At 52.6% G+C, this 44,144-nt stretch carries 38 protein-coding genes; 17 read left to right on the plus strand and 21 right to left on the minus strand.

The genetic code is table 11. The features are described from left to right. The coding region (gene fdrA / locus KQJ18_RS04855) for an acyl-CoA synthetase FdrA (RefSeq protein WP_216421557.1) at window positions 1-985 on the minus strand (985 nt) is incomplete at its 3' end. A gap of 316 nt (window positions 986-1,301) precedes the next feature. Between fdrA and allD the strand changes: the two genes are divergently transcribed. The 3 genes from allD to allE are packed head-to-tail and all read left to right on the plus strand — an operon-like array spanning window position 1,302 to window position 4,404. After that, on the plus strand, window positions 1,302-2,351 hold the full coding sequence (gene allD, locus KQJ18_RS04860) for an ureidoglycolate dehydrogenase (protein ID WP_069323995.1): 1,050 nt from the start codon (window positions 1,302-1,304) through the stop codon (window positions 2,349-2,351). Between the two features lie 21 nt (window positions 2,352-2,372). Then, window positions 2,373-3,608: an allantoate deiminase gene (allC, locus tag KQJ18_RS04865; RefSeq protein ID WP_061381596.1), complete on the plus strand. Its 1,236-nt coding sequence runs from the start codon at window positions 2,373-2,375 to the stop codon at window positions 3,606-3,608. Between the two features lie 10 nt (window positions 3,609-3,618). Beyond that, window positions 3,619-4,404, plus strand: coding sequence for a (S)-ureidoglycine aminohydrolase (gene allE / locus KQJ18_RS04870; RefSeq protein WP_216421559.1), 786 nt, complete (start codon window positions 3,619-3,621; stop codon window positions 4,402-4,404). A 79-nt stretch (window positions 4,405-4,483) separates the two neighbouring features. On the opposite strand, the gene glxK is transcribed toward allE, so the two are convergent. The 10 genes from glxK to allA form a co-directional block, all read right to left on the minus strand. Then, window positions 4,484-5,632, minus strand: coding sequence for a glycerate 3-kinase (gene glxK, locus KQJ18_RS04875; protein WP_216421576.1), 1,149 nt, complete (start codon window positions 5,630-5,632; stop codon window positions 4,484-4,486). Window positions 5,633-5,652: 20 nt separating this feature from the next. Further along, window positions 5,653-6,951, minus strand: coding sequence for a uracil/xanthine transporter (locus KQJ18_RS04880; protein ID WP_216421561.1), 1,299 nt, complete (start codon window positions 6,949-6,951; stop codon window positions 5,653-5,655). Between the two features lie 58 nt (window positions 6,952-7,009). Next, window positions 7,010-8,371, minus strand: coding sequence for an allantoinase AllB (gene allB / locus KQJ18_RS04885; RefSeq protein WP_216421562.1), 1,362 nt, complete (start codon window positions 8,369-8,371; stop codon window positions 7,010-7,012). A gap of 72 nt (window positions 8,372-8,443) precedes the next feature. Then, window positions 8,444-9,904 (minus strand): putative allantoin permease, encoded by a 1,461-nt coding sequence (locus KQJ18_RS04890; RefSeq protein ID WP_085047603.1) that lies wholly within the window; start codon window positions 9,902-9,904, stop codon window positions 8,444-8,446. A 98-nt stretch (window positions 9,905-10,002) separates the two neighbouring features. Then, window positions 10,003-11,253 (minus strand): MFS transporter, encoded by a 1,251-nt coding sequence (locus KQJ18_RS04895; RefSeq protein ID WP_137346940.1) that lies wholly within the window; start codon window positions 11,251-11,253, stop codon window positions 10,003-10,005. Window positions 11,254-11,320: 67 nt separating this feature from the next. Then, a complete protein-coding gene (glxR, locus tag KQJ18_RS04900) occupies window positions 11,321-12,199 on the minus strand; it encodes a 2-hydroxy-3-oxopropionate reductase (protein ID WP_216421563.1) in 879 nt (292 codons plus the stop codon). 100 nt (window positions 12,200-12,299) lie between these two features. After that, the gene (hyi, locus tag KQJ18_RS04905; protein WP_087857075.1) at window positions 12,300-13,076 is read right to left on the minus strand and encodes a hydroxypyruvate isomerase; all 777 of its coding nucleotides are present in this window, start codon (window positions 13,074-13,076) and stop codon (window positions 12,300-12,302) included. 12 nt (window positions 13,077-13,088) lie between these two features. Further along, window positions 13,089-14,870, minus strand: coding sequence for a glyoxylate carboligase (gene gcl, locus KQJ18_RS04910; RefSeq protein WP_199978875.1), 1,782 nt, complete (start codon window positions 14,868-14,870; stop codon window positions 13,089-13,091). A gap of 84 nt (window positions 14,871-14,954) precedes the next feature. Beyond that, window positions 14,955-15,776 carry an HTH-type transcriptional repressor AllR gene (gene allR / locus KQJ18_RS04915; RefSeq protein ID WP_038638433.1) on the minus strand — a complete coding sequence of 274 codons (822 nt, stop codon included), beginning with the start codon at window positions 15,774-15,776 and terminating at the stop codon, window positions 14,955-14,957. 75 nt (window positions 15,777-15,851) lie between these two features. Then, window positions 15,852-16,334, minus strand: coding sequence for an ureidoglycolate lyase (gene allA / locus KQJ18_RS04920; protein WP_038638430.1), 483 nt, complete (start codon window positions 16,332-16,334; stop codon window positions 15,852-15,854). Between the two features lie 227 nt (window positions 16,335-16,561). On the opposite strand from allA, the gene allS reads away from it, so the two are divergent. Together allS and mnmH are read left to right on the plus strand one after the other, a co-directional pair. After that, the gene (allS, locus tag KQJ18_RS04925; RefSeq protein ID WP_216421567.1) at window positions 16,562-17,488 is read left to right on the plus strand and encodes an HTH-type transcriptional activator AllS; all 927 of its coding nucleotides are present in this window, start codon (window positions 16,562-16,564) and stop codon (window positions 17,486-17,488) included. Between the two features lie 69 nt (window positions 17,489-17,557). Then, window positions 17,558-18,652 (plus strand): tRNA 2-selenouridine(34) synthase MnmH, encoded by a 1,095-nt coding sequence (mnmH, locus tag KQJ18_RS04930; protein WP_204526602.1) that lies wholly within the window; start codon window positions 17,558-17,560, stop codon window positions 18,650-18,652. Here the strand turns inward: mnmH and KQJ18_RS04935 are convergent, their stop codons facing one another. From KQJ18_RS04935 to ybbA, 6 genes are all read right to left on the minus strand, one after another. Then, window positions 18,653-19,312 (minus strand): methionine ABC transporter permease, encoded by a 660-nt coding sequence (locus tag KQJ18_RS04935; protein ID WP_204526601.1) that lies wholly within the window; start codon window positions 19,310-19,312, stop codon window positions 18,653-18,655. Further along, window positions 19,305-20,321, minus strand: a complete 1,017-nt coding sequence (gene sfbB / locus KQJ18_RS04940; protein WP_069323986.1) for a virulence-associated ABC transporter ATP-binding protein SfbB — start codon at window positions 20,319-20,321, stop codon at window positions 19,305-19,307. Before sfbB ends, KQJ18_RS04935 begins: the two co-directional genes overlap by 8 nt. A 63-nt stretch (window positions 20,322-20,384) precedes the next feature. Beyond that, window positions 20,385-21,215: a MetQ/NlpA family ABC transporter substrate-binding protein gene (locus tag KQJ18_RS04945; protein WP_038638419.1), complete on the minus strand. Its 831-nt coding sequence runs from the start codon at window positions 21,213-21,215 to the stop codon at window positions 20,385-20,387. A gap of 245 nt (window positions 21,216-21,460) precedes the next feature. Continuing rightward, on the minus strand, window positions 21,461-22,594 hold the full coding sequence (locus tag KQJ18_RS04950; RefSeq protein WP_085047611.1) for a porin: 1,134 nt from the start codon (window positions 22,592-22,594) through the stop codon (window positions 21,461-21,463). 187 nt (window positions 22,595-22,781) lie between these two features. Further along, entirely contained in the window at window positions 22,782-25,196 is a 2,415-nt protein-coding gene (ybbP, locus tag KQJ18_RS04955; RefSeq protein ID WP_216421569.1) for a putative ABC transporter permease subunit YbbP, read from the minus strand. Next, on the minus strand, window positions 25,193-25,879 hold the full coding sequence (gene ybbA / locus KQJ18_RS04960) for a putative ABC transporter ATP-binding protein YbbA (protein ID WP_038638411.1): 687 nt from the start codon (window positions 25,877-25,879) through the stop codon (window positions 25,193-25,195). Before ybbA ends, ybbP begins: the two co-directional genes overlap by 4 nt. Here ybbA and tesA point away from each other — a divergent pair. Genes tesA through KQJ18_RS04975 form a run of 3 tightly spaced genes read left to right on the plus strand, consistent with a single transcriptional unit; the run spans window position 25,847 to window position 28,185 of the window. Next, complete coding sequence (gene tesA / locus KQJ18_RS04965) at window positions 25,847-26,473, plus strand: multifunctional acyl-CoA thioesterase I/protease I/lysophospholipase L1 (protein ID WP_121529995.1); 627 nt, start codon at window positions 25,847-25,849, stop codon at window positions 26,471-26,473. The two genes, ybbA and tesA, sit on opposite strands and share 33 nt — an antisense overlap. A gap of 28 nt (window positions 26,474-26,501) precedes the next feature. Continuing rightward, a complete protein-coding gene (locus KQJ18_RS04970; protein WP_150344751.1) occupies window positions 26,502-27,272 on the plus strand; it encodes an SDR family oxidoreductase in 771 nt (256 codons plus the stop codon). 58 nt (window positions 27,273-27,330) lie between these two features. Next, window positions 27,331-28,185: a co-chaperone YbbN gene (locus KQJ18_RS04975; RefSeq protein ID WP_253297449.1), complete on the plus strand. Its 855-nt coding sequence runs from the start codon at window positions 27,331-27,333 to the stop codon at window positions 28,183-28,185. A gap of 78 nt (window positions 28,186-28,263) precedes the next feature. Here the strand turns inward: KQJ18_RS04975 and fetB are convergent, their stop codons facing one another. Both fetB and fetA read right to left on the minus strand, forming a co-directional pair. Further along, on the minus strand, window positions 28,264-29,043 hold the full coding sequence (gene fetB, locus KQJ18_RS04980; RefSeq protein WP_137351069.1) for an iron export ABC transporter permease subunit FetB: 780 nt from the start codon (window positions 29,041-29,043) through the stop codon (window positions 28,264-28,266). After that, complete coding sequence (gene fetA, locus KQJ18_RS04985) at window positions 29,030-29,707, minus strand: iron ABC transporter ATP-binding protein FetA (RefSeq protein ID WP_085047614.1); 678 nt, start codon at window positions 29,705-29,707, stop codon at window positions 29,030-29,032. Before fetA ends, fetB begins: the two co-directional genes overlap by 14 nt. A gap of 402 nt (window positions 29,708-30,109) precedes the next feature. On the opposite strand from fetA, the gene KQJ18_RS04990 reads away from it, so the two are divergent. The 4 genes from KQJ18_RS04990 to KQJ18_RS05005 are packed head-to-tail and all read left to right on the plus strand — an operon-like array spanning window position 30,110 to window position 34,333. Continuing rightward, on the plus strand, window positions 30,110-31,027 hold the full coding sequence (locus KQJ18_RS04990; protein WP_216421573.1) for an SPFH domain-containing protein: 918 nt from the start codon (window positions 30,110-30,112) through the stop codon (window positions 31,025-31,027). Next, window positions 31,024-31,482 (plus strand): NfeD family protein, encoded by a 459-nt coding sequence (locus KQJ18_RS04995; protein ID WP_085047615.1) that lies wholly within the window; start codon window positions 31,024-31,026, stop codon window positions 31,480-31,482. Before KQJ18_RS04990 ends, KQJ18_RS04995 begins: the two co-directional genes overlap by 4 nt. Before the next feature lie 20 nt (window positions 31,483-31,502). Further along, entirely contained in the window at window positions 31,503-33,647 is a 2,145-nt protein-coding gene (locus KQJ18_RS05000) for a hypothetical protein (protein WP_185655555.1), read from the plus strand. After that, on the plus strand, window positions 33,617-34,333 hold the full coding sequence (locus KQJ18_RS05005; RefSeq protein WP_069323979.1) for a DUF3142 domain-containing protein: 717 nt from the start codon (window positions 33,617-33,619) through the stop codon (window positions 34,331-34,333). Before KQJ18_RS05000 ends, KQJ18_RS05005 begins: the two co-directional genes overlap by 31 nt. Here the strand turns inward: KQJ18_RS05005 and cueR are convergent. Further along, entirely contained in the window at window positions 34,330-34,740 is a 411-nt protein-coding gene (cueR, locus tag KQJ18_RS05010) for a Cu(I)-responsive transcriptional regulator (RefSeq protein WP_069323978.1), read from the minus strand. The genes KQJ18_RS05005 and cueR overlap by 4 nt on opposite strands. A gap of 109 nt (window positions 34,741-34,849) precedes the next feature. Between cueR and copA the strand changes: the two genes are divergently transcribed. The 3 genes from copA to ybaK all read left to right on the plus strand — a co-directional run bounded on the left by copA (window position 34,850) and on the right by ybaK (window position 38,928). Further along, on the plus strand, window positions 34,850-37,351 hold the full coding sequence (gene copA, locus KQJ18_RS05015) for a copper-exporting P-type ATPase CopA (protein WP_216421575.1): 2,502 nt from the start codon (window positions 34,850-34,852) through the stop codon (window positions 37,349-37,351). 100 nt (window positions 37,352-37,451) lie between these two features. After that, window positions 37,452-38,246, plus strand: coding sequence for a TraB/GumN family protein (locus KQJ18_RS05020; RefSeq protein WP_137346930.1), 795 nt, complete (start codon window positions 37,452-37,454; stop codon window positions 38,244-38,246). A 202-nt stretch (window positions 38,247-38,448) separates the two neighbouring features. Then, window positions 38,449-38,928 carry a Cys-tRNA(Pro)/Cys-tRNA(Cys) deacylase YbaK gene (ybaK, locus tag KQJ18_RS05025; RefSeq protein ID WP_003831056.1) on the plus strand — a complete coding sequence of 160 codons (480 nt, stop codon included), beginning with the start codon at window positions 38,449-38,451 and terminating at the stop codon, window positions 38,926-38,928. A gap of 240 nt (window positions 38,929-39,168) precedes the next feature. On the opposite strand, the gene ushA is transcribed toward ybaK, so the two are convergent. After that, complete coding sequence (gene ushA / locus KQJ18_RS05030; RefSeq protein WP_121528694.1) at window positions 39,169-40,821, minus strand: bifunctional UDP-sugar hydrolase/5'-nucleotidase UshA; 1,653 nt, start codon at window positions 40,819-40,821, stop codon at window positions 39,169-39,171. A gap of 174 nt (window positions 40,822-40,995) precedes the next feature. Between ushA and fsr the strand changes: the two genes are divergently transcribed. Together fsr and ybaL are read left to right on the plus strand one after the other, a co-directional pair. Then, the gene (gene fsr, locus KQJ18_RS05035) at window positions 40,996-42,216 is read left to right on the plus strand and encodes a fosmidomycin MFS transporter (RefSeq protein ID WP_042310030.1); all 1,221 of its coding nucleotides are present in this window, start codon (window positions 40,996-40,998) and stop codon (window positions 42,214-42,216) included. Window positions 42,217-42,441: 225 nt separating this feature from the next. After that, window positions 42,442-44,121 carry a YbaL family putative K(+) efflux transporter gene (gene ybaL / locus KQJ18_RS05040; protein ID WP_042310032.1) on the plus strand — a complete coding sequence of 560 codons (1,680 nt, stop codon included), beginning with the start codon at window positions 42,442-42,444 and terminating at the stop codon, window positions 44,119-44,121. The last annotated feature ends 23 nt before the right edge of the window (window positions 44,122-44,144 follow it).

A 44,144-nucleotide genomic window follows, 5' to 3' on the forward strand; every position in this document is an offset into this window, starting at 1 on the left:
CTGTGGTTGAAAGCGAGCTGCGTCGCGCCGCGACTCTCGCCAGTAAACAGGCCAGACGGGCCGCATCGTCCAGCGTCGCGGCAAACCAGACATTTTCATCGCGAGCGACCGCGGAGGTGTAACCTAAAAACAGAGCTACCACGGGTTTGCCGGTGGCCTTCATCGCGTTCACGATATGCTGGCGAACAGCCTCCGCCGGCGGTTTCGACACAAAAGCCAACACCTGGCTTTTGTCGTCTGCGCCAAGCATCTCCAGCGCGGTAAGCGCGCTAATCCCCCCCACCTCGGCGCTCAGGTCGCGCCCACCCAGACCGATGGCGTGGGTGATGCCTTCCCCGGCCAGCGCTATCTGTGAACAGAGCTCCTGAATCCCTGTCCCGGAGGCGCCCAGCACACCGATATTGCCTTCCGGCATCACGTTGGCAAAAGCCAGCGGCGTACCCGCAATCATGGCAGTTCCGCAGTCAGGTCCCATCACCAGTAGACCTTTATCCTGCGCACGGCGCTTCAGAGCGATTTCATCTTCCAGGGTAACGTTATCGGAGAACATCATGACGTTCAGGTTGCGATCCAAGGCCTGGTTCGCCAGTTCCGCCGCGTATTCACCGGCAACCGAAATGAGCGTCATATTCGCCTCAGGCAGTTTCTGGCACGCGCTTTCCCAGCGTCTGACCTGCAGGAGCGTTTGGCTACCGCCGGTGGCCTGCGCCAGCTGCTGCAACGACTCATCCAGTTGTTGCAGAATGGCCTGTGTAATACTTTCATCAGCCGTTTCAGTACGAATCGCCACGCAAATATCGTTTGGCGTCGCATTATTAAAATCGTCATGCCAAAACCCGGTCGTTTCCAGCAATGATTTATTCGCTGGCGTTCCCATCATGACCGATACATCGTCTACATTTTCGGACTCACTCAGCTTGCGTGAAATAATCATTAAACTGACAGAGTCCTGAAAACACCCTTTTTTAATAAAGGCGTGGATCATAACAACCCCTTAATAATTGCACCCATGGCAATTGCACGAGTAGTGTTAATGTGTAGCTCAAGGTATATATCTGGGATCACAAATAGAGTGACTGGCATCACACTGGAATTATTAACAAAATAAATTTAATAACCACCAGAAGATTAAACATTATTTTCTAACGCCATTATTTATTTAAAAAGAAAGGGCAAATCCATACTGATTATCAAATAAATTCTAACTATATTTTTTTGTGTGTCTGGATCACATAATCAATTTTTATTCCCGGTATGTTAACGGCAGTCATGCTTCACACCGTCGTTAAAAAGGAAGACAGATGAAAATCAGTCGGGAAACACTCCACCAGCTTATCGAGAATAAGCTTTGCAAGGCCGGACTAAAACGTGAGCACGCCACAACAGTTGCTGAGGTATTGGTTTACGCCGATGCCAGAGGCATTCACTCTCATGGCGCCGTACGCGTTGAATACTATGCTGAGCGCATTTCAAAAGGCGGCACTAACCGCGAACCCACATTTCGTTTTGAAGAAACCGGTCCCTGTACAGCGATTTTGCATGCCGATAATGCCGCCGGGCAAGTCGCAGCAAAGATGGGTATGGAGCATGCCATTAAAATTGCTAAAAAAAATGGTGTCGCCGTCGTTGGCATTAGCCGAATGGGGCACAGCGGTGCCATTTCTTACTTTGTGCAGCAAGCCGCTCGCGCTGGTCTGATCGGCCTCTCCGTGTGCCAGTCCGACCCGATGGTGGTACCGTTCGGCGGCGCAGATATTTACTACGGTACCAATCCGTTAGCCTTCGCTGCGCCAGGAGAAGGCGACGACATCATGACGTTTGATATGGCGACAACGGTGCAGGCATGGGGAAAAGTTCTGGATGCCCGCTCCCGCAACGAGCCGATTCCTAATACCTGGGCAGTCGATAAAAACGGCGCGCCAACTTCCGATCCCTTTGCTGTCAATGCGTTGCTACCTGCGGCCGGGCCTAAAGGCTATGGCCTGATGATGATGATCGATGTGTTATCCGGCATTTTATTGGGATTACCGTTTGGTCGTCAGGTCAGTTCAATGTATGAGGATTTACATGCCGGTCGGAATTTAGGCCAACTGCATTTGGTTATTAATCCCGACTTTTTCTCCTCCAGCCAATTATTCCGCCAGCACCTCAGCCAGACCATGCAAGAGTTAAATAACATTACTCCGGCCCCCGGCTTTAAACAAGTTTATTACCCCGGACAGGATCAAGATATTAATCAACGCAATGCCGCGGTCCATGGTATCGACATTGTTGACGATATTTATCAATACCTGATTTCCGATGCCCTCTATCTCAAGTCATACGAAACAAAGAATCCCTTTGCACAATAATTATTGAAACAGGAATTTCATATGATCAACCATTTTCGTCACGCAATTGAAGAAACCCTTCCCTGGCTCTCTTCCTTTGGCGCGGATCCTACCGGTGGGATGACGCGCTTGCTGTATTCGCCAGAATGGCTTGAAACACAACAGCAATTCAAAAAGCGTATGGACGCCAGTGGCCTGGAAACGCGCTTTGATGAAGTGGGCAACTTATACGGTCGTCTGCTCGGGAGTGAATCGCCGGAACAGGTCATTTTAAGCGGCTCGCATATTGATACCGTCGTCAACGGCGGCAATCTTGACGGCCAGTTTGGCGCGCTGGCGGCATGGCTCGCGGTTGACTGGCTCAAGAGCACCTATGGTGCCCCGCTGAAAACGGTCGAAGTCGTTTCCATGGCGGAAGAGGAAGGCAGCCGTTTCCCGTATGTCTTCTGGGGCAGCAAAAACATTTTTGGACTGGCAAATCCTGATGACGTCCGTAACATCCAGGACGCGAAAGGCACCCGTTTTGTTGACGCAATGAACGCCTGCGGCTTTACCCTCCCCGCAGAGCCGCTTCATGCTCGTAATGACATCAAAGCCTTCGTTGAATTACACATCGAACAAGGTTGCGTGCTTGAAAGTAATGGTCAGTCGATAGGCGTCGTCAGCGCGATTGTCGGCCAACGTCGCTATACGGTAACGCTGAACGGCGAATCCAACCATGCGGGTACAACGCCGCTGAGCTACCGTCGCGATACCGTTTACGCTTTCAGTCGCATCTGCAGCCAGTCTATCGAGAAAGCCAAAAAGCATGGCGATCCTCTGGTACTGACCTTTGGTAAAGTAGAGCCACAGCCAAACACCGTCAACGTGGTGCCTGGAAAAACGACCTTCACGATCGATTGCCGTCATACCGATGCCGACGTACTGCGTGATTTTACTCAGCAACTGGAAAACGACATGCGCGCCATCTGTGATGAAATGGATATCGGTATTGATATCGATTTGTGGATGGATGAAACGCCAGTCCCGATGGACAGTAAACTGGTCTCCACCCTTACCGAACTGTGTGAAAAGGAACAACTGAACTACCGTGTCATGCACAGTGGCGCGGGCCATGATGCGCAGATTTTTGCCCCTCGTGTACCGACCTGCATGATTTTCATTCCCAGCATTAACGGTATCAGCCACAACCCCGCTGAACGCACAAACATTAACGACCTTGCCGAAGGGGTCAAAACTCTGGCATTAATGCTTCATCAACTTGCCTGGCAGAAATAAGGAGCCATTCATGGGATATCTGAATAACGTCACGGGTTATCGCGATGATTTACTGGCTAATCGCGCAATTGTAAAACACGGTAACTTCGCCCTGTTAACCCCGGACGGACTGGTTAAAAATATCATTCCGGGTTTTGAAAACTGTGACGTCACCATCCTCTCAACGCCAAAACTGGGCGCGTCATTTGTTGACTATCTGGTGACCCTACACCAGAACGGCGGCCACCACAGCGGTTTTGGCGGCGAAGGTATTGAAACGTTCGTGTATGTTATTTCCGGCAAAATTGAGGCAAAAGCGGAAGGTAAAACATTTGCTTTGACTCAGGGCGGATATCTGTATTGCCCGCCAGGTGAACTGCTCACCTTTAATAATGCCCAGACAGAAGACAGCCAACTGTTTTTATACAAACGGCGTTATACGCCGGTGGCCGGCCATTCGCCATGGCTGGTCTCCGGTAATGCCAACCAGTTAGAACGTATTCATTATGAAGGCATGGATGACGTAATCCTGCTGGATTTCCTGCCTAAAGAATTAGGCTTCGATATGAATATGCATATTCTGTCATTCGAACCCGGCGCCAGCCATGGTTATATCGAAACGCATGTACAGGAACATGGGGCTTATATTCTCTCAGGCCAGGGCCTTTATAACCTCGATAACCAATGGGTCCCGGTGAAAAAAGGCGACTACATCTTTATGGGCGCGTACTCCCTGCAGGCGGGTTACGGCGTGGGGCGTGGTGAAGCATTCAGCTATATCTATTCCAAAGATTGCAACCGGGATGTAGAGATTTAACGGCGAACAGCCCGCCTGATAATTTTTTATTTAGCTATGTTGGGTTTTGCCACGGTTAACACCGTGGCTTTTTTTATGCTTAACGCAGATTCATCGCCTGACCGAGCTTCATCGCGCAAGCAATATTACGCGCGCAGTAATAAAGGTTGGTTTCACCGCTCGCCAGCACTTCCGCCAATGGCGCAAGTCGCGGCAAAATACTGAACACCGCATCAATACCATGATCGTGAACCACCTCCACGCCTTCCCCCAGCACTCCGGCGATACCGATAACCGGAACATGATGCTGCATAGCAACAGAAGCAACACCGATTGGCGCTTTTCCCCCGACAGTTTGCGAATCAATACGTCCCTCGCCGGTGATGACCAGCGATGCATCTTTGATGGACTGCTCCAGTTGAACAGCCTGCAGCACAATTTCAATCCCTGGTTTCATGATGGCCTGCAGAAAGATAGCCGCGGCGATGCCCATTCCGCCCGCCGCGCCACCGCCCGCATCCTGAGATACATCTTCACCGGTCAACTCTTGCAGCACATGCGCGTAGTTGAGTAACCCTTCTTCCAGTTTCTCAACCATTTCCGGCGTCGCCCCCTTCTGCGGACCAAATACCCTTGCCGCGCCGCGCGGGCCAACCAATGGGTTGTCCACATCACAAGCGACTTCGATCCGACATGCTGTCAGCCGCGGATCGCACTGTTGCAGGTCAATGCTCGCGAGGCGAGACAAGCTACCGCCTCCCGCCCTCAATGATGCCCCTTGCGCGTCAAGAAACCGCACGCCCAGCGCCTGAGCCATCCCCATGCCGCCATCAACTGTCGCACTCCCGCCGATACCGAGGATAATATGACGAATACCGGCATCCAGCGCATGCCGAATCAGTTCGCCAGTACCGTAACTTGACGCCAGCAGCGGATTACGCGCCTGCGGTTCGACGAGCATCAGTCCACTCGCCGCAGCCATTTCAATAATGGCGGTCTTTCCATCACCGGTCAGGCCATAAAATCCCATGACCTTTTCCCCCATCGGCCCACAGACCGCCAGCGAGACCACTTTTCCACCAGTCGCCGCCACCATGGCATCCACGGTCCCCTCCCCGCCATCCGCAATAGGCAAACAAATATATTCTGCATCCGGGAATATGCTTGAAAATCCAGCTTTAATTGCCTGGCAGCATTGTTCGGCGCTTAAGCTCTCTTTAAACGAATCTGGCGCAATTACAATTTTCATCATTAATCCTTTTCATCCTGTTATTTAATGCGTTCCCATGGAATGAGGTTTTCCATAAGCACTGCCAGTAAAATCCCCACCAATAAGCCATTGCTCAGTAATGGCCGAATAGTCAGTGGAAGATCTTGTAAATAAACCGGTGGCAGCCCCATCAAAAAAATGCCCACAAACAGCGGGAGTGCCAGCCGATAAATATTTCGTGCGGTAAAGGTGATTTGCTGGCTGAAAACCAGACCGGAATAGAGCAACGGCAGATAAGAGACCAGCATAACGGCACTGCTGATCGCCAGTGGAATGGCGCAGAATAAGCGGGTTAGCGGCGTTACTATCGCCACCAAAAAACATAATACGCTGCCGCAAATAAATGATTTTCGCGAGCTGTCGCCAGTTTGAGTTAACAGCCCGATAGAGGAGACAAAAGGTGAAAATGGAATCACGGCAAAAGGCACTGTCACCAGCGTCATAAAACCGGAAATGATAAAGCTACGACGATAACGCGAGCTGCTGGAGCCTTGATGCGCATAAAAGACGTCCGTGCCGCGCACCGCGCCATAGGTATTACTGATATTCACCAGACCGGTGATAACCGCCGTCAGGATAATACCGGGTAACAGCCTGCCATGACTGCCTAACGGGAACCACTGCCAGCTTAATTCACCAGACGGCAAAGACGTTGATGGAAAGCACAATCGCCAGAGTCCCCATCCCACTACCGCCCCCACCAGCAGGGCATAACGGGAGATCCGCTGCGGTAAAAAAATGATCATCGCAAGGATGAAGCACATCACGCCAACCGCCAGGCTAAAAGGCGCCAGTTGAATTTTGACGCTGGTGTCAGCAATGCCAAAAGGCAATCCCAACATGCCCTTAAAAAAGATAGTGGTGAGCTGAGCGCCCAACAGCAGCATAAAAAAGACCATCACCGTTGGGGTAAATAGCCGGGCCAACCGGTGTCCTAAGCCGCTAAAGCCGATAATCATCGTCAGCACAGCGGAAATGACAATCCCGACGCTCAGACTGGTGGCGATATCATTGAGCGGTGTCCCGCGTGACGCCTCCGCCAGGGTAATTGTCAAAATGGTGCCCCACCATAAACCGGTCGGGCCTTCCATAATGGCGCGACGATGGCCACAAATGACCTGCGCAAGGCAGGCCAGCGATGTCGTGATAAAAGCGTACTGCGTGAGCATTAACAGATTGCTCGTAGGGAGATGAAAAGCAGAAACCAGCGTTGGGGGGACCACGACCGTATTGCAAAAAATAAAGAAAAACCACTGAAAGCCAGATAGCAAACTTTCGCGGTTAATAACAGGAAGCATATTCATACCTTAAAATAGAGAATGCCCGCCAGCATGACGGGCATTAATTCGCATCACATTATTGTTGATGTTTAAGGATAAATTGACCTTTTGGCGCTACCGGGAATCCCTGCTCGATGTCATAGATAACATCCCCGCGAAGAATAGTTTTCGTAATGCGCGCGCCAATCGTCCGGCCAACATACGGGCTGACTTTGTGACGGTATTCCAGGTCTTCGTTTTTCAGAACGTATTTGCTGTCCGGTTGAATAAAGACGAAGTCAGCATCTTTACCCGGGGCAATACGTCCTTTCTGTTTCAGGCCAAAAATATCTGCGGCGTTGGTTGCCATCAATTTAGCGAATAGCGGCAGCGACATACCGCGTTTTTGCACGGCCTCATCAAACATGACGTCCATGCAGCTCTGCAGTCCGGCAATGCCGCCCCACGCCTGCATGATATTGCCAGCCTTCATTTCTGGTGGGCATGGCGAGTGGTCGGAAACCAGGCAGTCAATCTCACCATTGAACAGTTTTTCCCACATACCTTGTTGATTCTGTCGATCGCGGATCGGCGGAGAACATTTTGCCAGCGTGCCAATCTCTTCAAACTGATCGGTATCCAGCACAAAATAATGCGGGCAGGATTCGCAGGTCACATCCTGGCCTTCCTGGCGGGCACGGGTCACTTCTTCCACGCCTTCCGGGCTGCTGATATGGCAAACGTGCAGGCGGCAACCGGCGACTTTCGCCAGATACAGCACACGGCGAATAGCTTCCACTTCGGTGAAAACCGGACGTGAAGCCACATAATCATGTGCCGTCACACGGCCTTCGCGTTTAGCTTCCTCGCCAAGCTCGTCGCAAATGAGCGCATTTTCGCAATGCACCAGCACCGTCTGGTCCATTTCTGCTAACTTCTGCGCGCCTTTGTAGAACTGCCAGTCGTTAACGTCACGGAAGTCATTGTCGATTCCGCGATCGCCACAGGTGGCAACGAAGCATTTGAAACCGACGACACCGACCTCATCCAGCTCGTGCAGACGATCAAGGTTGTAAGAAACCAGACCGCCAAGCTGCGCGGCATCAATGGTCAATTTGCCTTTTGCCGCATCAAATTTAAGTTCGATGGTTTCGCGATCCACCGTCGCGGGCAGCTGGTTGAGAGGCATTTCGATCATTGTGGTGATACCGCCTTTTGCCGCGGCACGCGTTCCGGTCTCATAGCCTTCCCAATGTGTACGCCCCGGCTCAGAGATATGGGTATGCGCATCGACCATGCCCGGTGAAACCACCAGACCTGTCGCATCCATTACCTGCTTTGCCTCCCCAAGATTCTCGCCAATGGCGGCGATTTTTCCTGCCTGGACGGCAATATCAATAATACGAGCTTCATTTTCTAAAATAACAGTACCGTTCTTAATAATTAAATCAAAAGACATAACGAACTCCTTGTATGGATACAGATAGTTTTTATAAATAACGCACGCTTACACCTACGTTTACTGATTTCATTACAACTGACCTGTTGCTTTTTCTACTGCGGCAGGTTGTCCAACCGTTCTTTTTTTCAGTAAGGCATATGCCACAAATGCGACAATAACCCCAACAAACCATGACACTCGCGATAACGGTTCAAGCAATGGAATAAACTTTCCACCCAGTGAAAGAATTACCGCCACTAACGTTACAGAGAATGCCGTCAGGTTAAATCCATTATCATAATATTGGTAATTACCGCTGGCGGTATATAATTCATCAAGATTAATCTTGCCGCGCATAACGACAAAATAATGCGCTAACATAACACCAATAACAGGACCGAGCATACCGCCGATGATGTCCAGAAACAGATAAATACTGCTCTGATTTTCCATAAGCTTCCATGGACAAATCAGTAAGCTAATAATACTGGCAATCAATACACCTTTTTTATATGTTAGTTTTGTTGGCGCAATTGCGGCAATCTGATAACCAGCCGGGATAATATTACCCGTAGCGTTTGTTGAGATTGTGGTCATCAGAATAACCAAAACTGCGAAGAATGAGGCAAACAGACTGTCCCAACGCTGTACGATATCCAGCACATTCCAGGTATCCATTCCATAATGAATACTGGCACCGGCAATAATACACACGCTGGCAATCGCAAATAACACGTACGCGACAATAAGACCCAGCGTCTGGCCTAACGCCTGTTCACGAAATGAGTGGGCATTTTGCGTAAAGTCCGATGCGCTTACCGCCGGAGCGGCCCATACCGCAACCACGGCGTTAATCACTACCAGGAACAGGAATCCGCTGTTTCCCGCTTTTTGCACACCGCCCGGAATGTAGTCCAGAATGGGGCCAATCCCTACCAGTGATATCGCCCAGATAGCCATTCCGCCAAAAACGATATAAATGCAAGGGTTCAGGATCGCAGTAAATTTATTTAATACTTTACCGCCGCCAAAACCGATACCAACGTTAATCAGCCAAAAGATAAGAAATGTGATTAACCCCGGCAGAGACAACCCCAGTAGTGTAAAATCACCGCCCAGCGTTAAAAACCCAGGCCATATCTTGCCAATCAGAATAAGAAAAGCCAGCGATCCGGCATAACATTGCAGCCCGAACCACATAATTGCCGCAATCCCGCCTCTTAATAATCCCGGGAAAAGCGCGCCACGTACACCATACGAGCCACGCAGAATCATTGCAAAAGGTACACCGTATTTACTTCCGGCGGCGCCGTTCATAACCATGACTAATGCAATAAACAATGCACTAATAATAATAGCCAGCATAATACTGAATGTGGACAGCCCGAGAATGAAGAACCCGCCAACCATAACATAATTAGGTACGTTATGTACTGACCCCATCCATAAAGTAAAATAGTTAAATGTTTTCCAGTTTCGTTGTGCTGCCGTTTTCGGTAATAAGTCGTCACTATAACCACGTTGTTGGTATAGATCTCTTTGCTGTTCCATAAATCCCTCTTGTCACGTATCGGATAACGTTGTAATGGGTTTAGCTATGTGGAACAAAAACAATATATTAAGTAATGCAAATAGTTTTAATTATATTTTTATGCTGAAGCAGTAACTGGTGTTGCTTTCTTTTTATATAACGTCACGCCGGCAAAAATAAGCGTTCCGGTAACAACCAGACAAGCCGAGATGACAAAGCTTATCTCTTTTGAGCCAGTCAAATCGGAAATAAATCCGGTTAACGTTGGCGCAATAACGGCTGAACTCATACCAAAGAAGTTAAACAGGCTAAATGCTCTGCCCAACGTTTTCGCCGACGCCTGCTCAGACACGAAGGAGATCAGGATGGGATCCACCGCCATTTTTCCCAGTAAACCGTACAGGGTCAGGCTGACCATCAACATCGTGGTATTCGGCGATAACACCGTAAACACCAGCATTGCGGCGGCCATAATTTCCAGCCCAAGAATGACTTTGACTTTGCTGTTACGGAATTTATCGGACAGATGGCTGAAGAACAACGCACCGGGAACCCCCACCACGGCGACCAAAGCCGAGGCAACCCCAATCGCGCCACCATCAAATCCCCTTTCAGTCTGCAGATAGGACGGAAGCCAGGTCACAATCAGGTAATAGCCATAACAGGTACAGAAATAGAGGAAGTAGACGCTGCATAACAAACCCGAAAACAGCGGCGGACTTTTCTCTTCTGTCATCGTTGTCGTCTGCGTTTTTTGCTCTGACACCGCCGTTTCGCTTTTTGCCTTACCGCGGATAACCAAAGTAAATACGCACAACATCACCACCAACACAGCCGCAACCAGGAACAACACGTTTTGCCAGGCCATGCTCATGCTTTTAACCAACACGCTGGAGCCGATTAAACCGATCCCCATCCCAATCGCAGAGCCGCTATTAATGATGGCGTTTGCCAGTGCCCGGCGAGCCTGCGGGACATTTGCCGAAGAGAGAGAATACGCAGAACTAAAGAAAGAGGCGCAGCCCGCTCCTGCCATCAGCGAACCGGCATAGATCATCACCAGTCCCGTGGCTTTTGCAATACTGAGCGTACCAATAATAAAGAGCGTAAACCCACACATCAGCATAATTTTCTGGCCAAGCTTATCGACCAAAATTCCGCAGGGAATTTGCATACTGCAATAGGCGAAAAAATAGAAACTGGCGATGGCGCCAATTTCAGCATTGCTGACATTGCCCAGGGAAGCCTGAATCTCAGGATAAATAGGGGTTAATACGGTGCGATAAATCCATATTGCAACCCAACCCAGACTCATTACGACGACGATCTTCTTCCAGTATTCAATACCGGATGTATTTTTTTCACTCATGACATGCACCTTTCCAAAGTGTGTCTGATTAAAATGTATCGCTGCAGGATTGCAGCGATACCAACGATCATGACAATTTATGATTAGCCATTAATTCCAGGGCCTGAACCATTGCCGAGTGATCCAACTGGCTTCCACCATTCGCGGCACAGGTATTAAATAACTCCTGACAGGTTGCCGTATTAGGCAAATTCAATGAGAGCGCCTTGGCACTTTGTAATGCAAGGTTGAGATCTTTTTGATGCAGTGCAATTTTGAATCCGGGATCAAAAGTGCGCTTGATCATGCGCTCACCATGTACTTCCAGAATACGAGATGAGGCAAACCCGCCCATTAATGCCTGACGCACGCGAACCGGATCCGCGCCCGCTTTAGAGGCAAATACCAGCGCTTCAGAAACGGCTTCAATATTTAAGGCCACGATAATTTGGTTAGCCACTTTACAGGTTTGGCCATCACCATTCCCGCCCACCAGAGTGATATTTTTTCCCAGAATATCAAAGAGCGGTTTCACCCGTTCAAATACATCAGGTTCACCGCCAACCATAATGGACAGCGTCCCTTCACGAGCGCCAATTTCCCCGCCGGACACGGGCGCATCCAGATAATCCCCGCCAAGTTCATTAACCTGCTGAGCAAAACGCTTGGTTTCGATAGGAGAAATAGAACTCATATCGACAATGGTTTTTCCCTGCAATGCGGTTTTAGCGCATCCGTGTTCACCAAAAAGCACTTCTTCAACCTGCGGCGTATCCGGCACCATGATGAAGATAATATCTGCGAAATCAGTCACCTGACGCGCATTTTCAACATTAACCGCCCCCAGTGACAGCAACTCTTCAGCCACAGGTCCAATGGTCGTGACATGTAATTGATGTCCGGCGCGAGCCAGATTAATCGCCATTGGCGATCCCATAATACCCAGGCCAATAAATCCCAGTTTCATTTGCAACCTCTTTTATATCTGTCGGTATTCCTGAATTCAGGCAAAACGATCCCCTTCCAACAGAGTGGAAAAAATAGTGTTGCCTGAAATTACTTACAAATTATCGATACTGATTAATCCACGATAATCCTGCTTCGGTGGTCGTCAGCGGCTTATATTCGCAGCCTACCCACCCGTCATAACCTGATTTATCAATAAACTTAAAAATAAAGTCATAATTGATTTCCCCGGTCCCTGGCTCTCCGCGACGAGGGTTATCTGCAATTTGCAAATGACCTATTTTATTTGCCCACGTGGTCATGGTCTGGGTTAATTCCCCTTCCATGCGCTGCATATGATAAATGTCATACTGAATTTTGATATTATTGCATCCGACGCTATCAATTAACGCTAACGCCTGATGCGTACCGGTGAGAAAGAAACCAGGAATATCAAAATGGTTGATCGGCTCAATCAGCAATAAAATATCTTCTTTCGCTAACATGTTGGCCGCATAGCGCAGATTTTCCACCAGCGTTTGCTGGATCTGTTCAGCCGAAAAACCCGCCGGTGTTTTACCTACCAGGCAATTGATTTTTTTATTACCTAGTCCCTTCGCATAGCGAATAGCCGCGGCCACACCATCACGAAACTCTTCTTCGCGCCCCGGAATACAGGCGATACCACGTTCACCCGCCGCCCAATCTCCGGCGGGGAGATTATGCAACGTATGCTCCAGCTTGTTGGTCTGCAGTTTTTCCTTTAAGACGTCAATGTCGTAATCGTAGGGAAACATAAACTCTACGCCACGAAACCCCGCTTGCGCCGCTTTGTCGAAACGCTCAAGGAAACTGTATTCCAGAAACAGCATGGAAAGATTGGCTGAGAACCGTAACATCTGTCACCTCCTCTATTCATATTTCATAAAACAGGTTTCGGTTGGCGCATCAACTGCACCGTCTGCAACCTCTTCAAACTCGGTCACGTTATCCAGCTCGCTACCCATCGAGATATTGGTCACTCGTTCAAGGATCACTTCGACAACAACCGGAACGCGATACTGCGCCATCAGGACTTTGGCTTGCTCAAACGCCGGAGCGAGATCTTCAGGTTTGAAGACGCGAATAGCCTTACAACCTAATCCCTCTGCCACTTTGACGTGATCGACGCCATAGCCGTTTACTTCGCTGGAGTTGATATTTTCAAACGCCAGTTGGACGCAGTAATCCATATCAAAAGCACGCTGCGATTGACGAATCAGGCCCAGATAGGCGTTGTTGACCAGCACATGGATGTAAGGAATATTGAATTGCGCGCCTACCGCCAGTTCTTCAATCAGGAACTGGAAGTCAAAATCCCCCGAAATCCCGACGACGTTGCGTGTTGGGTCGGCAACACAAACCCCTAATGCCGCAGGCAGCGTCCAGCCGAGAGGGCCTGCCTGGCCGCAGTTGATCCAGTGACGCTCTTTGAACACATGCAGCATTTGCGCAGCGGCAATTTGTGATAATCCGATGGTGGTGACGTAGCAAACGTCGCGACCAAAGGCTTTATTCATCTCTTCATAGACACGCTGCGGTTTCACCGGGACATTGTCGAAGTGGGTTTTACGCAGTAACGTCCGCTTACGCTGTTGGCATTCATCAACCCAGCTATTCCGGCAAGGTAAACGTCCGGCTTTCTGCATTTCCTGAGCGACGTCAATCAACAAGGTCAGCGCGGCTTTGGCATCAGAAACAATGCCCAAATCCGGGCACAGAACACGGCCAATTTGCGTCGGTTCAATGTCGATATGAATGATTTTGCGCCCTTCGGTGTACTTCGAGACCGAGCCGGTGTGACGGTTAGCAAAACGGTTACCAATACCGAACACCATATCAGAAGCAAGCAGCGTGGCATTTCCGTAGCGGTGCGCGGTTTGTAGCCCGACCATGCCAGCCATTAACTCATGATCGTCAGGGATACATCCCCAGCCCATCAACGTGGGGATAACCGGTACATGGGTCAGCTCCGCAAAACGTTGCAGCAGTGCGGAAGCATCAGCATTAATCACCCCGCCCCCCGCTACGATAACCGGACGTTCCGCCTGGCTCAGCATTTCCAGCGCTCTCTCAATTTGCTTGCGGCTGGCGGCAGGTTTGTACACCGGCAACGGCTCATACATGTCGGGATCGAATTCGATTTCTTCAACCTGGACATCAAAAGGCAAATCGATCAGCACCGGGCCAGGGCGACCTGAGCGCATGACGTGGAATGCCTGCTGTAAAACCCGAGGCAGCAGTGCCGCTTCACGTACCGTTACCGCCATTTTGCTGACCGGTTTGGCGATAGATTCAATATCGACAGCCTGAAAATCTTCCTTATGCAGGCGGGCACGAGGCGCCTGACCGGTGATACATAAAATAGGAATAGAGTCGGCAGAGGCGGAATACAGTGCAGTGATCATGTCAGTTCCAGCCGGGCCTGAAGTGCCAAGGCAGACGCCAATGTTGCCTGCAGCGGCACGCGTATAACCTTCCGCCATATGGGAGGCGCCTTCAACGTGGCGAGCCAGAATGTGACGGATGCCGCCGTGATTACGCATTGCGGAATAGAACGGGTTGATTGCCGCTCCAGGCACGCCAAATGCGGTGGTGATACCTTCTTTTTCCAGCACATACATTGCCGCGTCAACGGCTCTCATTTTTGCCATTTTCTTTCTACCTCTATTTATTGGAAAATTTTTCCAACTTTAAAAAAATCCAAAAAAGTCCCGCTCCTCTGAGCGGGTTGCGACTTAAGCTACGGGTGCTTTTAACCCAAGCGCCGTACTGATATCTCGTGCTGTATCCCGTACCAGCTCCCCCTGACTAATAAAACGATCTTCCGTCAGTCTGGATGCGGGCCCCGAAATAGAGATGGCAGCCACTACACTGCCTGCATCGTCATAGATAGCCGAAGCGATGCAATTCAATCCAACAACATGTTCTTCGTGATCAACGATATAGCCATTCTCGCGCGCCTGTTCCAGATTACGCAGCAGAGTAGGAAAATCCACCAACGTGTTCGGCGTAAACTGCTGCAAACCCGTTTTCACGACAATGTCCATTAACTCTTCTTCCATCAGCGGATAAAGCAGTGCTTTCCCCGCGCCGGAAGCATGCAACGGCATACGGCTGCCCAAAGGTGCACACATCCTGACCATCGATTTGCACTCCTTCTGGCCAATCAGCACCGCTTCAGTGCCATTACGAATCGCGACATTCACCGTTTCGCCTGACAGCAGCATTAATCGGTGCATAAATGGTCCGGCTACCGACAGGACGTCGCGATTATGAATATACGCGGAGCCCACATTGAAGACGCCTAAACCGATGTGCCACCATCCTAACTGACTGTCCTGATAGACAAAATCAGCACCCTGTAAAACCTTTAGCAGGCGAAAAGTCGTGGAGAGCGGTAAATCCAGACTGCCGGAAATATCGCTGACTGACGAACTCCCCCCACTTCTTTCGAGATACTGCAAAATCGCAATGCCTCTTTCGAGCGCCTGAGCGCCTTTCTGCGCAACCGGCTCCGTCTGTCCAGGCCTGCCGCGCCGTCTTACTTCCGTCTCCACTACATTTACTCCGGCCCAAAATATGAGCATAAACAATGAACAATATGCTCATATTAAGCAAGAAGGCCAATAGCGTCACGCAAAACAGAGTTCATGTGCCGGGATACGTTCAACATCGCAATTATCGCTACCACCACGATCGACCGTCAGGAAATCGGTCACGGTTTGCCAGGCAAACAGCGGGTGATGCCAGACGTTTCGGTGATAATTCACCCCCTGTTGACCATTGGTGATAAAGGCTTTTAAGGTGGAAAGATCGGGTTTGTCCTCACCAAGCGCGACAATCACCACAAACGCTTCGCCCTTCATGGGCATAAATGCCTGGGTACCCAGCGGGTGGCGCTCCAGTTCATGCACAATAATAGGCATCGCTGCCGGTTGCGCGCGGTTAATGCTGATGAGCGTTCGGTCCTGCTCAAGGATCTCCACATTAGCCAGATCGTGATAACGTTCAACCAACCCATCATTGATATGAAAAAAATCACGTTTATGGGTTTCGATGACATCGCCATAGGCGCTGAACGTGTGCTGATTTAAAGGTAATACCTCAAGTTTCATCATCTTTTCCTTGTAACTGAATTCCTCTGAACCGCAGCCAGAACAGTTAGCGGCTTCAATATCATGCAATCTAAAACCTTCGGGATTTAACATCAACACAAAAGTTGGAATATTTTTCCAAAATTCGATTTAGACCACAATTTAAACAAGGCCATTATGTAAAAATACTTATAAATCAGAGAACAAGAAATCAGGCTTGCGGAAGAGCATTCAGGGAGTAGCTGACGATGTTTGATCCAGAAACACTGCGTACTTTTATTGGCGTAGCCGAAACAGGGAGTTTCTCCAGGGCGGCGGATCGCTTGTGTAAAACCACGGCCACCATCAGCTATCGCATTAAGCTTCTGGAAGAAAATACCGGGGTTGCTCTGTTCTTTCGCACCACCCGCAGCGTCACGTTAACCGCCGCGGGCTCGCATCTTCTTTCTCAGGCAAAGGACTGGCTCGCCTGGCTGGACAGCATGCCCAGCGAATTACAGCAAGTGAACGACGGCGTAGAGCGTCAGGTGAATATCGTGGTCAACAACCTGCTGTATAGCCCGCAAGCCGTCGCTCGCCTGTTATCCTGGCTTAACGCCCGCTATCCCTTTACTCAGTTTCACTTTTCCCGGCAAATCTATATGGGCGTCTGGGATTCACTGCTGTATGAAGGATTCTCTCTGGCTATCGGCGTCACGGGCACTGAACCAATGGCTAACACCTTTACCCTCGATCCTTTGGGGTCTGTTCAGTGGCGGTTTGTTATGTCGGCGAATCATCCATTGGCAGACGTCAGTGGTCCATTAACGGAAGCGCAGTTGCGCCGTTTTCCGGCGATCAACATTGAAGACAGTGCGCGCACCCTGACCAAACGGGTTGCGTGGCGGCTTCCCGGCCAAAAAGAGATTATTGTCCCGGACATGGAAACCAAGATTGCGGCGCATCTTGCTGGGGTGGGTATCGGCTTTGTTCCGCAACCGCTGTGCCAGCCATTGCTTGATAACGGGCAACTGGTCAGTAGCATTATTCCTACTATGCGCCCTCCTTCCCCCTTAAGTCTCGCCTGGCATAAGTTTGGCGCAGGAAAGGCTGTGGAAGATATTGTGACGTTATTTACGAAGCGAAAACCAGAAATCGCCGGATTTTTAGCAATTTTCAACAATGCACGCGATTGAAAATCAAGTCATCCTGCTCTTTGGCGCGTAAAATGATACGCAAGATGATTTGAGGTTTCGTTTTTTACTATGCAAGACACACAAACAGCACAGGACTATCGTGCGATTCTGCTCGCCGGTACGCCTATTATCGATGTACGCGCCCCCGTCGAATTTCAACAAGGCGCGATGCCGGGCGCAGTCAATCTCCCCTTAATGAACGATGACGAACGCGCCGCCGTCGGTACCTGTTATAAACGTCAGGGGCCTGAGGCTGCCCTGGAATTGGGCCATCACCTGGTCTCGGGTGAAACCCGCCAACAGCGCATGTACGCCTGGCAGGATGCCTGTCGTCAACACCCAAAAGGATATTTATGCTGCGCGCGCGGCGGTCAGCGTTCACACATTGTGCAGCAGTGGCTGCACGAGTCCGGCATTGACTACCCGCTGATACAGGGCGGTTATAAGGCTCTGCGCCAGGCGGTCATACGGATAACGGAAGAATTGGTGCAAAAACCGATCGTCTTAATTGGCGGCTGTACTGGGAACGGTAAAACGCAGCTGGTTCAACAGCAGCCGAACGGTGTGGATCTCGAAGGACTGGCGCACCATCGCGGTTCCTCGTTTGGACGTACCGTAGAGCCGCAGCTAAGCCAGGCGAGTTTTGAAAACCTGCTGGCGGTCGAAATGCTCAAAACGGACAGCCGACAGGATTTACGCCAGTGGGTGCTGGAAGATGAAGGCCGCATGATCGGCGCTAACCATCTGCCCGAATGCCTACGCGAGCGCATGACCGAGGCGTCCATTGCGGTGGTGGACGATCCTTTTGAGCTGCGTCTGGAGCGCCTGCGCGAGGAGTATTTCGTACGCATGCACCACGATTTTACCCAGGCTTATGGTGAGAACCGGGGCTGGCAGGAATACAGTGAGTATCTGCACCACGGCCTGTTCGCTATTCGCCGTCGTCTGGGGTTACAGCGTTTTGCCGAGCTGACCGCCCTGCTTGACGTGGCTCTGCGCGAACAGCAGTCGACGGGCAGTACCGACGCCCACATGGGCTGGCTGGTGCCGTTGCTCAACGAGTATTACGACCCGATGTATCGCTATCAACTGGAAAAGAAAGCCGCGAAAATCGTCTTTCGCGGCACATGGCAGGACGTTGCCGGATGGCTTAACGCACAGTAATTAATGCCTGTCGCGCTTATCCGCGCGTTTCGCCAGCCAGTCGCCCAGCACCTGCACGGCCTGCACCAGAATAATCAGCGCGACAACGGTGACGATCATGACCTGGGTTTCATAGCGGTAATAACCAAAGCGAATCGCCAGGTCACCTACCCCACCGCCGCCGACAATCCCGGCCATCGCGGAGTAACCGATCAGGCTCACCAACGTGATCGTCAGTCCACGCAACAGTCCCGCGCTGGCCTCCGGCAACAACACGGTGCAGATGATGCGCATCGGGCTGGCGCCAAACGCTTCCGCCGCCTCAATAATGCCTTTATCCACTTCGCGTAGCGCGCTATCCACCAGCCGGGCATAAAAAGCAATCGCCGCCACGGAAAGCGGCACGGAGGCGGCAATCGGTCCGATGGTATTGCCGAGCAAAAACTGGGTGAGCGGTAGCAGCAGCACCAGCAGGATCACAAACGGTACCGAGCGGATAATATTTACCAGCACGGAGCTGAGCAGATACACAAAACGGTTCTGCCAGAATAAATGCCGATCGGTGACGAAAATTAGAAAACCGAGCGGCAAACCGCCAATAATCGCCAGCACCGTTGAGATGCTCAGCATCTGGAAGGTTTCATTAAACGCCAGCGTCAAATCAGGCAATAAATCATCCACGAATCACCTCCACTTGAGCAGTACGTTGACGAATATGTTCCACGGCGACATCCACCGCAGAAGGGTTATGCGGCGCGGTGAGTTGTACCACCAGAATCCCCAGCGCGCGTTCGCCGATATATTCAATTTTGCCGTGCAGAATGTTCACCGCCACGCCAAATTTAACCGCAACTTCTGACAGCACAGGCTGTTCCGCCGAATCGCCGATAAAAAGAATTTTCAGCAACTGGCCGGGCAGATGCTGGCGCAGACGCTCAGGTAGCGTCAGATTGAGGGTATGCGACACCAGTTGCTGGGTGAAGGCGTGCTGTGGGTGAGCAAAAACGTCAAACACCTCCCCGGACTCCACCACCTTGCCGCCTGACATCACCGCCACGCGATCGCAAATCGATTTGATCACGTTCATCTCGTGAGTGATCAGCACGATCGTGATCCCCAACTGTTGGTTGATCTGCTTAAGCAGCGCCAGAATCGTGGCCGAGGTTTCGAGATCTAACGCGGAAGTGGGTTCATCACACAGCAACACATCCGGATGATTAGCAATCGCACGGGCAATACCCACGCGCTGCTTCTGACCACCGCTGAGCTGAACCGGAAAACGGTTCGCCTTATCAGACAGTCCGACCAGCGCCAGAATCTCGGTGACGCGTGGAGCAATCTTGCTGCGTTCCCACCCGGCAGCTTTCAGACTAAAGGCGACGTTTTGCGCCACGGTGCGGGTATGCATCAGATTAAAGTGCTGAAAAATCATGCCAATGCGCTGACGCGCTTTACGTAACTGAGCGCCTTCCAGCGCAGAAATTTCTACGCCGTTCACCTTCACGCTTCCCTTGCTCGGACGCGTTAAGGCGTTCAAGGTGCGCAGTAGCGTACTTTTCCCCGCGCCGCTGGTCCCGACAATACCAAATATCTCGCCCGCGCCAATATGCAAGCTGACGTCATCAACCGCCCGGGTTGAGGGTCCACGGCCTGCGGTAAAATCCACGCAAACCTTTTCTATCTCAATCATATCCACCTCAGAAATGCGAAAAGGGCAGTCGCCGCTGCCCCTGTTAACCCTTGCATGCAGCGATTATTGGGCTGCCGACATCCATTCCGGTTTCTGGAAAGCGCTGTAGATGTTTTGCGGATCGTCGATCACCGCGCGATAAGCCGGAGACTTCACCGCTTCAACAATATCTTTCGCGAACGGTTTATCCGCATCTTCACTGCGTACCGCAATGATATTTTTCAGGTTTTCATCCAGATGCTCTTGCTTGATGGCGCTGGAAAGATCCAGTTTTGCCGCCACGGCAAAGTTACCGTTGACCAGCGCGCCGGTCACACCGTCCAAAGTACGCGGCAGTTGCGCCGCTTCCAAGGGTTTAAACACCAGCCCTTTCGGGTTGCTGGCGATATCACGCTCGGAGGCTTTCGTGGGATCGATATTGTCTTTGATGGTGATAAGGCCAATGGATTGCAGGAAACGCAGACCGCGGGCCAGGTTGGTCGGATCGTTGGACAGCGTGATCACATCCCCTTTTTTCAACTCATCCAGGCTTTTGATTTTGTGCGAGTAAAACCCCATCCCGGCCGTCGGGACCACAATCAGCTTGCTCAGCTTCAGTCCTTTATCGGCGGTGAATTTGTCAAAATAGAGCGAGTGCTGGAACAGGTTGGCATCAATGCTGCCGTTGGAGAGCGCCATATTCGGCTGCACGTAGTCGCTGAATTCGCGCACCACCACCTTATAGCCTTTCTCTTTCAGCGTAGGGGCAATAGCCTGTTTCACCATATCGCCGTACGGTCCAGGCGCGACGCCAAACACGATGGTATGCGGGTCACTGTTCGCATGAGCAAATTGTAAGCCGCAGGCCAGTAACAGCGCCCCGGTCGCGACGCGTAAACTCTGACGCAATCCCATATTTTCTCCATTTTAACGTTGTGGTGTCATGTCTCACGCCGTTCATGCGGCGTTGTTCTCGTTGGCCTGATAACAGGCAGATTTCTAACATGACACAGATCACAACCCGCTGTCCTTGAAATTATTTCATGATGTTGCGAAGTATGTCGTTGAATGTGCAAGGAAGGTGCTTATGCGTTTTTCGGCAACGGAGAGTAAAAAACCGGATAACGCCCTGGCTACCCGGCTTTGGAAGGAAAATTGACTTAGAAGTCGTAACGCAGACGCACCAGGTTCATATCGCCCAGGTTGTCGGTGCTGGAGGTAAAGACGTGTTCGTAATCCACACGGAAACCGTAATCCAACTGGAAGCTGATACCCACACCGTTGTCGGTACGCAGATAGTTACGACCATTCACGTATTCGATACGATCGCCCATAAAGTACGGCTGAACAGATTTCAGCGCATACTGACCAATCGGGAAGGTATAACCCGCGAAGTATTCCAGACCCCAGGCATCACCGGCAAAGTAGTCGTTAACCGAAACTTTTTTGGTGGTCATGAAGTTTTGATACCAGCCGCCGCCCATTGAGAAGGTCCAGTTGTCCGGTTTCCAGCTCAGTGCGGTACCGACGATGTTTTGATCGTAGGTTTTGCTGGTGTCGCCACGCATTTCCGCACGGGTGTAGTTCCACGCCGTACCCCAGGTCAGGTCATCGGTGATGTGATAATCCACACCCAACGAGCCGCCGCCTTTACGCTTGTAGCGCAGGCCGTTGTTCGGGTTGTAATCATCGCTGAACAGATAAGATGCGTAGAGATCAACATCCCCCACCGTTTTCTTATACTTCAACGATTTACGTGTACGATAGGAACCGTCATAGTCGCCATTGATACCATTACCTGGGGCCTGACCGATCATATCGTAATCCCAGATATCCGTTTTCGCCCCGACCACATCATAGTAAATACTGTTCTGTTGGCCGAAGGTCAGCGTACCCCAGGTCGCGCTCTTCAGACCGGTGTACAGCATACGACGCGTGGTATCGTTGGCGCCGTCAGCGTAGTGATTATCCCAGTTGAACATGGCCGGGAAGTTAACGCCCAGCTCGTAGTAGCTCACCCAACTGATATCATCAAACAGATAGTAGTCTGCGGCGAAGCGGAAACGCGTCCCGCCGTCGAAGCCATTACGTTTGTAGCCATTCTTACCATCGTCACCGGCCATATTCTGGAACTGCGGACGAATACTCCCGCCGACGGTGAAGTTAAGACGGCTCAGCGGATCGCCCGCCTGCGGATCTTGTTTCAGGACCGTGATTTCCGCCTGGGAAGCGAAAGTCGTTAATGCCACTGCTGCGCCGATCGATACCGCCAGCGCCGTTTTTTTTATAGTCATTATTTGTACCTTGATAGATAGCCTGCCAATTATTAAGCATACAAATATTAACGTTTATTAATACACTCGTGTTGTTGGGTTTTTATTGTTCTGTGCTGTTAAATATCAAGGGGTTATCAATTTGTGCTACATAGATAAAAAAACGCACCGATTTAAAAAACCGGTGCGTAATCATCACTGGCAGGAATTAATTACTGAACTGACGGAACAGCGCTTTACCTTTAAGCAGTCGTGAACCGAGCCATCCGCCGCATAAAGAGAGGAGCAATGCCCCACAAAGCGGCAACACAACCCACAGTCGCCAGTCTGGCTCCCACGGGAAGTCAAATACGCGGGTTTGCAATACAGCCAGCGCGGTTTCCGCACCGATGGTCGCCACCAGCCCGGCGACCATCCCGAGCATAGCGAACTCGCACCACAGCGTGGTACGCAGCAATTTCTTGCCTGCTCCCAGCGTGCGCCAGACCACCAGTTCCTGATGACGTTGACGCATCCCCACCTGAACCTGCGCCAACAGCAACAACATGCCGCAGGCGGTAACCAGCACCACCATCACTTCCAGCGCTCTACTTACCTGCTCCAGCACCTGGCCCACCTGTTTGAGGATTGCGCCAATATCCAGCAGGCTGATGGTCGGGAATTCGCGGTTAAGCTGCGTCAACATGCCGTTGCCGTTCTCCCAACGAAAGCTGGTTAACCAGCTCTGGGGCTGATCGTCCAGCGCCCCGGAAGGGAAAATAAAGAAGAAGTTAGGCCGCAGGCTTTCCCAGTCCACTTTACGCAGGCTGCTGACCGTGGCGCTGAAATCCTGGGTATCGCCCATAAAGGTCACCCGATCGCCGAGCTTCACGTTTAGCCGCTTCGCCAGCCCTTCTTCCATCGACACTTCACTCGCTTTTGGCGGCCAGCTTCCGGCAGTTATCGGGTTATGATCCGGGCGGGTATCCTGCCAGGTCAGATTAAGTTCGCGGTTAAGCGCCTCATCCTGATTGCCTTCGGTCGGCTTATCATTAATGGCTGTCAGACGCGCACGTACAATGGGATAGAACGATTCCGGGATCACCTGATGTTCCGACAGGAATGACTTCAGCGGTACAACCTGCTCACTGGCAATGTTGATCAAGAAATAATTTGGACTTTCCGGCGGCATTTGCTGCTGCCAGCGATCGAGCAGATCGCCGCGCAGCACCAGCAGCAGCGCCAGCAGCATAAAGGAAAGTGAAAATGCCGACAGTTGACTGAGCGTTGACCACGGCTGGCGCAACAGTCGACTGACCGCTAAACGCAGCGGCAGCGAGGTGAGCGTCAGACCACGCAGCACGTTAAGCAGCATCCAACCGAGCACGCCGCACACCAGCGCCAGTACTACCGCACCGGCCAGCACAGCCCATAACAGCAGGCTTCCCCCCATCAGTCCAGCGAGCAGGACGACCACAACAACCAATACCACCGGCAAATAAAACTTCAGCGGCCAGACGTTTGCCACCACGTCACGGCGTAACACACGTAGCGGCTGCGTCGCCAGCAGTAGCCGATAAGGACGCAACCCTACCAACAGCGAAATTACCGTCATGGTGCCTAAGGCCCACAGCCACGGCCAGGGGCTGGCGGGCGGCAGATCGCCGGGCAGGACCGGCCTGAGTAACACCACCAGCGCGTGCTCGAATAACAGCCCGAAAAGCCCACCGGTCACGCCAGACAACGCCAACACCATCAACCATTGACCAACAATCAGCCTACGCAGTTGCGCTCTGCCCGCGCCGAGGGTTTTCAGTATAGCCACCAGATCGTAACGGCTGCGGCAATAATGGCTCATCGCCACAGCAACCGCAGCGACCGCCAGCAGCAGCGTTAACAGCGCCGACAGCAGCAGAAACTGTTGTGAACGTTCAAGTGATTTCCCCAACGCGCCTTCATCCTGCTCCAGCCCGTACCAGCGCTGTTCAGGCTTTAGCTGCGGCAACAGCCATTTTTCGTACGCGTCCAGTTGCTGCGGCGTTCCGCCAAATTTATAGCGCCATGTCACGCGGCTTCCCGGCTGGACCGCCGCCGTTTTTTCGACATCCGCCATGCTCATCATCAGGCGCGGCGCTATCTGGAACGGATTAAAACCGGAATCTGGCTCCTGCACCACCTCGCCGGCGATGCGCAGCGTGGCGTCTCCGACGTCAATAGAATCACCGATTTTTAGATTGAGCAGCGCCATCAGGCGTGGGGCCAGCAACACCGAACCCGGCTGCGGTTTCAGCCCCGGCGGATTGGTCTGCAACGTGCCGTACATCGGATACACATCATCTACCGCTTTGACGTTCGCCAACTGCGGCGTGTCACGGGCAAAAGTCATGGTCGCAAAAGTCAGCTGCTCGCCGACTTTCAACCCCCGCTGCCGCGCCTCGTCAATCCACGCTTTCGGCACGGTACGTGAACTTTGCAGCGCGCGATCTCCCGCCATAAACTCGCGGCTTTGCTGGCTCAGCCCTTTTTCCATACGGTCGCTGATGTTGCCCAGCGCCAGTACGCAGGCTACCGCCAGGCTCAGCGCCAGCCAGACAATCAGTAATGAAGGCGAGCGCCATTCGCGCCAGAACCAACGGGCAATCATGCCTCCTCCTGCAACTGTCCATTCACCAGACGTAAGCGCCGATCGCAACGCGCCGCCAGCTGCGGGTCATGCGTCACCAGAATCAGGGTGGTGCCGTGTTCCCGGTTCAGAGAAAACAACAGGTCGGCAATTTTGTCTCCGGTCTGGCGATCGAGGTTGCCCGTCGGCTCATCGGCAAACAGCACATCCGGACGCCCGTTAAAGGCCCGTGCCAGCGCCACGCGCTGCTGCTCCCCGCCGGAAAGCTGGGCCGGAAGATGATCCAGACGTTTTCCCAGCCCAAGTTGCTCCAGCAACGTTTTGGCCCCGTCGCGGCTTTTTCCGCTGTTTTCACCACGCAACAGCGCGGGCAGTTCGACGTTTTCCAGTGCGTTCAGGGTCGGGATTAACATGAATGACTGGAAAACGAATCCCACATGTTTTGCCCGCAACTGCGCCCGGGCTTCTTCATCCATGGTATGTAGCGCCTGCCCCACCAGACTCACTTCACCGCTGGAACCATCGTCCAGCCCGGCGAGGATCGCCAGCAGCGTGGATTTCCCCGATCCCGACTCGCCAATCAGCGCAATGGTCTCGGCGCGTTTGACAACCAGTTCAACTCCGGTAAGGATGGATAGCTCATGATCACCCTGACCGACGGATTTCTTAAGATGATGAACTTCAACAATGTTTTCCGCTGGCATTGGCCTTTCCTGTTCCTGGTCCTGTTAACTTTCCGCGCCGCCGCTGCGGACACGTTATTAATTCTGGGTGACAGCCTGAGCGCCGGATACCGTATGTCCGCCAGCGCCGCATGGCCTGCGCTACTTAATGATAAATGGCAAACCAAAACGCCGGTGGTGAATGCCAGCATTAGCGGCGACACCTCGCAGCAGGGCCTGGCCCGTCTGCCTGCATTACTCAAGCAGCACCAGCCGCGTTGGGTACTGGTCGAACTTGGCGGCAACGATGGCCTGCGCGGCTTTGCGCCTGCGCAAACCGAACAAACCCTGCGCATGATTTTGCAGGACGTGAAAGCGGCAAATGCCGAACCGCTATTAATGCAAATTCGTCTGCCGGCAAACTACGGTCGCCGTTATAATGAAACCTTTAGCGCGATTTATCCAAAGCTCGCCAAAGAGTTTGATATCCCTCTGCTGCCCTTTTTTATGGAAGAGGTTTATCTGAAACCCCAGTGGATGCAGGATGATGGTATTCACCCTAATCGTGACGCCCAGCCGTTTATTGCCGACTGGATGGCGCAACATCTCACTCCTCTAGTTAATCACGACTCGTAATTCAACGGAGATCCTGACAGGTAAAGTTATGCAAAAATCGGTCTTAATAACAGGATGTTCCAGCGGAATCGGCCTGGAAAGCGCACTTGAGCTAAAGCGCCAGGGTTTTCAAATTCTGGCCGGCTGCCGCAAACCTGACGATGTCGCGCGTATGAACAGCATGGGATTCACCGGCGTATTGCTGGATCTGGATTCACCCGAAAGCGTGGATCGCGCCGCCGATGAGGTGATCGCCCTGACCGATAATCGTTTATATGGGATCTTTAACAACGCCGGATACGGCGTCTACGGCCCACTGCCCACGATTAGCCGCGAGCAGATGGAGCAGCAGTTTTCCGCCAACTTCTTTGGCGCGCATCAGCTCACCATGCGCCTGTTGCCCGCCATGCTACCTCACGGCGAAGGACGCATCGTGATGACCTCCTCGGTAATGGGATTGATCTCCACACCGGGACGTGGCGCCTATGCCGCCAGTAAATATGCGCTGGAAGCCTGGTCCGACGCGCTGCGTATGGAGCTGCGTCACAGTGGGATTAAGGTCAGCCTGATTGAACCGGGCCCCATCCGCACCCGTTTTACCGAAAACGTCAACCAGACGCAAAGCGATGCCCCCGTGGAAAATCCCGGCATTGCCGCGCGGTTTACGCTGGGACCACAAGCGGTTGTCGCCAAAGTGCGTCACGCGTTCGAAAGCGACAAACCGAAGCTACGTTATCCGGTTACGCTGGTGACCTGGGCCATTATGCTGCTTAAACGCCTGCTGCCAGGCCGCATAATGGACAAAATTTTACAGGGTTGAGTTGAAGCTCGCGCGTCAGCCCCCATGTAACAAGAAATCGACAAAAGAGAGTAACTCCATGTCCACACAGAATATTGTTAATATTAATGAATCGAACCTGCAGCAGACCCTTGAACAGTCGATGACCACACCGGTCCTGTTCTATTTTTGGTCTGAGCGCAGCCAGCATTGTCTGCAATTAACGCCGGTGCTGGAGAGCCTTGCCGCCCAGTATAATGGTCAGTTTATTCTCGCTAAGCTCGACTGCGACGCGGAACAGATGATCGCCTCCCAGTTTGGACTGCGCGCGATCCCAACGGTTTATCTGTTCCAGAACGGTCAGCCGGTAGATGGCTTCCAGGGTCCGCAGCCAGAAGAGGTTATTCGCGCGCTGCTGGAGAAAGTGCTGCCGAGCGAAGAAGAGCTGAAAGCACGCCAGGCTATCGAGTTTATCGAAGCCGGTAATCACGCGGATGCGCTGCCGCTGCTGAAAGAAGCCTGGCAAATCTCCAACCAGAGCAGCGAAATCGGCCTGCTGCTGGCGGAAACGCAAATCGCCCTCAATCGTTCTGACGATGCCGAAGCGGTGCTGAAAACGATTCAGTTACAAGATCAGGATACCCGTTATCAGGGGCTGGTGGCACAGATTGAACTGCTGAAGCAGGCGGCGGATACGCCGGAAATCCAACAGTTGCAGCAACAGGTTGCCAGCAACCCGCAGGATGCCGCGCTGGCCACGCAATTAGCCATTCAACTCCATCAGGTCGGACGTAACGAAGAATCGCTGGAATTGCTGTTCAGCCACCTGAAGAAAGATCTTACCGCTGCCGACGGTCAGGCGAGTAAGACATTCCAGGAGATCCTTGCCGCGCTGGGAACCGGCGATGCGCTGGCCTCGAAATACCGCCGCCAGTTGTACGCGCTGCTGTACTAATCCGTTTGATTTTGCCCGATGGCGCTTGCGCTTATCGGGCCTGGAAATTCAACAAATACCGCTCCCTCCGGCATCACATCACGTCTTCTTCAAATGCGTTACGACTAATTGGTGGCGTGAATTATAGAACTTCCGATAGGTCAGGTAGCAGGCAATAATGGTTGACAGGCTGGCGGTCGAAAGCAGCATAAACGTCACCATAATCTGATACTTAATCGCTTTTACCGGGTCAATACCGGCAAAAATCAACCCAGACATCATCCCCGGTAAACTCACCAACCCCACGGTTTTGGCAGAATCGATCGTCGGGATCAGCGAGGCGCGAATGCTGTCGCGAATCAGCGGCGCGGAAGCAACCTTCGGCGTCGCGCCGAGGCTGAGCTTTTCCTGGATTTGCTGCTGTTCACCGTTAAACCGCTGCCCCAGATTGTTGTAACACAGCCCCACCGCTACCATCGCATTGCCTGCAATCATCCCGGAAATTGGGATCACCTGCATCGGCGTGAACTCGATAGAGCCGGACAACACCAGTACCGACAGCGTCAACCCCGCCCCAACCGTAATGGCAATAAACGACGAGAGAAAAGCGTTATCAATATATTTACTGCGTTTTTGCGCGTTATAGGCGGCGTTAAAACAGATAAACAGCACCATTAATAAGGTCAGAATGCTGTGATTGACGCCGAAAATATATTTCAGCACATAGCCGACGATAATAAGCTGAACCACCGCCCGGCAAACGCTCCAGAGAATATCTTTTTCCAGCGCCAGCTTTTCTTTGTTACTGATCAGTATGGCGACCACCACCAGCATCATCGCTAACGCCAGTGATTCATTGGTAATATTATGCTCGTTCATTGCTGACTTCCTGCATTTCTCCGGCGTGCGGTTGAAGAGTTATGACATTATCCGCGTGATTAATCTCATCTTTATCGTGCGTCACCCACAGCACGGCAATTTTCTTGTCGCGAACATAGTGGTGAATTAATTCATTCACGTTACGTTTGTTGGACTCATCCAGCGCGCTGGTGATTTCATCAAGCAGCAGGATTTTAGGCAGAAACTGCAAATTACGAATTAACGAGACGCGCTGTTTTTCCCCGCCGGACAGTTCATTGATCCCTTTTTTGAGGATACTCTCGGGCAACTCAAAACGGGCCAGGTCTTCCAGAAATACATCCGGTTCCGGGCGTTTATCGCGAATTTGCCAGGGAAAAATGAGGTTGTCGTAGACGGTGTCACCAAACAAAGCGGGCGTTTGCGCGCAATAAGAGACCTGCTGGCGATAAGCTTCAGGCTTTAGCGTTGATATCTCCTTGCCCTCAAAAAGGATTTCACCGGAACTCGGGCTAATTAACGACGCCACTATCTTCAGTAACGTACTTTTACCGCAGCCGGACTGGCCGGTAATCAGCTTAAATTCTCCGGCATCGAGATTAAAACAGATGTTATTGAGAACCTGCGTCGCCCCTGCCTGCCATGCGACATTTTTCAACTGAAGCAAAATGCTGCTTTCTTCCATTATCGATCCTTTTTTCCTCTTTCGTGCAGACAGTCTATACCCAAAATAATTCGAGTTGCATGAAGGCGGCAAGTGAGTGACAAATTCGTCAGGAACGAATTTGAACAGCCAAAGGCTGGCCTTCGGTGAGGGACATGGATGTCCCTCATTAATCTCCAGGAGCATAGCTAACTATGTGACTGGAGTGAACGACAAATCTGCCGGGAGCAGATTTGAACGCTGCTTACAGCGGCCCCGCAGGGGCGAGGCCCAAGGATGGGCCGAATAACGTAGCTAACGCACATGCAGCTTGAAGTATGAAGGGTATATTCCTGTAATTTATTATAGGGGAGCCACCTTGATTAATCGGGTATAATTTGACTAATGAAGCAGTAAAGGACAGCACAACAGGAGGTTTCATCAATGCTCATTTTTATTCCTATTCTTATTTTTGTCGCGCTGGTCATCGTCGGCGCAGGCGTCAAAATCGTCCCACAGGGATACCAGTGGACGGTGGAGCGTTTCGGACGTTACACCAAAACTCTGCAACCAGGGTTAAGCCTTGTTGTGCCGTTCATGGATCGTATTGGTCGTAAGATCAACATGATGGAGCAGGTGCTTGATATCCCCTCTCAGGAAGTCATCTCCAAAGATAACGCCAACGTCTCGATTGATGCTGTGTGCTTTATTCAGGTGATCGACGCGCCGAAAGCGGCATATGAAGTCAGTAACCTCGAACTGGCAATCATCAACCTGACCATGACCAACATTCGTACCGTTCTCGGCTCGATGGAGCTTGATGAAATGCTCTCCCAGCGTGACAACATCAACACTCGCCTGCTGCATATTGTTGATGAGGCCACCAATCCCTGGGGCATCAAAATCACCCGTATTGAGATTCGTGACGTGCGTCCACCGGCGGAACTGATTGACGCCATGAACGCGCAGATGAAAGCCGAACGTACCAAGCGCGCCTACATTCTGGAAGCCGAAGGTATCCGCCAGGCGGAAATCGTCAAGGCGGAGGGTGAGAAGCAGTCGAAAATCCTGATAGCGGAAGGTGAACGTCAGTCCGCGTTTTTACAGGCTGAAGCGCGTGAACGTTCCGCGGAAGCAGAAGCCCGCGCAACGCAGATGGTTTCTGAAGCCATTGCCGCCGGGGATATCCAGGCCGTGAACTACTTCGTGGCGCAGAAATACACCGAAGCGTTGCAGCATATCGGTTCGTCGAATAACAGCAAAGTGGTGATGATGCCGCTGGATGCCAGCAGCCTGATGGGCTCCATTGCCGGGATCGCGGAACTGGTTAAGGACAGCGTCAGCGAGCGGAAAAAATCATGATAGCGATGATTCTGGTACATCCGCACATCTTCTGGCTCAGCCTCGGCGGTCTGTTGCTCGCCGCCGAGATGCTGGGCGGCAACGGTTATTTGCTATGGAGCGGCGTGGCAGCGGTGCTAACCGGACTGGTAGTTTGGCTCGTCCCGCTCGACTGGGCGTGGCAGGGAGCGATGTTTGCTGTACTCACGCTGCTGGCGGCCTGGCTGTGGTGGAAGTGGCTGGCAAAACGCGTGAAAGAGCAGAAACCAGCCGACAGCCATCTTAACCAGCGCGGTCAGCAGTTGGTTGGCCGTCGATTTATTCTGGAAAGCGCCCTGGTCAATGGTCGCGGACATATGCGCGTCGGCGACAGTTCGTGGCCCGTCAGCGCCCGCGACGATTTGAGCGCGGGAACGCAGGTTGAAGTCATTGCCGTTGAGGGAATTACCCTGATTATCAAAGCGGTACCACACTAAAATAGACAGGAATTCAGACTATGATCAGGAAGACGTCTCTCGCCGTTGCCCTTTGTTCTTTGCTGGCTGGCACGCCTCAGGCATTCGCCTCCTTCGATATGGAAGACTGCAAATGGAGCGACGACAGCTGCCTGCTGAAAGGAACGCCGACCTTTAACCCGGAAAACGACAGCCGCGACAACCTGCTGCGGCTGCTGAGCCAGGAAAAAGCTTTTGATCTGCCCGTGCAGTCGATGCCTGAAGATATCACCCGCTCCCGCGATTTCTATTTTGCGTATCATCCGCAATGGGATGAAACAGCCCCACAACCAGCCTCTGCCCCGGTATCCGCTGAAGATAGCCCCCTCTCCCGACAGATGGCCGAGCTGAACATTAATGCGGATGAAGCCAATCTCAACGACGCTGAGCATGAGAACCGTCATGTTTCGAATAATACCGAGAGCGTCAGCCAGTATTTTGCCGCACTGCTGGCCGATGCCGCGTTAACAGCAGAGCAACGCCAGGCCTTAGCGCAAGCGCGTATGGGGCTGTACTCTGACGCGACCCGTGAACAGATTGAGTCATCTCTCGCCACTCTCCCGGCGGATTCGCCAGCTCAACACTACAAAAGTTATCTCGCGGCAGCCGCCAGCTTCTATGCGGGTGATTATGCCAGTGCCGAACGGGATTTCGCTCAGCTCGCTAAGAGCGATCGCCCGTGGCTGGCGGAGACCGCGCAATACATGCTGATGCGTACGGCGCTGAACAAGAGCAGTCAGAACAGCGTGGGCGAATATGGCGATTTTGACATCGCTAAAATTAACCGCGAGGACGCCTCTCAGGCTCAGATTCTGGCGCAAGCCTATTTGCAACGCTTTCCGCAGGGGCAATACGCCGACTCCACCCGCGGTATGTTGCGTCGTATTAACTGGTATTTACAGGCGTGGCCGCAACTGGCCGGGTTGTATGAGCAGACGATCCAGCAAGCGGCTGACGCGCAGCAGCTGCGTAAAATTGTCATCGAATACGATAATGTCTACGGCATGGCGTTCTACGAGCAATCCGTGCTGGAAGCCTTCCCCGATGCGCCGCGAGTCAGCTACATCGAACTGTTACGCGCGCTGCGTCTGAATAGCGATAACAAACCCACGCTGACCCAGGCGCAACTCGACGCCAGCAAGCCGGTGTTTGAGCAGAGCCAAAAACTGCCGCTGTGGCGCGATCTGCAACTGAATCTGTGGCTGGCGACGGGCAACTATGCGGCGATTATCCAGGCGGTCGCGCCAGCGCAAAAACTGGCACCGCGCGATACGCTGGCCTTCAGCGAGCAGGTGCTGTACGGCGAAGCGCTGATGGGCCAGAAGAATTGGGCTGCGGCGCGTGATTTCTGGCAGCAGTTGCTGAAAGTCAGCCAGGACAACGAACAGCGGCAGTATGTACAGGCTAAGCTCGCCGCCACGCTGGTTTATAGCGGTGACGTAGCGGCAATCTTCGCCCCGGAAAGCGCCGTGACCAACCTGCGCTTTCGCTCGCAGGTGCTGAAAACACAGGCCACACTGGAACAACTGCGCCAGCAGGCCGTCCATGGGCCCAATAACGAAGAGCGTACCATCGCCCTGCATACGCTGCTGGTACGGGATCTTACCGAGAATCGTTTTGGCGACTGGTTAAACGATAAAAAGCTTGTCAGCGACATCACGCCGCCGGTCATTGACGAGGCGTTTAACGACGTCAACCTGAGCACTTTTGACTGGAACGGCGATGCGGCTCAGGCCGGTTACACCTGTCGCAGCCTCAATGAAACGGTAACGGTCCTGAGCAAAAAAGCGGATGATGCCCACGCACTGAACTGTTTAGGTGAATTTTTCCGTACCACGCAAACGCATGTCGACCTCTGGAAAAACAGCACCGGCAACGATGTGCTTGAAGCCGCAATTTCTCGTAAGCAACCGTTCGGCCAGTTCGACAGGCAAAGCTACTATCAGCAGATAATCACCTCACCCACCGCGGAAGTCGAAGATAAGAGCTTCGCACTGTATCGCGCCATCATGTGCTATGCGCCATCTGGCTCTAACGAATGTGGCGGTGAAGACGTGGATAAACAGCAGCGTAAGGGCTGGTTCACCCAACTGAAAACGCAGTATCCGGGAAGCCCGTGGGCGCAAAAACTCAAATATTACTGGTAACCGCGCTACTGGTGGGCCAGGCACAGGCGGCGGATATCGTCGCCGCGCGTGACCATCCGGCCTTCTGGCTGTGGTCCGGAGTGAAAGCCAGTGACGAGCTGAAAAACGCGCAAACGGTCTATCTGCATCAGGGCGAGGTGCTGGTTCGGTCGGGTAACGTGGTTTTCCAGCGCCTGGGACTGCCGGTCAGTCGACTGACTTTTCCCTCAATCTGGCTGACGGTCCGCTTTACCACGCTCGACGTGCCGGAGGTGATTCCTGCCCGTATCATACGGCTGATGCAACGCTGGCAGAACGCTGGCAACCACGTCATCGGCCTGCAGGTTGATTTTGACGCGGCGACCCACCAGCTAACCGATTACGCCCGTTTTCTACAGCAGCTACGCCAACAGCTACCGGCCGAGTTTGCGCTTGGCGTGACCGGACTACTGGATTGGGCCAAAACGGGCGACGTCGCCACATTAAACGCGCTGGCGGTTGATGAACTGGTAGTGCAGAGCTATCAGGGACGGCGCACGGTGCCGAATTACCAGGCGTATCTGCCTGCGCTCAGCCGCCTGCGCATTCCATTTAAGCTGGGACTGGTGCAAAACGGTAGCCGGGATCTGCAGGCTGAAGCGCAGCTGGAGAAATCCCCGTGGTACCGCGGCACGGTGGTGTTTATGCTTAATCCCCCTCGCCGTTAAACCTTCGCTTTGTGATGACAGCAGCCAGAAAGATTATCCATGATCGGGCATTCGGCGCTGTCATCGCCAGGGCAACTCTCCGCCAGCGCCAGTAAATGCAGGCGCATGGCCTGTAGCTCGCTGATATGCCGCTCGATGTCCGCGACTTTTTCTAATGTGCGTTTTTTTACGTCCGCGCTGTGACGCGCCGGATCGTTAAACAGGTTTACCAGCTCACCGCACTCTTCCAGGTTAAAACCAACCTGCCGCGCCTGACGCAGCAGCGTCAGTTCATTCAGATGCTGTTGGTTGTATGTACGATAGCCATTTTCGCTACGCAGCGGCGGCGTCACTAACCCTTTTTCTTCATAAAAGCGTATCGCTTTGCTGGTTAAACCGGTTTTTTTAGCAACATCGGATATATTCATCTCTTCTCCCTTGACCTTCCCCTTGATGGAAGGTTTAACCTTTATAACAGTTAGTCAAAACGATTGCCAAGGTCAATAAGTAACCGACCATTCATAGAGGAAATTAGTTATGTCTCAAACAATCGATCTAACCCTGGACGGCCTGTCCTGCGGTCACTGCGTAAAACGCGTTAAAGAGAGTCTGGAGCAACGCCCGGACGTTGAGCAAGCGGATGTCACTGTGACTGAAGCGCACATCACCGGGAGCGCCAGTGCACAAGCGCTGATTGAAACCATCAAACAAGCCGGTTACGGCGCGGAGTTAAGCCACCCAAAGGCTAAACCGCTGACGGAGTCATCAATCCCGTCGGAAGCACTGGCAGCGGTCCCTTCCGAGCTTCCGGCAGCTACGGCTGATGATGACAGCCAACAGTTGCTGTTAAACGGCATGAGCTGCGCCAGTTGTGTGACCCGCGTACAAAATGCTCTGCAAAGCGTACCCGGCGTCACCCAGGCACGGGTAAACCTGGCGGAACGTACTGCGCTGGTAATGGGCAGTGCGTCCGCCGCAGATTTAGTGCAGGCGGTGGAAAAAGCGGGCTACGGCGCTGAAGCTATAGACGATGACGCGAAGCGCCGCGAGCGCCAGCAGGAAACCGCCGTTGCGACCATGAAACGTTTTCGCTGGCAGGCAGCCGTCGCGCTGCTGTTGGGTATTCCGGTCATGGTGTGGGGAATGATTGGTGATAACATGATGGTGAGTGACGACAACCGCAGCCTGTGGCTGGCGATTGGTCTGGCAACGCTTGCCGTGATGGTTTTCGCCGGCGGTCACTTTTACCGCAATGCGTGGAAAAGCCTGATGAATGGCACCGCGACCATGGATACGCTGGTGGCGCTGGGTACGGGGGTGGCATGGCTCTATTCCATGAGCGTCAACCTCTGGCCGCAGTGGTTTCCGATGGAAGCGCGACACCTTTATTATGAAGCCAGTGCGATGATTATCGGTCTGATTAACCTCGGACATATGCTGGAAGCGCGGGCTCGCCAACGCTCCTCCAAAGCGCTGGAAAAACTGCTCGATCTGACACCGCCAACCGCACGCGTCGTCACCGATGAAGGTGAAAAGAGTGTGCCGCTGGCTGACGTTCAGGCGGGAATGTTGCTGCGCCTGACCACCGGCGACCGGGTTCCGGTCGATGGCGAAATCACTCAGGGCGAAGCCTGGCTGGATGAAGCCATGCTGACCGGGGAGCCGATCCCGCAACAAAAAGGCGAAGGCGATAGCGTCCACGCCGGTACGGTCGTACAGGACGGCAGCGTGCTATTCCGCGCCAGCGCCGTAGGCAGCCATACCACGCTGTCGCGCATTATTCGCATGGTGCGCCAGGCGCAAAGCAGTAAACCGGAGATTGGCAAACTGGCTGACCGCATCTCCTCGGTATTCGTTCCTGTGGTGGTCGTTATTGCGCTGGTTAGCGCAGCTATCTGGTATTTCTTCGGACCGGCGCCACAAATTGTCTATACGCTGGTGATTGCCACCACCGTTCTGATTATTGCCTGCCCTTGTGCACTGGGCCTGGCGACGCCAATGTCGATTATTTCCGGTGTTGGGCGCGCCGCTGAGTTTGGGGTACTGGTACGCGATGCCGATGCGCTGCAGCGCGCCAGTACGCTCGATACCATTGTGTTTGATAAAACCGGGACGCTGACTGAAGGTAAGCCACAGGTTGTCGCCATCAAAACGTTTGGCAATACCGATGAAGCGCTGGCGATTCGCCTGGCTGCGGCCCTTGAACAGGGTTCCAGTCACCCGCTGGCCAGGGCGATTCTGGACAAAGCCGGTGATGTCACGTTGCCGCAGGTCAACGGGTTCCGTACGCTACGCGGTTTGGGCGTCAGTGGCGAAACGGAAGGTCACATGCTGCTGCTGGGAAACCAGGCGCTGCTCAATGAACAGCAGGTAGATACCACTGAAATGGAAGCTGAGATTACCGCTCAAGCCTCCCAAGGGACAACGCCGGTACTGCTGGCGATTGACGGTAAAGCGGCGGCGCTGTTAGCGGTGCGCGATCCACTGCGTAGCGACAGCGTGGCGGCCCTGCAGCGTCTGCATCGCGCCGGGTATCGTCTGGTCATGCTCACCGGTGATAACCCAACGACCGCCAACGCCATTGCCAAAGAGGCAGGTATTGATGAGGTGATTGCGGGCGTTCTGCCGGACGGCAAAGCCGAGGCGATTAAGCGTCTGCAAAGCCAGGGACGTCAGGTTGCCATGGTCGGTGACGGTATCAACGATGCGCCTGCGCTGGCGCAGGCCGATGTAGGGATTGCCATGGGTGGCGGCAGCGATGTGGCGATTGAAACCGCCGCGATTACGCTGATGCGTCATAGCCTGATGGGCGTTGCGGATGCGCTGTCTATCTCACGGGCAACGCTGCGCAACATGAAGCAGAACCTGCTCGGCGCGTTTATCTATAATAGCATCGGTATCCCCGTTGCTGCCGGGATCCTGTGGCCGTTCACCGGAACGCTGCTCAACCCGGTGGTTGCCGGCGCGGCGATGGCGCTCTCCTCCATTACCGTGGTAAGCAACGCTAACCGTCTGCTACGCTTCAAACCGAAAGAGTAAGCCTTTGCCGGATGGCGCTATCAACCGCGCTATCCGGCAATTCACGCGTTGCACCTTCCCGGACCACGCGCTAGCATGGAAGTCCACTTAGGGAGGTCGTATGGATTTGTTATACCGGGTAAAAACATTATGGTCTGCACTGCGCGGCAACCACTATACCTGGCCCGCCATTGACATCTCTTTACCCGGTAACCGCCATTTTCATCTGATTGGCAGTATTCACATGGGTAGCCGTGATATGGCGCCTCTGCCTGCCAAATTACTCAAAAAGCTCAATCGTGCTGATGCGCTGATTGTCGAAGCCGATGTTTCCGGCGATGACGCGCCATTTGCTAATCTTCCGACCTTTGCCGCCCTGGAAGAACGCATCAGTGAAGAGCAATTAGATAATCTGCGTAAAGTCACCAATGAATTGGGCATTTCCCCTTCCCTGTTATCGACGCAACCTTTGTGGCAAATAGCCATGGTATTACAGGCGACGCAGGCACAACAGCTGGGGTTGCGGGCGGAATACGGGATTGATTACCAACTGCTGAAAGCGGCAAAACAGGCTCACAAACCGGTGATCGAGCTGGAAGGTTCATCCAGTCAAATCGAGTTGCTATGCCAGTTACCCGATAATGGCCAGGCTCTTCTGGATGATACCCTGACGCACTGGCATACCAACGCCAGGTTGTTGCAACAAATGATGGGCTGGTGGCTTAAAACGCCGCCGCGCAATAGCGAATTGACGCTTCCTAATACTTTCAGCCAGTCGTTATATGACGTATTGATGCATCAGCGCAATGTCGCCTGGCGCGATCGACTCAGGGCGATGCCAGCCGGCCATTATGTGGTGGCCGTAGGCGCACTGCATCTGTACGGAGAAGGTAATTTGCCGGAGATGTTACGGTAAAAAAAATGGCCAATATTTCTATTGGCCCGTCAAAGAGGAATTTCATCATTATTATGATCCCGGTGCTTAAAGCATCGGTGTAGGTCGATTGTCGCTCAAAGTCATCATCCTGCCAATACTATTGCGCAAGATGGTACTATTTTTTAGACCGCCATCAGGCGTATGCTTGTCTCGTATTTTGTCTGGGCCAGGAAAAATTGCTATGACACCCGCCGTTAAATTACTCGAAAAAAACAAAATTTCTTTCCAGATCCACACCTACGATCACGATCCGTCCGAAACAAACTTTGGTGACGAAGTAGTACGCAAGTTAGGGCTGAATGCAGACCAGGTTTACAAAACGCTGCTGGTTGCCGTAAATGGCGATATGAAGCATCTGGCCGTTGCCGTCACGCCGGTGGCGGGTCAATTGGATCTTAAAAAAGTCGCTAAAGCGTTAGGGGCCAAAAAGGTCGATATGGCCGATCCAATGGTTGCGCAGCGAACAACGGGGTATCTGGTAGGCGGTATCAGCCCGCTGGGACAGAAAAAAAGATTGCCGACGCTCATCGACGCCCCAGCCCAAACGTTTGACACCATTTATGTCTCCGGTGGCAAACGCGGGCTGGATATCGAACTGGCAGCCGGCGATCTGGCGAAAATTCTGGATGCGAAGTTCGCCGACATCGCCCGCCGGGATTAAGCGGTTTTAGCATGGTGCCCGATGACGCTACGCAAATCAGGCCTACATACGAATACTCTACAGGGCGTCATTGGTGAAGGCAGTTTGGACGCGGCCAGCGCGCAGGAACCGGAGCGTACATGTAGTACGTGAGGATTATTCGCTACGCTCCCCCTCCGGGCCGCCCTGATGGGCGTTCAAAACTCTGTGAGTTTTGTCCGAGCACTGCCCGCGTTCAAAATGGCGAACAAAATAGCCCTGTTACTGCCAGCTCACCTCGCCCTTCGGCTCATACGTACTGGCATCCAGCGGTGAGTTTTTCTGCACGTACTCTTTCAGCACTTCCGCATCGATAAACCCGGTATTCACATAGCCTGGCTTGTTATCAATTCGCGGATAGCCATCGCCGCCGGTGGCGTTGAAGCTCAGCGTTGCCATGCGATAAGTTTTAGCCAGGTCAACCGGTTCGCCTTTGATTTTCAGATCGTTAAGTTTACCGTCTTTCGCCACAAAGCTGACGTTGGCAAACTGCGGATAAGCCCCGGAGTCCGGCTTCATTTGCGCCACGGCGGTCAGGTAGTCAATCACCTCTTTCCCGCTCATGTCGGCATACACCACAATATTGCCGAACGGCTGCACCTTCAGCACGCTCTTATAGGTAATATCGCCGCCTTCAATGGAATCACGAATACCGCCACCGCTCATCACGCCAAAGTCAGCGCTGGTCCGCGCCATTTGCGCAGCCAACAGCAGGTGCCCCATATTGGTCTGTACGAAACGAACTTTGCTACGATCACCTTCGAGGCGCGCATTGACGCTACCAATCTTCACGTCCAGTTGCGCTTTACCTTTATTCTGGAATGGCGTCAGCAGCGAGAGCATTTGCTGATTCTCAGCAATTTCCGGGGTGTAGAGTACGCGCTCACTTTTACCGTTATCCCAGGTCACTTTTTTCTTCAGGTTGACGGGGATGAGCTGGTAGTTCACCATTTTCATTTCGCCGTTACGAAACTCAAAATCCGCCCGGCCCACGTATTTCCCCCACTCATGCGCTTGGACAATCCAGATGCCATTTTGCTTATCTGGCGCGCACGGCGTGCCCGGTACGTAATCAACCTGCTTCTTGTTTTCCGAGGCCATACACACCGGATCCTGTGAGTGACCACCCACAATCATTGCCAGCGAACCCGCCGGCAGGCTACGCGCCATCTCTACGTCGCCAGGGGCGTTCGAGCCGTGATTGCCGTTGTCATAATGACCCATATGGGTGGTCGCAATAATGATGTCTGGCTTTTCACCCATATTGAGTTCCTGGATGACCAGTTTGGCTTCATCGGCAGGTTTACGGAATTCGATATCGGTGAAAAACTCCGGGTTACCAATTTTCGCCGTATCGTCAGTGGTTAAACCGAGTACGGCAATTTTTAAATCCTGACGCTTAAAGATGGCCCACGGCTTAAACAACCGCTCGCCGGTGCTTTTCTGATAGATATTGGCCGAGAGAAACGGGAATTTGGACCATTTTTCCTGCTGGCGCAGCACGGTTAGCGGGTTATCAAATTCGTGATTGCCAACCGCCATCGCGTCATAGCCAATCAGGTTCATGCCGCGAAAATCAGGTTCCGCATCCTGAAGATCGGATTCCGGTACGCCGGTGTTAATATCGCCGCCGGAAAGCAGCAGCAGGCTTCCCCCTTCTTCCGCCACCTCTTTACGAATACCATCCACCAGCGTTTTTTGCGCCGCCAGCCCGTATTCCCCATATTCACTGCGCCAGAAGTGGCCGTGATGATCGTTGGTATGCAGAATGGTAATTTTGTAGGTTTTATCTTTTTCGTACGCCTGCGCAGGCTGACCTGCCAGCGCAAATGCGGCGAATAACGCCAGCGCCACGCCCCGCTTTAAAAACTTCATATTTCTCTCCCTGAGCCAAAATCAACGACTGAAATTACAATGATATGAAATAATAGTCGAAAATGTTTTCAGAAATGAGACTTCCTTCAAACACCTTCCGCAGGTATGTTAGGCAGGTAATAATAACAAAATAGATTACCCTCATAATCGCAACCCAAACAGAAGTGACTTTCTATGGCAATAAGTGAACCAACCCCGCCAGTGGCTGGCGCGTCAGCGTCGGTTGCTAAAGCACGCACCTCATTTGGCATTTTAGGGGCGATCAGTCTCTCTCATCTGCTAAACGATATGATCCAGTCGCTGATCCTGGCGATTTACCCGCTCTTGCAGTCAGAGTTCTCGCTGACGTTTATGCAGATCGGGATGATTACGCTAACCTTCCAGCTCGCCTCCTCGCTGCTTCAGCCGGTTGTCGGCTACTGGACGGACAAATATCCAATGCCGTGGTCGCTGCCTATTGGTATGTGCTTCACGCTAAGCGGGCTCGTATTGCTGGCCATGGCAGGCAGTTTCCATATGGTATTACTCGCCGCGGCGCTGGTCGGTACGGGATCATCGGTGTTTCACCCGGAGTCATCCCGCGTGGCGCGAATGGCTTCCGGCGGTCGTCATGGCCTCGCCCAGTCAATTTTCCAGGTTGGCGGCAACTTCGGTAGCTCTCTCGGGCCCTTGCTGGCGGCTGTCATCATCGCGCCATATGGTAAAGGTAATGTAGCCTGGTTTGTGTTGGCCGCGTTATTAGCGATTGTGGTTCTGGCGCAAATCAGCCGTTGGTATGCCGCGCAGCATCGGATGAGCAAAGGAAAACCGAAAGTCACTATTGTTAATCCATTACCGCGTAATAAAGTGGTACTGGCGGTTAGCATTCTGTTGGTGCTGATTTTCTCCAAATATTTCTATATGGCGAGCATCAGCAGCTATTACACCTTTTATCTGATGCAAAAATTCGGATTATCGGTACAAAACGCCCAGTTTCATCTGTTTGCCTTCCTGTTTGCCGTTGCAGCCGGGACCGTAATTGGTGGACCGTTAGGTGATAAGATTGGCAGAAAATATGTTATTTGGGGCTCTATCCTCGGCGTAGCGCCATTTACCCTCGTTTTACCCTATGCAACGCTGGAATGGACCGGGATTTTAACCGTGATCATTGGTTTTATCCTCGCATCTGCCTTTTCTGCCATTCTGGTCTACGCGCAGGAGCTGCTTCCGGGTCGTATCGGCATGGTTTCTGGGCTATTTTTCGGGTTTGCCTTTGGCATGGGCGGCTTGGGAGCCGCGGTTTTAGGGCTGATTGCTGACCATACCAGTATTGATTTGGTCTATAAAATATGTGCTTTCCTGCCACTTCTGGGGATACTGACCATATTCTTACCTGATAACCGACATAAAGCCTGATTTTCTGACGGCCAAAAGTAAACTTTGGCCGTCTTCACTTACAGAGACCATCAGCCTTTACTCCCCGCATACCCCTGTAGTTTTCCGATCCGTGCTTTTTTACGTCTAAAATCCCGTTTTCATCAAAATTCAATAATTATTCATAAACATAAACATTAAAATTGTCATAAACTATTACTCGGAATTTAGGTTTTCAGGATCAACACAGCAACCAAAGGAGACGGAATGCATCACGCCACCCCGCTTATCACCACCATTGTCGGCGGCCTTGTGCTCGCTTTTATATTAGGCATGATTGCCAATAAACTACGTATTTCTCCTCTGGTGGGATATCTGTTAGCGGGCGTTCTGGCCGGTCCATTTACACCTGGTTTTGTTGCTGATACCAAACTCGCGCCTGAACTGGCGGAGCTTGGCGTAATTCTGCTGATGTTCGGCGTGGGGCTACACTTTTCCTTGAAGGATTTGATGGCGGTAAAGTCCATCGCCATTCCCGGCGCGATTGCCCAGATAGCTGTGGCGACGCTACTGGGTATGGCGCTTTCAGCGGTGATGGGCTGGTCGCTAATGGTGGGTATCGTCTTTGGACTGTGTCTTTCAACCGCCAGTACCGTAGTGCTACTGCGTGCGCTTGAGGAACGGCAGCTTATTGACAGCCAGCGCGGGCAAATTGCTATAGGCTGGCTGATTGTTGAAGATCTGATGATGGTGCTGACGCTGGTTCTTCTGCCCGCCGTCGCCGGAATGCTGGAAAAAGAAGATGTCGGCTTTGCATCGCTGGCCGTCGATATGGGCATTACCATTGGTAAAGTGGTGGCGTTTATCGCCATTATGATGCTGGTTGGCCGTCGCCTGGTACCGTGGATCATGGCGCGTAGCGCCGCCACCGGTTCACGAGAGCTGTTTACTCTGTCAGTCCTTGCCCTGGCATTAGGTATCGCGTTTGGCGCAGTGGAATTGTTCGATGTCTCCTTTGCTCTGGGCGCGTTCTTCGCTGGCATGGTGCTGAACGAATCCGAACTGAGCCACCGTGCGGCACATGACACCCTGCCGTTGCGCGATGCGTTCGCCGTATTGTTCTTTGTATCCGTTGGGATGCTGTTTGATCCGTTAATCTTGATCCAGCAACCGCTGGCGGTACTGGGTACGCTGGCGATTATCGTCTTTGGTAAATCCGTTGCCGCTTATTTCCTCGTGCGCCTGTTTGGCCACTCCCAACGTACAGCGCTCACCATTGCCACCAGCCTGGCGCAGATTGGTGAGTTTGCCTTCATCCTGGCGGGTCTGGGAATGGCGCTAAACCTGTTACCGCAGGCCGGGCAAAATCTGGTGTTGGCGGGGGCTATTCTGTCGATTATGCTCAATCCGGTACTGTTCGCGGTGTTAGAAAAATATCTCGCGAAAACCGAAACGCTGGAAGAGCAGACGCTGGAAGAAGCCATCGAAGAAGAGAAACAAATTCCGGTGGATATCTGCAATCACGCCCTGCTGGTAGGCTTTGGCCGCGTCGGGAGTCTGCTGGGTGAAAAATTGATGGCTGCCGGGATTCCGCTGGTGGTTATCGAAACCTCACGTACGCGGGTGGATGAACTGCGTGAGCGCGGGATCCGCGCGGTGCTGGGAAATGCCGCCAACGAAGAGATTATGAATCTGGCGCATCTGGATTGCGCGCGCTGGCTGCTGCTGACAATTCCAAACGGCTATGAAGCCGGTGAAATCGTCGCTTCCGCTCGCGAAAAGTGCCCGTCGATTGAGATTATCGCCCGCGCGCATTATGACGATGAAGTGGAATATATTACCGACCGCGGGGCCAATCAGGTCGTCATGGGCGAGCGTGAAATCGCCCGCACTATGCTGGAGCTGATTGAAACGCCACCTGCCGGCGACGTTGCTACTGCCAGTTAATATTACGTGCCGGATGGCGCTAC

Source organism: Citrobacter sp. S55_ASV_140, from assembly GCF_018919505.1.
In the GTDB taxonomy this organism is placed as follows: domain Bacteria; phylum Pseudomonadota; class Gammaproteobacteria; order Enterobacterales; family Enterobacteriaceae; genus Citrobacter; species Citrobacter werkmanii.

Bases quoted from the DNA above. Each gene is read 5' to 3' on its own strand.
- allD (WP_069323995.1), top strand. From the start codon at position 1,302: ATGAAAATCAGTCGGGAAACACTCCACCAGCTTATCGAGAATAAGCTT.
- allC (WP_061381596.1), top strand. From the start codon at position 2,373: ATGATCAACCATTTTCGTCACGCAATTGAAGAAACCCTTCCCTGGCTC.
- allE (WP_216421559.1), top strand. From the start codon at position 3,619: ATGGGATATCTGAATAACGTCACGGGTTATCGCGATGATTTACTGGCT.
- glxK (WP_216421576.1), bottom strand. From the start codon at position 5,632: ATGAAAATTGTAATTGCGCCAGATTCGTTTAAAGAGAGCTTAAGCGCC.
- KQJ18_RS04880 (WP_216421561.1), bottom strand. From the start codon at position 6,951: ATGCTTCCTGTTATTAACCGCGAAAGTTTGCTATCTGGCTTTCAGTGG.
- allB (WP_216421562.1), bottom strand. From the start codon at position 8,371: ATGTCTTTTGATTTAATTATTAAGAACGGTACTGTTATTTTAGAAAAT.
- KQJ18_RS04890 (WP_085047603.1), bottom strand. From the start codon at position 9,904: ATGGAACAGCAAAGAGATCTATACCAACAACGTGGTTATAGTGACGAC.
- KQJ18_RS04895 (WP_137346940.1), bottom strand. From the start codon at position 11,253: ATGAGTGAAAAAAATACATCCGGTATTGAATACTGGAAGAAGATCGTC.
- glxR (WP_216421563.1), bottom strand. From the start codon at position 12,199: ATGAAACTGGGATTTATTGGCCTGGGTATTATGGGATCGCCAATGGCG.
- hyi (WP_087857075.1), bottom strand. From the start codon at position 13,076: ATGTTACGGTTCTCAGCCAATCTTTCCATGCTGTTTCTGGAATACAGT.
- gcl (WP_199978875.1), bottom strand. From the start codon at position 14,870: ATGGCAAAAATGAGAGCCGTTGACGCGGCAATGTATGTGCTGGAAAAA.
- allA (WP_038638430.1), bottom strand. From the start codon at position 16,334: ATGAAACTTGAGGTATTACCTTTAAATCAGCACACGTTCAGCGCCTAT.
- allS (WP_216421567.1), top strand. From the start codon at position 16,562: ATGTTTGATCCAGAAACACTGCGTACTTTTATTGGCGTAGCCGAAACA.
- mnmH (WP_204526602.1), top strand. From the start codon at position 17,558: ATGCAAGACACACAAACAGCACAGGACTATCGTGCGATTCTGCTCGCC.
- sfbB (WP_069323986.1), bottom strand. From the start codon at position 20,321: ATGATTGAGATAGAAAAGGTTTGCGTGGATTTTACCGCAGGCCGTGGA.
- KQJ18_RS04945 (WP_038638419.1), bottom strand. From the start codon at position 21,215: ATGGGATTGCGTCAGAGTTTACGCGTCGCGACCGGGGCGCTGTTACTG.
- KQJ18_RS04950 (WP_085047611.1), bottom strand. From the start codon at position 22,594: ATGACTATAAAAAAAACGGCGCTGGCGGTATCGATCGGCGCAGCAGTG.
- ybbP (WP_216421569.1), bottom strand. From the start codon at position 25,196: ATGATTGCCCGTTGGTTCTGGCGCGAATGGCGCTCGCCTTCATTACTG.
- tesA (WP_121529995.1), top strand. From the start codon at position 25,847: ATGATGAACTTCAACAATGTTTTCCGCTGGCATTGGCCTTTCCTGTTC.
- ybbA (WP_038638411.1), bottom strand. From the start codon at position 25,879: ATGCCAGCGGAAAACATTGTTGAAGTTCATCATCTTAAGAAATCCGTC.
- KQJ18_RS04970 (WP_150344751.1), top strand. From the start codon at position 26,502: ATGCAAAAATCGGTCTTAATAACAGGATGTTCCAGCGGAATCGGCCTG.
- KQJ18_RS04975 (WP_253297449.1), top strand. From the start codon at position 27,331: ATGTCCACACAGAATATTGTTAATATTAATGAATCGAACCTGCAGCAG.
- fetB (WP_137351069.1), bottom strand. From the start codon at position 29,043: ATGAACGAGCATAATATTACCAATGAATCACTGGCGTTAGCGATGATG.
- fetA (WP_085047614.1), bottom strand. From the start codon at position 29,707: ATGGAAGAAAGCAGCATTTTGCTTCAGTTGAAAAATGTCGCATGGCAG.
- KQJ18_RS04990 (WP_216421573.1), top strand. From the start codon at position 30,110: ATGCTCATTTTTATTCCTATTCTTATTTTTGTCGCGCTGGTCATCGTC.
- KQJ18_RS04995 (WP_085047615.1), top strand. From the start codon at position 31,024: ATGATAGCGATGATTCTGGTACATCCGCACATCTTCTGGCTCAGCCTC.
- KQJ18_RS05000 (WP_185655555.1), top strand. From the start codon at position 31,503: ATGATCAGGAAGACGTCTCTCGCCGTTGCCCTTTGTTCTTTGCTGGCT.
- cueR (WP_069323978.1), bottom strand. From the start codon at position 34,740: ATGAATATATCCGATGTTGCTAAAAAAACCGGTTTAACCAGCAAAGCG.
- copA (WP_216421575.1), top strand. From the start codon at position 34,850: ATGTCTCAAACAATCGATCTAACCCTGGACGGCCTGTCCTGCGGTCAC.
- KQJ18_RS05020 (WP_137346930.1), top strand. From the start codon at position 37,452: ATGGATTTGTTATACCGGGTAAAAACATTATGGTCTGCACTGCGCGGC.
- ybaK (WP_003831056.1), top strand. From the start codon at position 38,449: ATGACACCCGCCGTTAAATTACTCGAAAAAAACAAAATTTCTTTCCAG.
- ushA (WP_121528694.1), bottom strand. From the start codon at position 40,821: ATGAAGTTTTTAAAGCGGGGCGTGGCGCTGGCGTTATTCGCCGCATTT.
- fsr (WP_042310030.1), top strand. From the start codon at position 40,996: ATGGCAATAAGTGAACCAACCCCGCCAGTGGCTGGCGCGTCAGCGTCG.
- ybaL (WP_042310032.1), top strand. From the start codon at position 42,442: ATGCATCACGCCACCCCGCTTATCACCACCATTGTCGGCGGCCTTGTG.